Origin of the sequence: Mesopusillimonas faecipullorum (assembly GCF_020539505.1) — a bacterium.
In the GTDB taxonomy this organism is placed as follows: domain Bacteria; phylum Pseudomonadota; class Gammaproteobacteria; order Burkholderiales; family Burkholderiaceae_B; genus Mesopusillimonas; species Mesopusillimonas faecipullorum.
This window is the reverse complement of sequence record NZ_JACDXW010000008.1, coordinates 1-57,671: the sequence shown is the minus strand read 5'-3', so window position 1 is coordinate 57,671 and position 57,671 is coordinate 1. Positions and strand designations below refer to the sequence as shown.

Sequence of the window (57,671 nt, the reverse complement as noted above, 5' to 3'; positions counted from 1 at the left end):
TGTGCGGGTGCGTATCGAGAAGGGGGCGCAACAAACCCACGCCGATATCATTGAGCTGGACCGCCTGCGTGCGGACTGGATACGGCGGGTCGAGGCGCACTTGCTGCATGTCGATCTAATTGCTTGTCCGACAGTTCCCACTATCGCACCCACTCTGGCCGAACTGACGAATGACGAAGCCTATGGCCGCATCAACTTGGCTATGCTGCGCAATCCTACCTTCATCAACTTCTTGAATGGCTGCGCTATTTCCATGCCTTGCCATCAGCCGAACGAAGCCCCGGTGGGACTGATGTTTGCGGCGCAGGCAGGGCGTGACGCGTCATTGTTTGCGGCGGCACGCGCTGTCGAGGCCTTGTTGGCGACACGCTAGCGCATTTAGTTCGGTGCTTTGGCGGTCATGATTTCCATATCCGCCAGCATGGCATTACTAATGCGCATACAAAATGCGGATGAAAGCTTGCATCAAGACGATGCGATCACTGGTGATCGATGCTGGGCAGCCTTGCCTTGTCGCACGGTGGTTGGCATGACATGGCATGGTGGCGTTGGCAACGGCGGTCGCATTGGGTGCCTGGTGGCTGCGGCGCCGTTGATAGGAAGTCACAGGCCGGCCAGGCAGATGTACTTCAACTCCAGAAAGTCATCTAATCCATGGCGCGAGCCTTCACGGCCCAAGCCGGATTGCTTGATGCCGCCAAAGGGGGCGACCTCGGTGGAAATGATGCCGGTGTTGACGCCGACGATGCCCGACTCGATGTTTTCCGCCATGCGCATGGCGCGGCCCAGGTTCTGGGTGAAGACAAAGGCGCCCAGACCGTAGTCGGTATCGTTGGCCCATGCAGTGACTTCGGCTTCGTTTTCAAAAGGCTGTAGTGCGGCAACCGGACCAAAAGTTTCTTCGTGGGCGATGCGCATGCTGGGGTTCACATCGCGTAGCACGGTAGGTTCGAAGAAATGACCTTGTGTGCCGTGCCGCTTGCCGCCAGTGAGTGCTTTGGCGCCTTTGGCCAGGGCGTCTTCCACGTGCTCGATGACTTTTTGCAGCGCACCGGCATTGATCAGCGGGCCCTGCTGGGCGACAGGATCCATGCCGTTTGAAACCACCAGCTTGCCGGCGGCCTCTGCCAGAGCTTGCGCAAAGCGATCGTAGAGTGCGCTGTGCACATAGAGGCGATTGGCGCAGACGCAGTTCTGACCGGTATGGCGAAACTTGGCATTCAGCGCTGCTTCTACGGCTGCATCAAAGTCGGCGTCCTCAAAGACGATGAAGGGGGCGTTGCCGCCTAGCTCGAGGCCCAGTTTCTTGACGGTGTCGGCGCAGGCACGATAAAGCAGTTTGCCTACTTGTGTAGAACCTGTGAACGAAAGCTTGCGTACGATAGGGCTGCTGGTCAGCGTCTGCCCGATGACGACGGGATCACCGGTGATGATGTTCAGCACCCCGTCCGGCACGCCAGCGGCTTGTGCCAGACGTGCCAGCGCCAGTGCGGAGAAAGGCGTGTCTTCGGCGGGTTTGAGCACCATGGTGCAGCCGGCAGCCAAGGCCGGAGCGGCTTTGCGGGTAATCATGGCCGAGGGTAGGTTCCACGGCGTGATGGCCCCGACCACACCGATGGCTTGGCGCAAGACCAGAATCCGGCGGTCGGCTGAACCGGACGGCACGGTTTCGCCGTAGGCACGCTTGCCTTCTTCGGCAAACCACTCGACGAAACTGGCACCGTAGCCGACCTCACCGCGCGCCTCGAACAGGGGCTTGCCTTGTTCTGCAACCATGAGTTCGGCCAGGGCCTCCTGGTGCTCAAGAATCAGAGCATGCCATCGCATCAGGATGCGATGGCGCTCTTTCGCACTGAGCCCGCGCCAGGCCGGCAGGGCGGCATTTGCTGCGTCAATGGCGGCCTGGGTGTCGGCTTGGCCCATGCGAGGGACGCAGCCAATAACGCTGCCGGTAGCTGGGTTTTGTACGTTGAAGGTAGCGCCGTCGGTGGCGCCCACCCACTGTCCGCCGATCAGGGCGTGGCCGGAAAGGTGCTCGGGAGTCAGGGGAATCAAGCTCATGAAATACTCGTTGTCGTTCAATGGGTGACGGAACCGCCGTCCACGACCAGGGTCTGTCCGGTAATGAAGTCGCTTTGTGGGCCAGCCAGGAAGCCTACTGCACCGGTTACGTCGTCTGTTTGTTGAGCGCGGCTGAGTGCGCGGCTTTCCAGAGAGCCTTGCAACAAGCGGTTGACGATGTCGGGGTTGGCCATCACGTTGTCTGTCATGACCAGGCCCGCGGCTACCGCATTGACGCGTATGCCGTCTGCGCCCAGTTCTTTTGACAAGGCACGCGTCAGGGCAATGACGGCCCCCTTGGAGGCCACATAATGGGCAAAGAGAGGCGTGCCCTTGAAGGCGGTGCCGGAGGCAATATTGATGATCTTGCCGTAGCCTCGGATCGCCATGCGTTTGGCAGCCGCACGCGAACACAGGAAGACGCCGCGTACGTTGACGGCCATGACGGCATCCCATTCCTCCATGTCGATGTCATGGATGGATTGCGGTTTAAGGCTGGTGAAGATGCCGGCGTTGTTGACCAGGATATCCAGCCCGCCGACTTGCTTGTCGATGAAGTCAAAAGCCGCTTCGACGGAGGCGGCGTTGGCAACATCCAGCGCAACGGCCCAGGCTGTTATGCCTTCTTGCTGCAGCGCCTGGGCGACGTCATGCGGTGCTTGCAGGTCGGACAGCACGACGGTGGCGCCTTGGGTTGCCAAATCGCGTGCAAAGGCCAATCCCAGCCCGCGCGCTGAGCCGGTGACCAGCGCAGTTTTGCCTGATAAGGGTTTCATGCTTGGTTTTCCTCTGAATCGACGCCAAGAAACTTGGCGGAAAAATCGGGGTCGTCCAGAATGTCATGGGCGCTACCTTGCATGATGACATGGCCGTGCTCGATAACGTAACCACGTTCCGCGAACTCGAAGGCGCGGTGCACGTTCTGTTCGACCAGCAGCACGGTGACGCCGCCTTCGGCAATCTTGCGCAGGGCATCCATCACGAGATGGACGACAACAGGCGCAATGCCCAGGAAGGGTTCGTCCAGCAGCAACAGGTCGGGCTTGGACATCAAGGCCCGGCCGATGGCGACCATCTGTTGTTGGCCGCCACTGAGCTCCCCGGAGAGCTGATGGCGTTTTTCTTTCAGGATAGGGAACATGTCGAAGATGCCTTCCAACCTGTCCTGCACGCCTTTGCGCAGGCTGGGTGCATAAGCCCCAAGCTCCAGGTTTTCCTGCACCGTCATGCCAGTGAACAGGCGGCGGCCTTCCGGCACCATGGCAATGCCGCTGACGACATTGACGGCGGCAGGTTTGCCGGCGATCTCCGTACCCTTGAATCGTATGCTGCCGGAACGAGGTGGGTAGATACCGGCAATAGCGCCCAGCGTGGTGCTTTTGCCGGCGCCGTTGGCGCCTAGCAAGGCGACGCGTTCACCTTGCCTGACGTTCAGTGTCATGCCAAACAGTGCGCGCATATTGCCGTGCTCGACGACGAGATCCTTGATGTCCAGCATTATTTTCCTTCCTTTTCCGCGCCTTTGGCGCCGAAGTAGGCCTCGATGACCTTGGGGTCATGCACGATGTCGTTCACGCTGCCCTGAGCCAGCAGGGAACCCTGCTCCAGCACGACGACACGATCAACGATTTTGGCCAGTGCCCAGAAGATATGTTCGACCCAGATGATGGAAAGGCCGTAGGTGTCGCGTGCTGTTTTCAACAGTTCGACGAAGCTGGCGATCTCTGCCGGCGTCAGACCCGAGGCGACCTCATCCACCAGCAGCAGGCGAGGGCGACTGGCCAGTGCGCGTGCCAGTTCAAGCAATTTGCGGTCTTGCAGCGACAGGTCTTGCGCCAAGGTGGCCGTCTTGCCGCCCAGACCGACTTGTGCGGCATAGCTATGCGCAACACGCAAGGCTTGCGCGTGATGCAGTGGGTGATGAGCGCGGAACATCAAGGCAACGGCAATGTTTTCCAGTGTGCTCAGGTCTGAGAAGGGACGAGGAATCTGGTAGGTGCGACCTATGCCCAGATGGGCCACCTGATCACGGCGCTTGTCGGCAAGGTCGACGCCGGCAAAGCTGATGCGGCCACCGTCCAGTGTATAGACACGTGACACGCAGTTGAAGAAAGTCGTCTTGCCGGAACCGTTGGGGCCGACCAACCCGATGACGTCGCCGGGCTGAACTTCCAGCGTTACGCTGTTGACAGCGGTATTGCCGCCGAAACGTTTGATGGCGCCTTGCGAAGACAGCACGGCGGTGGCCGGCACTGTTTCTATGGGTGCGGGGTCCTGTGGCAATTGGCCTGCCACTTGGGGCTGTTCATGATGTTCGCGACTGTAATGGCTTAGCAACGGCAGTCGCGATACCCAGATGCTGCGCAGCATCCCGCCCGGCATGTAGCGGCCGATCAGCAGAATCAGCAAGCCATAGGCGGCGGTTTGCAAGACGGACAGGTTGGTGATCAGGTAGTTATGCAGCGTCCCCAGAATGATGACCCCCAGCAATGGCCCCCACAGCAGGCCCGAGCCGCCGAACAGCGCCATGGCGATGGGCCCCAATGCGACGTCCAGGCCGAATACCGTATGCGGATCGATGTAACCCAGGAACCAGGCTTGCAGTGCCCCGGCCAAGCCGGCGAACAAAGCGCCCAGAGCAAATACAGCCATTTTGGCTGGCAGGATACGGATGCCGCAGGTTTCGGCAGCCTGTTCGTCATTACGGATGGCTTTCAAGGCATAGCCGAAGCGTGAATGATCCAGCCAGACACTGACGCCGATGGAGATGCCGCCCAGCGCCAGGACCAGGCCGTACAACATTCCCATGTCACGAGGGATGGTCAGGGCAATACCGTTGGCGCCCTGCGTCAGCCCGACCAAGTTCAGGGCCAGCAGTTCGAACAGAGGGATCAGCGCCAGGGTGGCAAAGGCAAAGTAATTGCCGCGCAGGCGAAACAAGGGGAAGGCCAATACCAGCGCCAGCAACATCGGTACCAAGGCGGCCAGTGCCAGGGATGGAATCAACCCGAGGCCGGCCGAGGCCGAAATGGCAAAGCTATAGGCACCCGTGCCGAAGAACGCGAAGTGGCCCAGGTTGGTATAGCCGGTCTTTCCGCCCAGCCAGTCCCAGCTTTGCGCCAGCACAAGCGCGGACAGCAGCGTGAAGGTAAATGAAACGGCATAAGAAGAGCCGAGCACCGGTACGAACGCCGCTGCAGCCAGGATCAACCATGGCAGGTGATTGATGTAACGTCGAGAAGTTGCGCTCACGCTGCCTTACTCCCAAAAAGACCTTGTGGACGAACGATGAGCAGGAACAGCAACAACACGATGCTGATGGCAGGCGCCCATTCGGAACCCAGGATGAAAGCCCCCAGGCTCTCCGCGACACCCAGCAAGATGCCGGCGATGAGCGTGCCTGTCAGGTTGCCTATGCCGCCCAGCACAATGATGGTGAAAGCTTTCACCGTCAGCGCAAAACCCATATAGGGGTCGACCGGAAACATCATTGCGTAGAGCACGGAAGCCACGGCGACCAGTGCGCAGCCGAAGGCGAAGGTATTGCCGTGCAGTGCCTTGCCTGGCACAGCGCACAGGCTGGCGCTGAGCGGGTCTTGGGAAACCGCACGAATAGCGCGGCCGAACCAGCTTTTGCGCAGAAAGAGTTGCAGCAAGATCGTCAGCAGAATGATGCCGCCCAGCGCATACAGCTGGGTCGTGGACAGGATGACGTCTCCGATTTCCAGCGGCTCGAAGCGGATGGGAATGCTGCGTGGCGTGGGGCCCGCCAGGAAGGCGGCCAGATCGCTCATGATGAGCAAGGCCCCGACCGTGACCAGCACCATGCCGACTTCCATTTCGGTGTGCCGCCGCGATTGCAGCGGCTGCAGCAAAAATTGAAAGAAGGCCCGGCCCAACAGTCCCAATACGACTACCAGGATCACGGCGCTCACGACGGGCGAGAGGCCGAGTGAGGTAAAGCCGATGCTGGCTGCAATGCCGCCTACCGCCAGCAAGGTGCCATGCGCAAAATTCAAGATGCGCACGACCCCGTAGATGAGCGATAGTCCGAATGCCACGAGGGCGTAGATCCCGCCCAGCAACACGCCGCTGACGGCGAGCTGCAGGAAGATGGACATATCCATGTAAACGTCTCCTGTGCCGACGGCGTTTTACTTCCAGCTGACTGAAGGGTAGATGAAAGGCTTGTTGGCCACTGCCTTGGGGGCGACCAGTTCCAGTACGCCGGATTGCACTTGTGTGGTGAAAGCCGCTGTTTCGGAGATTCCGCCTTCCAGGAAGGTGATGTCGCCTACGGGGGACTTGAAGGTGCCGTGATCCAAGGCATCTCGGACTTTTTCGCGGTCCACCGCTCCGGCGCGTTCGATAGCCTGAACCATGACGAGGTATGAGGACAGGCGAGACATCGTCCACAGGTAGTCGCGCACATCGACGTCGGCATCTTTCAGCACTTCGGTGACCAGTTCGCTGTAGTCGCCTTGCATGCCGGGGAACCATGGGATTTCACCGCTCAGCCCTTCGGCATCGGCCCCCAGCGTCTTGAGCAAAGCGCCGGTAGTCATCGTCAGGTGCACGTCCAACGCCTTGACGCGCATTTGGCGCATTTGCTGAATCAGCGGCATGGCCGGGGCATCATAAGAAGCGATGTAGATGATGTCCGGATTGGCGCGGCGCAGCTTCAGCGTAATGGCGGTGAAGTCTTTCAGCTCGGGGGCAAAGATCTCGTTGCCCAGCACTTCCATACCTGCTGCCTTGGCTTGTTCGACGGCGTTGGCGGTAATGTCCTTGGTCAGCAGGTTGTCCTGTACGACAAAGAAAATGGATTTAGGGGCCGGCGATACCGTTTTGAGCAGGTCGAAGTAATTTACCGACCATTGCTTGGCTGTGGGCATGGGCACGCCAAATGCGTATTTCAGACCGCGAGTATAGATATTCTCGGCAGAGGCGTTGGACATCACGCTGGGCGTTTTGTGAGTTTCCATGACTTGCGACGCAGCAAAGCTCAGCGCAGACCAGTCGGGGCCGACGAAGAAGTCCACTTTGTCAGCAGTCGCCAGCCGCTCGTACAGCGTTACGGCCGTAGCGGGTACGCTTTGGTCGTCGTAGATGACGAACTTGATGGGCAGTTTCTTGTCGCACTCTTTGACGAATACGCCGCCGTCCTGATTGAAGCGAGCTTCGAAGACTTCGGTCATTCGTACCCAGCGATCGGCCAACGTGGCATTGCGACCTGTCGAGGAAATAGTCGTACCCAGTTTGATAGGGCCATCGCAGGAAGCGGCCTGGGCTTGAAACGGGATGGCAGCAGCCAGGCCGAGTGCGAGGGCGGCAACGCTGTGCAACAGGGATTTACGGCGTGTTTGCTTCATGGTTTTTCTGCTCCGGTAAAAACTACGAACAACCCGGTCGGCGGGGTCAAGCGCCAACCGGGAAACAGTGGGGGGCTGGAAGGCCGCTGAATTGGATTCAGGCCGTCAGTGAGGCGGCGCGTTCCAGGCTGTTGAACATGGCAATGCGACGCAGCAGTTCGCGGCCCTTGGCCGGATCCGCAGCAGCAGCACGGATCTCATCGCGGAAGCGCGCGCGGTCGACCTCTTCCTTGGCCTCCAGGTTGCGCTTGTTGCGGATGGTGTCGTTCTGGATGGCCTCCATCGTCACGGCACGACGTTGAAGCTCGTACAGGTCCAGCACGGCAGGCGAAGCGGCTCCGTTGATGACCGGACCCAGCTTGGCGGTGAGGTTCAAGGCATCATGGATACCGCCATTCATGCCCATGCCGCCGAGCGGATTATTGATGTGCGCGGCATCACCTACCAGGAAGCTGCGATCCTTGCGGAAATGCGAGGCGACGCGCTGATGAACACGATACAGCGTGGTGTGCTGGATGCAGGGGTCGATATCCGCAGGCACGACGCGGCGTATGGATTCTTCGACGTAGGCCGGGCTCAGTGCTTCTGCATCGCTCAGTTCGGGCGCCACGGGCATCATCACGCGCCATGCGCCGATGATGCGCAGCAGGAAATACCAACGGTCGGGGTCGGCGACATAGCTGACTGACGAGATGCCGGGACGCAAGGCGGTGAAATCCACAGGCGTCGTCATCACCAGAAAACGTTCGGGCCAGGTAAAACCTTCGAAGCCGATGCCCTGGTCGCGTCGCACGATACTGTTGGCGCCGTCTGCGCCGATCAGCCATTGACAGCGTAGCGTGCGCTCTTGCCCGCCTTGTGAAACGCGCAGTGTGACGCTTTCCTCGTCTTGAGAGACAGACAGCACTTCACTGTCGAACTCGATGCGGAACAGAGGGTTGTGCTGCACGACATCAAGGATGATGCGCGTCAGTTTGTATTGCTCGGCCTGCAGGCGGAAGGGGTGGCGCGTGATGTCGGCAATGGTGCTGAAATCAAACGTGCCCAGTTCGCCATCTGTGCTGGTTGAGTACTGCACCGTCGGTGCCTTCAGGCCTTGGGTGATCAGTGTTTGCGCAAAGCCCAAGTCGTCCAGCATGTCCAGGGTAGGCGGATGAAAAGTCGAAGCGCGCGATTCGGTGCTCAGGTCCGATAGCTTCTCCAGCACGAGGACGGGGATGCCCTGGCGGATCAGATCGGCAGCCGCTGTCATGCCAACGGGGCCAGCCCCAGCGATGACGACGGGAAGTACAGCTTGATTCATGAAAACTCCTGCTTGTGCAATAGGTTCTAGGCCGTCCGCGGCGACGAATCACAACAGCCGGAATGCCGGCTGACCGATGCCATCCTAATGTTGAGCAGAATGTAGGGTCAAACGATTTAAATTGCAAACATGTTGAGTTTTTTGAATCAAGTGTGGGTAAAAATGGGGGTGTTTACCCTAATTTCATCTTTGTTTTTTCTTAAAATGAAAGAAATGTAGGCGAGCCGCAGTAGTGCAGTGATGGGTCGAGCGTGTGTTTATGAGTGCGTGATCGAAGATGTTTGAGGCTGGGGTAGGGGAGATTGCCTGTGAAACGGCAGTGTGCCTCAGTAGCCCTCTACGCGAATTCGTTGCCACAAATGTTGGCGAACAAGGCGACGACGAGTTCATCACCTTCCAGTTTCACGTTGGCCGTACCTGTGTACGTTGCAACCAGGCCAGGTCTTTTTTCCATTGCTGGCGATCGGCAGTGTCGCGCTCGAACAGAGCAAGGGTCTTTTCCAGTACCAAGGTGTAGGGCCTGCCCGTGCGGCGGGTTTCATGCCGTATCGGCAGCTCATGATGGTCGATGAACTGATGGATCAATTGACGCCTGGCCTGGGCCAATGGCCATTCCAGCCGTTGCTGCTGTGGGGAGGCTAGAAAGGCCAGCAAGGGTGCCGCAAGATCGTCGAGTCCCCGTCCCCCATGTTCGGACGGCGGTGTGATCGACCAGTCGGTTGCGTTACGCCTTGGCTTTGCCAGGCAGGTTTCGAGCACGTGCGTGCAATGACTATGAAGAACGGAAAGATGGAGCCCTTCGAGGTTCTTTATTTTCTGGGCCTGATGTAAAACTTGCAGCGGAACTTCCAGTGGTATGTCGTTCGTGCGCAGCATGGCGATGATTTGCTCGGTGAGCGTAGAGCAACCCGTGACTTGGCTGGCCCGGAGCAGGCCCAGCCATGCAGCGCTTGTTTCAACCAGTGCCGAAACTCTTGTACTGCGCTGGTGATACTTCTGTACTTGCGCAATGTACTGGCGCAGCCAACCCCAGCGCTGTTGCACCAGGCGGGCAAGCAGGGCCACGGTATCGCTACTCGTGCAAGAAGATTGTGCCAGAGCAGGTAGTTCCTGCGCCATCCAGGCCAGTTGACGCGTGTCTGGCTGATGCGTTTCGGCCCACTGCTGGAAACGTTCGGCACACCATGCCTGACCGTGGCGTTCGAGCAATTGCCACAGCCAGGGAGCCTGTTGTGCAGTCAGTTGCGACAGTGCAAAGGGTGACAGCAGACCAGCAGCGATCCCTGCGTCGTCGAGTCTGGCCGCGACGGGCAGCGTTGCGGTGAATAGTACGTCGGAATCGGCGACGCTTCTTGCCTGCTCCCAGAATGACAGCAATGAATGTGCCCTTGTTTCGGCCTGAATCGTGTCACCAGCATTGAGCCATTCGGCAATCTGAGCAATAGCCCAGTCGGGAGCCTGTCGCGCCCGAATGACAAAGTTGCGCTCACGCGGCCATAGCACCACGGCGGCACGGTGGTACCAACGATCGACGGTGTTGCCGTAGTTGCCCATATAGCCTTCGTGTTCGGACTGGAACGGCGCGCAATCAACCGACAGGCGGTTCATGCATAGCTCTGTCTCACTGGCAAAACTGATTTCTTCACGTTTGCTGCCATCTGGAGCAAGCCAGTGGCGCAGTTCAACTTCGCTGTTGATCAGATCGCCCAGTGCGGGGTGATCCTCATTGTGGTCGAACCCGTTGTCTTCATCTTCCTGCTCATCGCTCCAGTAACCATGCTGCTGATAGTCGTCTTCGGCGGACCAGGTTTCGTGCACATCTGCCAATGTCAGGAATATTTCCGCATCCAGTTGTCTGGCGGCAGCCTGCAATGCCGCTGCGCGTTGAGCGTCCACGCCTTTGAGACGCTGCCATGACAAGCCACTGGGGGTGTATTGGTGGTCGAGCAGATACACCAATCTATCCGGTGGTTCTGTGTGGGTATCGCCATCCCATCGTGGTGGTGCGGGGGTTTGCCAGACACGGTGGAGTTCGCTTGCCAATGCAGTGACAGCCTGTTGTGGCAATTCGCTTGTGCGGGTGGCTCCCGGTGCGATCAGGTTATAAGTCAGCACGACCCGGTATCCTTGCTTGACTGGGCGTACCTCATGATGACAATCGGCATAGAAGGCCATCATGCCGAGCCGATTTTGCGAACCGCGTGCACACACCGTCTGACCCTGGTGCGACACCACGAACTCACCCCCAGTGAAGCTCGATGGCAGCGTGATCACCAGCGTGCCCAGCATGCCGTCGGTCTTCTCCGAGTCCTGATGTACCGCGAAGAATTGCCCAGGTGCATAGATCAACAAGTTGTGCAGGTCTACGCGCAGTGAATCGGGTGATGGCACCCCAAGCTCGTGGCCGATGCGCAGCAATGCGCGATTAAGCACGGCTGTCCATTCGGGCGAAGTGAAGCGCAGGCGCTCGGCTGGAATTTCCCAAGTGTCGCGTACCCGTGGATCCAAGCGGGTTTGGTCTTTATAGCCATGATGTGCGGGTTGCGCCGCAGCACACAGGCGATGGGCTGTTTGCAGTGTGATGGGCAACGGAATGTCCCCAACATTGTCCACATGCAGGTGCGGATCGGCAGCGATGGCGAAGCGCGTGGCAAAGGTGCTGGAAGTGCCCAGGGTGGCCAGCTGTTGAGCGATGGATTCGGTGGGGGTGGTCATGTACGGTAGCTTGGAGTAGCAGGTTTGGGCTTGACGCCGTTTTAGCCACATGGCCCCAGTTTAATCAATACGGGTTGGCGCGATACCGTATTGATTGCTGCGTACATGATGATGTCTCGGCATACTGGCCTTGCAATGACCTGCCGGTGGGTGTGAACACAGGAACCTTGGCGCGGTAGTTCTTTCCATCGCTGGCAGTTATTAAGTAATCCTTAATAACTGCCTCCGGCAGCAACTCACCATCATCGAACACGCGCTTCAGATGCTGATTGATGGCCGGTACAGTGACATCGTACAGCGCAGCCATCATCTTCTGCGTCAGCCAGATGTTTTCATCTTCATAGCGCATTTCCACGGACTGCGGTTGGCCGCCTGTGGCAGCGATGTAGGTCAGGTACTCCGCTGCCGAGGAACGACCGATGGGAACTGTCTGTTTCTTCTTCGTCATCAGGCGTCCCCCCATCGCCGAACATGTCCGTCGTCCGACTATCGCTGGACTTTCTGCCGGACTTGGGTTGTTTGTCATGGGTCAGGCGTAGCAGGCGACGGTTGTCGTCGGATACCGACAATGCAGCGCCTAATAGTCCTGGATCCAATGACTTAGCAGGTCACAATCATATCAGTGCCTGATAATCATTGGTAGTCAGAAACGCTGGCTGGAAATGGAGGTGCAAGAGAGTTGAAAGCAAGGGTCAATGGTCTTACTTTGAAAAATAAACGGCCATCCACCCCTCACTTCCCGATGCAGAAGGGGTGTTTCTGCCGCATGTCGTTGATTTTCAATGTAGTCATGGCGGTCTGGCAACGCGCTTGGACTTATTCTTGGACTCAAAACCAAGCGTGGCCCTTGGTAGCGGCGAATGGCCCATCTTGGACGCTGCCCGCTCTCCCGTTAACGATGCGATGTATCAGCGGACAACCTGATCATAGGCAGTGAACCCGGCCATCAACGTCCGCCAACATCCAATGCGCTGTAACAGGCTCATTTTCCCACCTCCTGATCCGGAACACCAAGGATGTTGCGCCCTGCTTCAGCTCGAAAAAACGGGAGGAGCGCAGTTCGGATTGATGGCTGCGGCAGCGGTGATGCCAGGGTGAGATGACGGCTCCTTTGGCCATACGGCCGATACCGACAGGAGCCTCGCCATGTCACACCCAACCTCAGACATCATCACCCCGAAAGCCCTGTTGCTCGATGACCGGCTTCTCGATGGCCAGCCGCTACGCGGTGCGGAATCAGCCCCTCGCGTTTGACGACGCGTGCCTGGAGGACGAAGACTACCTGCCCCTGCTGGAACGGGCGCTCGGCCATGCCAGCGCGACGATTCGCCAACTGGCGCAGTCCATTCTCGATGAGGCCATGCACCATCCGGACAGGTTGGAAAAGTTGCCTGCAACGATGCAAGAGCGGATCAGGCGCCTACAGCACCGTGGCGACGACCATGACTCGGGCAGTCCTGGTGGCTCAACTGCGCGCGATGCCCTCGCGCCCGAAGCCAGCAGCGGCATTCCGAAACCCGTTCCGGCATCTCCGACAGCAGTACGTACTGTAGAAAAAGAAGTATTAAAAGAAGTACGTACGTACCGCTCATCACCCGAAGTGCAGGTATCGGGGCCAGATGTGCCAGCCCGCTTCCGGCAACTGCCACAGGATCAGCAACGGATTCTCACCACACGTCTCAGGGGTTTGCCCCCGGAACAGCGCCTGGAGGTGTTGGCCGAGTGGGATGTGCGCTGCGAATCAGGTGGCGTGCACAACGTCATCGCCTACCTCTACGGGTTGATCAAGAGGGCCGTGGAAGGCGTGTTCAAGCTCTGGGCAGCGCGCAAATCCACTCTACAGCAGACACCCGTGCAGGCCGTCAGCAACAGCCCGCATGGCTCGCCGCCTGCCCCTTCTCCATCGTCCAGCAGCCAAGCTGCAAAACCTGCGTCGCGCGAGGTGGCGCAACGGCATCTGGATCAGATCAGGCGCATGTTGAAGACGCCATCGCTGCCCATCGGGCAGATCATCGGGGGCATGGCTGACAGCGGAATGCTGCCAACAGCCCCGGGAAACACGCCTGCTGCTGCACGGCTGGGGTCCCTGGGCTCGGCGTGAGACAGATGGGGCCGTCACTGCCCGCCGCAGTGACGGCCCGGCGAACTGCAGCAACAATGCGGGTTGGCGCGGCATCGCATTGATGGCGGCGCACATGACGATGCCCCGGCACACTGGCCCAGTAACGACCTGCCGGTGGGTATGAACACCGGAACCCTGGCGCAGGTTCCTGCAAGTGCTGACCGGCTCATTGCCGGACGGAATCATCCCTGGCACACCCAGGCTCGCTCGGTGTGCCGCCCTACCCATGGGCAGAGCCTTCCTCATCTTCGGCGTGGTTCGTCCCGCCATCGTCGCAGCACACATCCACTGTTCCAGGCGCTCGTCGCGGGTCGCCCGACCTCGCGCGGTCTGCCAACTCGTTTTCCACCACTCCACAGGAGGTACCTATCCCAGCACATCGCGTTGTCATCCCTTGCAATTCTTCCGCCCGGCCTTCCCACAGGAAGCAAGGCGGACGCCTCATTCGAGGCCACAGGTGAACTGAGCACCTGGCCCTTGCCCCTCGGGGATCTCGCCTTGGCGAGTTGGCAAAAACACTGACCGTTTGCTTCTCAGCCCCGACAACCGATGGAACAACACCGCGATGGACGACCTGACCTATACCCTGCGCCAGCTTTGCCAGCGCAACCGCGACGGCAGCCATGCCACTCAGGCCGACCGGCAACGCTCACTGAGCCTGGCGGCACGCCAACTGCGCGAAGCGGGTTTCCGCCAAATGCGGGCTCCCTCCCTCAAGGGCAAGCACGTCGAAGCCCTGTTGCAGCGCTGGCAAGCCGAAGGCCTGTCGGCAGGCACGCTGAAGAATCGCATGGCCCACCTGCGCTGGTGGGCCGAGAAGGTTGGCAAGGCAGGCATCTTGCCGGCAGACAACACCAAGCTGGGCATTCCCGAGCGGCGCTATGTGACCAATGAAAACAAGGCCAAGGAATTGGGCGATAGGTTGGACAGGATCACCGATCCCCATGTCCGCATGAGCCTGCGTTTGCAAGCGGCTTTCGGTTTGCGGCGGGAAGAGTCCATCAAGTTCCAACCCCGCTATGCCAACCGTGGCGACCATATCGCCATCAAGGGATCGTGGGCAAAAGGTGGTCGTGATCGGACGGTGCCAATCACGACGCCGGAACAGCGTGCGGTATTGGATGAGGTCCATCGCCTGGCAGGCCTGGGATCATTGATTCCGTCGCCCAAGACTTACATCCAGCAGCGGCATGTCTACGACGGGCAGTGCAAGGCGGCAGGGCTGAGCAACATGCACGGGCTGCGACATCAGTATGCGCAGATGCGGTATGAGGTATTGACGGGATGGCGAGCGCCGGCTGCTGGCGGGCCAAAGCAGGAAATGCTGTCCGCCAATCAGCAGTTGCAAGACCTGCAAGCACGGCAAAGGATCAGCCGGGAACTTGGGCACGAACGGACGTCGATCACCGCAATCTACCTGGGGCGATGACGTCCGACGCTTGAGTTCAGGCTGGGCTGCCTCCTTCCGCAGTGTCCTTGACCTCATACCGAAGATAGTCGGACAGGCGTTTGTCTTCAGTGACTTCATCATGGGGAACCACGAGGTAGCGCCAGGGCTTGCCGCCGACTTCAGCCGCATGTTCACCGGCGTGCCGACACCACCGAGAGGCGGCGGCGCTCTTGGCCTGGACTTCAGCGGAAGCCAGATCGACGCGCGCTTTGGTTTCGACCATCAGGATCATTCCATCCAGCTCGGCCACGAAGTCGGGGATGTATTCGGGCTGTTCGCTGCCCAGCTTGTAGTAGATCTGGAACTGGCCCTTGGCGGGCTTGAACCATTTGAGGGCGTCACGTTCCAGCAGCAAGGCAAAACGCCGTTCGGTGTCCGAGTCGAACTTCTGCAAGGGGTACAGGCAACGGGTGAACCCACCGAACAGCATCTGCTTGATGCGGCTGGTTTCCGTAACGGTCTCCCGCAGGTTATGGGCAGTCTGCCCCTCCGTAGCAGTGTAGTTGCATGACTTCAGCTCGGTGAAGCCTCTGCTGACCTGCACCTCATAGCCTGCGGCTTTTTCCCAGAAATGCTCCATCATCTGGGCGCGAATCAGGCGGGCGAGCTCCTTGCCGTAGGTATCGAAAATCTCGTGCAGTTCACTGTCCGAATAGTTCTGCTGCTGGTAATGCTCGACGGCTTGTCCGGCGAGGTCGTAGAGCAAGTCGGCCTGGGTGAAGTAGTCGATATCGTCGAAGTCGATCAGCTTCTTGACGATGTAATCTTCAAAGCGGTTTTCCCGCAGGCCACTTTCACGGTTTAGGGTGAATTGTTCGCTGGTACGCAATGTCTGACCGACGATCTCGCGCTGCCCTGGCTGGAAGTTGGGCAAGGCCCCCAGGCGGAACGGATGAAAGCCTGTGGTGACTTCGCCGGTAGGCACAACGGCGATACGCGGAATGTCGATGGTCTGCTGAACCAGAATTTCAGTGGTCTTGGCCACGACGGCGGACAGATCCAGGGCTGGCACCTGGTCGTCGGTGCCTTGCAGCAATTGTCCCTGCTGGGGTTTCAGACGTTTTTCCACTTCTGCCAGAATCTCTTGCTGGATTTCCGGCTTCAGCAAGGCTGCACTGGTCGGCGCCAAGTCACGCTTTACTTCGTAGGTGGCGAGAACTTCCCGCACGACATGGACCGCCTTGAATTCTGCTTCGGTCGTAAAGACCGGCTGAGTCTGTGCCTTGACTTGTTCGCCACCGACCTCAGTGCCGGCATCCACCGTTGCCAACGCCGGCGGGACATGTGGCGCATGCTCATCGTGCAGTCCCAGGCGGGTCAGCAGATTGGGCAGCACTTGAACGCTGACCTTTTTGTCCTCGCTGGTGGGGGCTTCCAGGATCACCTGCTTGAGACGGATTGGCGAATCGCCACGGTTGGCCTCGTCGATGATCTCCTGGAACTTGTCGTGCGCCACGATGTTAAGGCGATCCACCGCAGCCACGCCCGTACGCTTGCCATAAGGCAGGCGCAGGCCACGCCCGATGGATTGCTCGATCAGCGTGCGGGCATTGGCAGCACGCAGTGGCACGATAGTGTAGAGGTTGGTGACGTCCCAGCCTTCCTTGAGCATATTGACGTGAATGACGATCTCGGTGGGTTCCTCCGAGTTCTCCACATTCAGCAGCGCCTCGATCATCTTCTCTTCCTCGGCACCGGTGCGGCTGGAGTCCACCTGGATGACCTTGCCCTGGTAGCGTGCTTCAAAGAATGCCGAGGACTCGATCAATGCCTTCAACTGCCCGGCATGCGTCGTATCGCGCGCGATCACCAAAATGAAGGGTTTGACCATCTTGACGCCGTTCTCGCGGGCATAGGTCAATAGCTCGACCTTGGTGGCCTCGTGCAGGCGAACGCCATCCTCCAGCTTGATCTTCTCGATTTCTTCCGCAGCGTGGTTGCTGGACTTGAAGTTGCGCTGGGTGACGACGGCCGGTTCTTTGACGAAGCCATCTTCCATGGCGCGTGCCAGTGGGTAGTCCATCACCACATTCTTGAACGGTATGGGGGCCTTGGCGGACTCCACAAAGGGCGTGGCCGTCACCTCCAACCCGAACAGCGGATTCAGTTCGTTGATTGCCCGCATACCGGCCTGGGCACGATAGCGGTGTGATTCGTCCATCAACAACACCAGGTCCGGCAGATTGGCCAGGTGGTTGAAGTAGCTTTCACCCAGCACCTCGCGCATGCGCTTGATGCGTGGCTCCTTGCCGCCGCGCACCTCGGAATTGATCTTGGAGATATTGAAGATGTTGATCCGCACCTCGCCGAACAACTCGCCTCCCGCGACGTTTTGCTGGTCGTAGTTGTCGCCGGTGATGACCCTGGGCGCGTTGATGGCGAACTCCCCGATGCCCTTGAACACGTACTTGGGCGTATTCGGCGTGAAATCGGCAATCAACTTGTTGTAGATGGTGAGGTTCGGGGCCAGCACGAAGAAATTGTTGATGCCGTGTGCCAGATGCAAGTAGGCGACAAAAGCCCCCATCAAGCGCGTTTTTCCGACGCCGGTGGCCAATGCGAAGCACAGCGAAGGGAAGTCCCGCTCGAAGTCCTCCAGCGTCGGAAATTCGGCTTTCAGGGTCGCCAGGATCGAGGCAACGTTCCTATCCTTGCTCAGCATTTCAGGCGCGGCTTCCAGCGCGCGTACCAACCGTGCCAGGGATTCGGCTTGCGGCGGCCGCAGCGACAAGCGGCCAGTGATGTGATTCTGAACACGCGAACTCATGCTTTCCCCTCATTCTTGTTCTGGTTGCTGGCAGTTATTAAGTAATCCTTAATAACTGCCCCAACAAATTGCGCATTGCCGTCGCCCGCTCTTTTCAGGTGCTTCATGAGGCATCTCCCTTTTTCTTCTTCGGCAAGCGTTTGCGTTGCTGCTCCAATTGCTTGGCTGGCTGGGCAATCACCACTTCAAAATCTTTTTCCACCCGGGATGGCAGATTGCGCACACGTGCCTGATAGTCAATGTATGCCGCCTGTGCTTTTTCCAAAGCGGCCTTGGCAGGCACTTTTCCCGCATGGGTCAGGATGTCCTTGCGCGTCAGGCGCAGAAAATTGTCCAGTTCCGTGGCCCAATCCTGCATGGTCATCGGCTGGCGAGCTTGGGCTTGCAGCTCTGCCACTTCGATATAGGCGGTGACGATGCGGTTGAGCGTGTCTAGCTCTGCTTCATTGAGGTAGTTCTTGGCAACCCCTACGTCTGCCTTGCGCACCGGAACACCCTTGGATGCTCCCGGCCAGTTGGTCAAACCGACGTTTGGGGCCTGCGCATTCACCCGCTGCACGATCAACTCGGCAGCCGTATGACCATGTGCAGCCCAGTGCATCTTGTTCTGTACGGTGGCGAAGAATTGTTTCGAGGTTTCCGTGTGTGGGTCGTAGTCCAGACTGGTGGCGTAAATATCCAGCACCTTGCGCCAGAACACCTTTTCCGAGGAGCGGATGTCGCGGATTCGCGCCAGCAGCTCTTCGAAATACTCGGCATCGTCACCTCGCTTGAAGCGCTCATCATCCAGCAATACGCCCTTGGTCAGGTAAGTTGCCAGTTGCTCTGTGGCCCAACGACGGAATTGGGTACCTCGGTGCGACTTTGCACGGTAGCCAACCCCCAGCACCATTTCCAGGTTGTAGTGCTTCAGGCTGCGGCTGACTTGCCGCCCGCGCTCCAATCGAACTTGTAAGTACGGCTTACAAGTTGCCTCTTCTGTCAGCTCCCCAGACTCGTAGATGGCGCGGATATGCTGGGTGATGTTTTGCGGCGAACACTGATATAAATCAGCCAGTTGTGCCTGCGTCAGCCAGATACCGCCATCCTGAAAACGCACCTGGACACGGGTTTGCGCATCTTCGGTTTGGTAAAGCAGGAACTCGCCCTGCCCGCAAAATTGTCCAACAGCCTGTTGGACAATTTTGCCACCAGTATTGGTGTTTTCCTCGTTCATGCCCCTTCCTCACCGCCAAACAGGTCCGTCGTCCAACTATCGCCGGACTTTTTGCCTGATTTGGCAGCCTTCGCAGCGGGTGCTGGCGAGGACGGCTCGGCCAACGGCAAGTTCGCCACGTTCAGGCTGTAGTCGTCGTGGCCCCATTCGCAACGGGCCAGTACCATCTTCGGAATCTTCTTCAGTGTCAGGTTCGGCCAGCGCGCAGCGGCCGCTGCCGCGCTGATGCCGTGGAAGGCTGAGCAGCACACCAGCAGGCTTTGCTCTGCGCCCACCTCATCCGACAAGGCTTGCAACTGGGCGGCAGATAGGTTCTGAGTGGTGACGTAGATGAAATCCCGCTCGCTGGAATGCCCCTGCTGCCACCAGCGGGTTTCCGACGGCGCGTAGGTAAAGCCTTCCAGTTTGCACAGCGCTTCAGCCAATTGCGCGGCGTTGTACTCCGGGTTGATGACGGGGTTGCCCCAGCGGTCCTCCACAATCAGGCTAGGAGCCAGACGATAGTAACGGAAGCCGCCGCCACCTTGCCAATCCACTGCCTTGGTGATGCCGCCCGGGTCTTCGCCGTCGATGACCTTTTTCAGGCGCGGAATGATGTGGGTATGGCAGTGCTCGCCCAGTTCGACCATGATCCAGCGGCGGCCCATTTTGTGCGCGACAGCGCCGGTAGTGCCGGAACCGGCGAAGGAGTCTAGGATAAGGTCGCCGGGGGCAGTGGCCACCTCCAGCACTTTTTTAATAAGCTTTTCCGGTTTAGGTGTAGAAAACGGGTTGCCTGGAAATAGCTTCTCAACCTCAATCTTTGACTCTTGATTATGACCTGTGTCTTCGTAATTCCAAATTGCCCTAGGAACCACTGGCTTTGTTTCCGTCAAGAATTTTTTAATTCTCGGCATTGAGGACCTTCCCTCTTTTCCCCAGTAAAGCAACCCAGCCTCAATGTTCCTCTTGTGGGTTTCCTCTCCAAATGCCCAAACACGGGTTTTGCTTGGCCAGATATCCTCACCAGTATTCGGCTGCTTAATTGCGTAATACAAATTTGGACGCTCTACAGCAGTTTTCGCACAAGTGTAGGCAGAAGAGTTCCAGGGGCCGCGTGGATCATTATCTGGATTTTTATAGTTTGCTATCTGCGAGTCATTTTTCTCCAGTCTATTTGGACGCCATATATCTTTACTTTTTGCATAAACCAATATGTGATCAAAATCGCCACTAAAGTACTTAGCATCATTAGCAGGGGATACTCTTTTATGCCAGGCAAGATTAGCAACAAAATTCACCCGTCCAAATACCTCATCGCACAAAACTTTCAAGTAGTGCGCTTCGTTGTCATCAATCGTGATCCACAATGAACCATCATCCGACAATAGTCGCTTGATGATTTCCAGCCGATCCCGCATCAATCCCAACCAGATGGAATGCTCCAGCCCATCGTCATAGTGTGCGAACGCGCTGCCGGTGTTGTAAGGAGGATCAATAAACACGCACTTTACTTTGCCCGAAAACTCCTGCTCCAGCGCTTTCAACGCCAGCAGGTTGTCCCCGAAGATCAGCCGATTGTCGAAGATGTCGTTCTCCGAAACACGCCGCTTGGCGTGACAAGACTTCTCTGGGTCTTCAAGCAGAATGCGCGGTTCCAGCTTGGGACGTTTATCCTTTCCAATCCAGGTGAGTTCGAGTTTTTGCTTGCCCATAAAAAACCTATGCATTTGTCATTTCTGCGAATCTAACTTCGGGAAGAGCATCTTTCTTAGCCTCCTCCAAGATTCGAAGTAGTTCATCATTTTTATTTTCACCATTGCTAACGATATCCCTTGCTAACCTGACGCACGCGGCACGGACAAAGGAAACACTAACGGAATCTCGTCCAGACGGAGAAATATTTCTATAACCAGCGTTGTCAAAGATGACAGGTAGAATCTCCACCAACGACTCGGCGCTCTCATCGGACAGATATTTTTTGCAGTACATCTGATTGGCAGTCCAAAGCAGCGCCGACAAGCCTGTCATTCGACTTGATCCTATGAGATAAATTAGCCTCAATATCAATCTGTCAATGGCATGAGATTCTTGCTGATCTCTCCAAATCAATAGGGCATATGATGCATATGCCAACTTGTTTGGATCGTATGATTGAAGACCTTGTCTGATCAATCTTTCCACTTGATCGAGAAAAAACTCGTCTTTAATGGCAAAGTATGGGAAAGCGATCAGCGCCTCTGGTGCCTCGACTTCGGAATAAAAGGTACAAAGCTTTTGAAAATTTTCTTCAGTGAGATTTTCCGAAGACAATGCAGGAACAACAGAGCGAGCCAACACTTGGCCGACTAAATCAGCGAGTTGGCGTTCTTCGTTTTGCGTAAACCCGAACATGTCGTTGCTGTCTTTATTCGGCCTCCAAATAACCAGTTGCTCGAAGTATTCGGCAGCCTGATCTGCAGACGGAAACTCTTTGATATTTTCTGCTTGTGCGGCGTTGACTATGTCCGTCAACAGCTCCGAACTAAGCAGGCTGGACTTTGTGGCCTCAAATAAATATCGCCGAACAAGAGCCTTGACAGCGGCAGGATCTGGCGAGGGAATTTCAAGTAGCACATACTTGAGCAAACCCGTTTCAGGAACATGGTTTAGATCGGGTTCATTTCCCCATATTTTTTGTGCAATTTTCTTGAGTTCTTCGTTCGTCAAAAATTCTTTCTTGATCAACGGAAGAAGACGCAGGAGAGCAGAGGCACTTTGAGGTGAGCAGGGTACGATATGATCTATTATTTCATCTATACGACGATCAAGAGCTGAGTCTTGCTTTCTTTCCCCCGGGTGTTTTACGACTGGATTTCCCCACTCTTTGTGATCCTTAAAGCTTATTTCAGACTGGAGAGGGAAGGACAAGGCATCGAGCAACACATCATGCTGCTGCGAATCGGGAATGCTCTTGAGAGAGAATTTAGACAGGTGCTTGACTGCATCAAAAAGCCAGAGATGATGAAGTTCAGGTTTCTTACCAAGAGATACAGCCAAGCGAAATATTTGCTTTGCCTGTTCGGCCGAGGCTCTTACTGATGCACGGGCTAATACCTCGATAAAAACCCGCAAGCGATCAATAGCGACGTGGCTAGCGCAAGAGGACTTATCTTCCCGCTTTTTCAGCCAATAGTTGATTGCCAGCATGCACTGGTTTAGCAAGAAGGTCACATCACTTTCTTGAAGACATGCGATTTGAACTCTTGAGAATACTTTTTTCAAAACCTCCGATGTGTCGCTGTTCGCTGAACGGATTGCCAATGCAAAGCGATGAATATTATCAATACCTTCCAACTCTGCGCTCTTGGCTGCTTGTTCAACAAGGAAGCTAACACCGCTCCATCGAAGTGGCATACCAACGGTGCTCGAAACGCCTTCTAACAGAAGCAATGGATGTAGTTCGTTGCTAAATGTTAATGTATTGGCATTGTCTTTATAACGCCCGGGTTCGAATGATGGCTCGATTGCCAGTTGTTTTTGCTGCTTCTCCAGAGTTTTTGAAATTCGTTCCCTAATGTGCTCAATGTGATCCCATGGGTCACACTTGGAATCTCGATAGCTGGACGGGAATGCTTTGAAAGGTTTGTCAAAAGACGACAGATCGACGCCACGCATCAGCCAATGTGCCCAGGCTAATCGCGAGAGTATATGGATTGAGTTGCGATCATTTCGATGTTGGGTAAGAAGCTCCTTGTATGCCTCTGCTACCAGCACCTCACCCTTATCAAATTGCCCAAGTTCGGCAAGTAGAGAAGCTTTTCTTAGTTTCCAGACTGGATTGCTGCCGGTGATTTTTTCAACATGTTGTTCCAAGGCCGCATAGTCAAACTGGTCACGCGCCACGATTGCGCGATGGTAGGCAAGTTCGTCACTGCTTTCGGGCCAATATATTGCACCTTTCTCCAGTATCGAACTTGTCGCCTGAGAAATATTTTTGGATTCAGAGCTATCCATCCACCGTGTATTTTTCAGCAGCAAAACCGCAATTTCTAACTGCTGTCTTTTGGATAGTGTGCAGGGCTTGTCAGGATCGCATACAGTAAGCAACTCATTCGCCAGCCAAGATGGCATAGCTTCAAAAGTTACTTGGTGATGCCAAGTGATCTCGTACAATAGCTTGGCTTTAGATGTTTCTGTCATTGCAGACAGACTCTTAGGGTTGGGCCAGGGATCGGTTATTTGGCTTTGCAATTGAAACCGCTGGCCATAGGGACAAACTAACCAGTCAGGGTAAGACAACCGATCTTTCTCTAAAAACGGTAGTTTCTCCTCCAGCAACTTAGCCGCATAGCTGACATCTTGATGAGTCTTGGATCTTTCTGCACCAGTGGTTGTTGTACGATGCAGTTCCGTTGGATCCCACTCCCAAATCTGTTTAGGTTTAAGATCTTGTAAGGCTCGGACGAATATTTTTGTCGCTTCCAGATGCCGAACATCGCGCTCATCGTAATCTGTAACCAGGTCATCAAGGTCGATAGGCGCGACATTGATGGATTCCAGATATTTTCGTTTTGCGGAGTTCAGCCCTAGGGCCCCAACGAGGTAAATACGTCTTGAATGTGTGGCTAGATGATCTCGGACCCACCCAGCCCATTGAAGAAAGTTAGGATCATCACCGGAGAAGCCTAACAAACATAATTCGTTTTCGATGAAAACTTGACGCGAGAAATTGACAAACGCCGCGTACTGTTGTGGATATTTTCGGTAGTCCTCTTGGGTGAAAACCAGGTCTTTTGTTACGTCTATTGTCCCGTGTAACTTGACGATTCTTGGCGCTCTTGCACTGGAAAGATCCTCTTGCTTTGAAACCACACTGTAAATCGGTTGGTGCACCTCGGATGATGCACGCTCCAGCAACGTATCCCAGTTGGTGGTCAGAATTTCCGACCATGGCAATTCCAGTAAGGATTTGTGTAACTCGCCAGGTTCCCACGCTGCATCGTTGATTTCTTGCTTTATCAAATCATGCAGAGCTTGCTTGCCAAAATAAGCGCAATATTCTTCTGCCAAGCGTAGAGCGTCGGTGCTGCCTGAACCCAATTCATCGGCAAGTTTGCTGGAAAAATGATTCCAGATCGGCAGTTTCTTACTAGCATCGCCTGTCGAGGCAGCGCTTCTGCTAAAGCCTGCGCCTACCATGATGGCTGCGCCATGGTAAGAGTTGTCCTGCTGCCAAAGCGCAGATGCGAGTTTTTTTAATGCAGCGTAATCGGGAAGAGAAGAGATATCTTTCATCATTACAGCACCCACTCCACGGTGAACAGCACCTGTTCCTGAACCCGCTGTTCCAGTTGCTCTTCAAGCTGTTCGATCAGCGTATTGCGCTGCATCTCGATGTCATCCTGCCTAACAAACAGTTCCCTCCGCAGTTTGCTGCGCTTGGTTTCCAGTTCTCGCTGGCGTTTCTGATGTGCCAGCTTTTCTTCCAATGTGGGTGATGCGGCGGCGGTGCGGCGCACTTCCTTGATCTCGCCGTCGATAGCCTTGATTTCCTGCTCCAGCCCAAGCTTCAGGTCATCAGCCCAAGCATCGAGCTTCTGCACTTCTTGCTCGAAGTAACTCAAGTTGCGCTGATTGATCTCGTGCAGCAGCATGTTTTTGCGGCTTTCGACGTCGGCTACGAGTTCGACACATGCTTGCAGGTGCGCATCGCTTTCGACCTGCGCAGGCAGGCGTAGCAGTTTTTCTGGATCGTCCTCTGGCAGTGCTTCCCCTGCTTGGGTGCAGGCGGAAACAACCAGGTGCTGCTCCTGATCGTTCAGGGTTTCGACGGTCAGCAGGGTCACGCTCAGCCAGCCGCTCTGGCCGCGCCATTTTTCAAGGCTGACGAGCCGTTTGCCATAGGCGGCGTAGTCGAACGCCAATCGTGTGGGGGCTTGTAGGTCTCGTGCCTTGGCGCGCTCAATGGCCCATTCCGCCAAGGGATGGCCCATACGGTAAAGATGCGCATCGCCGCTGCGTCTGGGCAGTTCATAGCGCCCCGCCATCACTGCCTGTTCCCGGCTGCCAGTGGCGAGACCTAGCCCATCGGGCAGGCTGTGCAGAACAAAACCATTTACCTCTTCGGCAGTATCGAAGTGGGCATGATCCTGCAACTCCGTGCGGCTCAAATCCATCAGCAGGCGCTCGTATTTGTTCAGCACTGCCTGGCTGTCCTGGCTGCGGATGCGCAGTTTCTCCTGCACCTCCTCGTCGAAATTCTCTAGCAGAAGCTGCCTTGTTCTGAGCATCGCTTCGTCGATCTCGCTGGCAAGTTCGCGCTGGAGGTCTTCGAAGCGGCTGCGGATTTCTTCGGGTTCGCGGCAGTTTTGGTAGATGGCGGCGATCCGCCGCTCGAAATCCACACCGGAACCGATGGCGCCCAGCACTTCGTCACTGGCGCCGAACACGCCTTCGAACAGCTTGAACTTCTGCGACAGCAACTGATAGACACGCGCATCCGCCTCGTTGCTGCGATCCACAAAGTTGACCACCACCACATCGTGCTTTTGCCCGTAACGGTGGCAGCGACCGATGCGCTGCTCGATCCGTTGGGGATTCCACGGCAGGTCGTAGTTGATAACCAGAGAGCAGAACTGGAGGTTGATGCCTTCTGCGCCTGCCTCCGTCGCGATCATGATGGTGCCGCGCTCCTTGAAGTGCTCAACCAGCGCGGCGCGGGTGTCAGCGGTTTTGGAGCCAGTAATGCGATCGCTGCCTTCATGGCGTTGCAGCCAGTCTTTGTAAATGGCTTGCGCTCTGGCATCGCTGTTGGTGCCGTTGAACAGCACGATGCCGTCGCCGTAGGGTGTTTCAGCCAACAGGGAGAGCAGGTAATTCTGGGTGCGCTTGGACTCGGTGAAAATGATGGCTTTCTTGCCCGCACCTAAACGCTCCAGCTCAGCGAAAGCCTTGTCCAATGCAGTTAACAGCGCCTGCCCTTTGGCATTCTGTCGAATGCCTGTAGCCAATTCCTTGAAGCGTCGGAGTTCGGCCGCTTCGTCGGCAATGGCTGATCGTTCGCTGGCACTGGCATCGGCATCATTGGCGTCTGTGCCATTCCATTCGTCGGCGGTTTCATCTAGTCCTTCGTAGTCGTCATCCAGCGACTCTGTCAGGTCAGGGACATCAGGCAACTCATCCAGTTGTCCTTGAAGGCGGTTGGCCATGGTCTCCAGCGCCCCGGCAATGGCGTGGCTGGACGAGGCCAGTAGCTTCCATAGCACCAACGATATCAGTTGACGCTGGCCTTCAGGCAGTGCCTTGAGATTCGGGCGACGCAGGTAATCGGCGACCAATGCGGAAAGTTGCTGCTCTTCCTGGCTTGGGGTGAATTCTTCGACGATGGCGATACGCGCGGTATACGGCACGTATTGCTGAACTTGCCGACGCAGCGTGCGTTTGCAAAGTGGTGCCAAACGTTCTCGCAGTGCCCGGTTGGACTGTTCGGTTCTAACGCCAGAGAATTGGGTCCGAAAGCTGTCGATATCGCCAAAGACGCGCTCGTCGATCATGCTCACCAAGCCGTAAAGCTCCAGCAGGGTGTTTTGCAGCGGTGTTGCCGTCAGCAGGACTTTGGCATCGACGTGCTCCAGCGCGTCGCGGATCGTCCGGGCAATGACGTTGCCGTTCTTGTAGACATTGCGCAAACGGTGGGCTTCATCCATGACCACCAGATCCCAGTGAATGCGCTTGAGGTCATCGGCCTTGGCTTTGGCGAACTGGTAGGAACAGATAATCGGCCCGCCTGCATGCAGAAAGGGTTGTGTGACACCTTCCTTGCGCATGGCGTTGTAGTTCTTCGCTTCGAGGATCAGCCCCTGAAGATTGAACTTGTCCTGCAGTTCCTGGTGCCATTGCTTGCGCAGGTTGGCAGGCACGATGATCAACATCTTGCGACGCCGCTCTGCCCAGTGCTGGGAAATGACCAAACCGGCTTCGATGGTTTTGCCCAGCCCCACCTCGTCCGCCAGAATCACGCCCCGCGATAGCGGATTGCGGCAGGCAAAGAGTGCTGCTTCGACCTGGTGCGGATTCAAATCCACCTGGGAGTCCACCAGCGCGCTGGCTAGAGATTCCACACTGTCACTGGCTGCCTGTCGGGTCAGTTGCCAGGCGAAGTACTGACTTTGATGAGGGGTCAGGAAATGTTCCAAGTGAATGTCTCCCCAGGCATCAGGCAGGCCAGTACAGCCGCTTCAGCGGCACGATTCGTTTGGTTTCGGCGTCGGTGGCGTCGTAGTGCTCGATCAGGGCGCGCACCACATGGTCCAGCGTCCACATCGCTAGTGGAATGGATGCGCGATCAGCTTCGTACTGAGCATCCTTGCTGAAGCCGCCGGTGCTGACATACAACCCGCGATCATCCTTGTGACGGCCGCCGAGGAAGCTGCGGATTTCCTGACTATCCATTCGCTCTTTGCGGTGTTTGACCTCCACGACAATGCGTGGGTGTTCGAAGCCGAAGCCGTCGGGCGAAGCCACGATGTCTTTACCCCGATCCGAGCCGGGTGGCGAAACCTGGGTCTTGTAACCCATGGCGCGCAGGATGCCGGCGACCAGTTGCTGCATGTCGTCCCAGTCGAGTTCGTTGACCCGGTCCTTGATGCGTTCCAGCGCCTGGGACTCAATGTCGGCCAGTGGATCGGCGATGACTTCCTCGGCTTCATCTTCCTCGACAGGAGCAGGTTTACCCTTCAGCGCCGCCAGCACTTCGACTGCCGCGCTGGACGGCACCTCGAACAAGGTCAGGGTCGAACCCAGGCTGTTCTTTGTGCCGGTGCCTAAGCTGTCACGCGGCAACTCCTGCGTTTGCCATTGCACTTTGCGCGCCAGCGGCATGCCTTGTTCGGCCCACTCCGGGTGGTGTTCGGCTGGCCCTGTGACCTTGCCGATCGAGTACAGGCGATTGGCGGGTGAATAGGTGACGATCCAATCACCATCCTGTATGTCGTTGACGAAGCGCCAGACCTGGGATGCGCCCGATATCACTGTGCCTTGCTTTGCTTGGGGCTCGGCGGACTGGTACAGGGCGATTAGCTGCTTGCGTCCGACACCGGGTTTGGCATGGGCTGCCAATTGATTCCAGCCCACGGCAGCTACGCCGCGTTCTCGGAAGGAGTCATACAAGCTGCCACCTTCGCCGCGCACCATCCACATCCGTGCCATTGCATTCCCTCTCTTATTCGTAGCCATCAATCCAGCACCACCAGAAACTCAGTCGCCAGCGCAGTCGGCTGAACATCCCGAACATTGCGCTGCAGCGAAACCAGGCCGTAATCCGACATCATCCGCAGGGTACGCGACAGGTTCGGCACCTTGCGGCCACTGAGTTCGGCCAATTCGGTCAGGGACTTGGGTTGTTTGTCGTGGATCAGGCGCAGCAGGCGGCGGTTGTCGTCCGACAGCACCGCTGCCAGTGAGGCCAGGGACGGAAACCAAATGCTGGGCGTTTCGCTTCCCTTCGGTGGCGAACCGTCTGGCTGTCGGATACCCACAATGCAGCGCTTCATGATCGCAAATCCAATGACACGTTAATTTACAATTATATCAGTATCTGATAATCATCGTCGATCATGAATGGCTGCTACAAAGGAAAAGGCAGAGGCAAGGGAATGGCAACCAAGGGGCAACGGCCCTACCCAAAAAGGGAAAAGGCCACCAGCGCCCCGGCCGGACTCACACCACCAAATTGGCCGACGGTGCCAGCCCGTCGATGTAAGCCGACCAGGCTTGCAGCATTTCCCGCCGCTGTTCAGCGTACTCGGCGCGGTTGTAGACACCGCGCACACCGCCGATGGTGTGGTTCAGCGCCTTTTCCACCACATCCGAAGGCCAGCCCTGTTCGTGCAGCAACGTCGATGCGGTGCGCCGCAGGTCATGGATGGTGAAGGCGGGGATCTCCTGCCCCTGCAATGACACCTTCAGCGCTTGGTTCAACGCATTGTTGGCAAAGGGCTTGGCCAGGGTGCTACGGCCCGGCAACACCCAGAGGCTACTGCTGGCCAGCGGCTTGAGTTCCTTGAACAGGGTTTGCGCCTGGGTGGACAGGTAGACGATGTGCGGCTTGCCGGTCCTGGAATTCTCGATTGGGATGTGCCATTCGCCTTCGCCCAGATGCACGTCCTTCCACTGCGCCAACATCAGCTCGGACTTGCGCACCAGGGTCATCAGGATCAACTGGAAAGCGATCTTGAACTGGCGGCGGATGTTGGAGGTCTGCATCGCACGCAGGAACTGCCGGATCTCGTCCGGCGTCAGCGCCCGGTCGCGGGCGGCGGCGCGGTAGACGTGCCGCATCGGCAAGGCCATGACCGGGTTGGCCTGGATCAGGCCGCAGGTCAGTGCGTAGTCGAACATACGTTTGAGCAGGCCGCGCACCTGGCCGGCGGCGGCATCGAAGCCTTGTTCCTTCTTGCGCCAGATGACGCTGCGCACGTCCTCGGCGGTGATGTCCCGGATAGGCTTGCTGCCGATGTGCGGCAGGATGTCCTTTTCTAGGTAGCGCCGCCTCATCCCGTTTCAGGCGAGCATTCTTCAGCGTCAGCGCGGGGTATTTGCCCAGCGTCAGCTTCTCGTACTTGCCATTCAGTCGGTAGCGGTAACGCCAGACGATGCCCCCGGTCGGGAACACTTCCACATGAAGCTCTCGGTCGTCGGTGACCGTGTAGGTCTTGTCTCTGGGCTTGAGCGCCTTGAGTGCGTTGTCGGTCAATGCCGTCTCATCCTCCGTATGTCCAAGCAGAGGGATGAGAGACAAGAACCCAGCTACTTGGAACCAAACTTGGACATAAAAGTGAGTGGCTTTGACTGTATCACCGAATCACTCAGTAGACAAAAATCCCTGTATTTATGCGGCTTACAGGCACATCAGCAGACTTCAGTGGAGGCCCATGGATTCCACCTCACTTCCCAATACAAAAACTAGAAAAAATCTCCCCCAACAAATCATCGCTGGTAAATTGCCCCGTTATCCGGCACAGCTCTTCATGTGCCAGTCTGAGTTCTTCCGCGAACAAATCCAGCACGGAGTCGTCGTGGCTGGCGTGTTCGTCTGCCACGATCAGGTGCAACTGCGCTTCTTGCAGAGCGTGCAGGTGGCGTTCGCGGGCCAGCCAGGGGGATTCCGCACCGGGCTGCCAGCCGGCGATGTTCAGCAAGGTTTGGCGCAGAGTGCCTAAGCCGGCGCCGTTGCGGGCGGAAATATAAAGTGTGGTGGCGCCGCTATCGGCATCGGGAGTGGCGGGGCAGGGTAATTCCACCTCCAGCAGATCCACTTTGTTGTACACCTTCAGGACGGGCGTGCCTGGCGGCAGGCGCGAGGTAATTTCCTGATCCAGCGGGTCGTCGGGTTGGCGTGCATCTTGCAGGTGCAAAATGACGTTGGCTTTTTCGATCTCGGCCCAACTGCGCTGTATGCCTATGCGTTCCACGGTGTCTTCGGTTTCGCGCAGGCCGGCGGTGTCGACGATATGCAGGGGGACGCCGTCTATGTGTATTTGCTGCACCACGCGGTCGCGGGTGGTGCCAGCAATGGGAGTAACGATGGCGATGTCATCGCCGGCCAGGGCATTCAGCAAACTGGATTTGCCCACATTGGGCTGGCCGGCCAGCACCACGTGCAGGCCTTCACGCAATATCAGGCCCTGGCGGGCCTGGGCTATCAAGGCTTCCAGCTTTTCGCGAATGGCATCCAGCTTGTCGCGTGCCTGGTATTTTTCGAGGAAGTCGATTTCTTCTTCGGGGAAATCCAGGGTGGCCTCGACCAACATGCGTAGACGCACAATGTCGTGATCGAGGGCGGTGACCTGCTGCGAAAAAGCACCGCTTAGCGATGCCATGGCACTACGCGCAGCAGCTTCCGAGGATGCGTCGATGAGGTCGGCGACGGCTTCGGCTTGGGCCAGATCCAGTCTACCGTTTAAAAAGGCGCGTTGGGTGAATTCGCCGGGCAAGGCCAGGCGCAGGCCAAACGCTTGCCCCACTTGCAGGCATCGTGCCATGACGCGCTTGAGTACGGCGGGGCCGCCATGGCCTTGCAGTTCCAGCACGTCTTCGCCGGTGTAGGAATGAGGGCCGGCAAAGTACAAAGCGATGCCCTCATCCAGCATTTGGCCGTCTTGATCTAGAAACGGTCGGAAATAGGCATGGCGTGGCGTGAGTTCCTGCCCGAATAGGCCTTGCACCAAGGGAGCCAGGGTTTTGCCCGAGAGACGAATGACACCTATGCCACCCCGCCCAGGGGCGGTGGCAATGGCAATAATGGGTTGCTGATCAGGTAGCGCGTTCATGAGGTGGATTATCGCTTATCCCGGTAATGCCGGCCTACGTGCAAGCCTTGGCGTGGGGGCGTTAAGATTATTGTTTGGGCAGCTTTCAAAACCGGAAAGGTATGCACCTGGCTGCCTGCGCCATATAAGGAGTTCGTTTTGCGCATTTGTGTGTTTTCAGGTTCGAATCCGGGCCGTAAGCCCGAGTATGTAGAAGCCGCCCGCGAATTGGGTACCGCTCTGGCCAAGGCCGGCATCGGGGTGGTGTACGGCGGGGCGTCCGTCGGTTTGATGGGGGCGGTGGCCGATGCGGCCATGTCTCATGGCGGCGAAGTCATAGGCATTATTCCCCAGGCGCTGGTCGACAAAGAAATTGCGCATCCCGCGCTGACCGAACTGCGGGTAGTGGGCTCTATGCACGAGCGTAAAGCGCTGATGGCCGAATTGTCTGATGGTTTTGTCGCCCTGCCGGGCGGCCTGGGTACGCTGGAAGAGCTGTTCGAAGTCTGGACATGGGCGCAATTGGGCTATCACGCCAAGCCTTGCGCGGTGTATAACCTGGATGGCTTTTACGACGGCCTGACCCAGTGGCTGGATCACGTGGTGCAAGAACAATTCATCAAACCCCAGCATCGCGGCATGTTGATTGTGGAATCTCAGCCGCAGGCTTTGCTGAAGGCCATGTGCGAGTACGAGGTTCCCACTGGCGTAGTGAAATGGGTGGAGCGCGAGAACCTGTAATGACAAAAGCCGCCGAACCCATAATTTGGATTCGACGGCCTTTGAATGAACCGCTTACGTATTGCCGGCGGCTAAAGCCTAACCGGCAACAAACTTAGGCCAGCTTCTTGATGGCAGCAGCCACACCAGCGCCGTAGGCGGGGTCGCACTGTGAACAGTGGTCGATGTGCTTTTGCACGACGTCAGCCGACACACCGTTGATGGCGCGAGCAGTATTGTCGAACAGTGCCTGCTTTTGCGTGTCGTTCATCAGCCTGAACAGATTCCCGGCTTGGGTGAAGTAATCCGAATCGACGCGGTGGTCCCAGCGATCGGCGTTACCGTCGATCTTCAGCGGCGGTTCGCGGTAATCGGGTTGCTCTTGCCATTCGCCTTGCGTGTTGGGCTCGTTGGCAGTGATACCGCCATGGTTGCCGTCTACGCGCATGGCACCATCGCGGTGATAGCTGTGGAAGGGGCACTTGGGTGCATTCACCGGAATCTGGTGGTGGTTAACACCCAGGCGGTAGCGTTGAGCATCGCCATACGAGAACAGGCGAGCTTGCAACATGCGGTCGGGCGAAAAGCTGATGCCGGGGACGACGTTGGCGGGCGTGAACGCAGCCTGTTCGATTTCGGCAAAGAAGTTCTCGGGGTTGCGGTTCAGTTCCAGAACACCGTATTCGATCAGCGGGTAGTCGCCATGCGGCCATACCTTGGTCAGGTCGAAGGGGTTCAGGTGGTAGGTTTCCGCATCCTTCTCGGGCATGATCTGGACGTAGGCCGTCCACTTGGGGAAGTCGCCAGCCTCGATAGCGTTGTACAGGTCGCGATGCGAGCTTTCGCGATCTTTGCCGACAACGGCTTCGGCTTCGGCGTCAGTCAGGTTCTTGATGCCTTGCTGAGTCTTGAACGTGAATTTCACCCAGAAACGCTCGTTCTCGGCGTTGATGAAGCTGAACGTGTGGCTGCCGAACAAGTGCATATTGCGGAAACCGACGGGAATACCGCGGTCGCTCATCACGATGGTGACTTGGTGAATGGCTTCGGGCAGGCCTGTCCAGAATTCCCAGTTGTTCTGCGCGCTGCGCATGCCGGTGCGCGGGTCGCGCTTGACGGCGTGGTTCAGGTCGGGGAATTTAAGCGGGTCGCGGAAGAAGAACACGGGGGTGTTGTTACCCACCAGATCCCAGTTGCCTTCTTCAGTGTAGAACTTCATGGCAACGCCACGGATATCGCGTTCGGCGTCAGCCGCGCCGCGCTCGCCGGCCACGGTCGAGAAGCGCATCAGCACGGGAGTTTGTTTGCCAACCTCGGAGAAAATTTTGGCTTTGGTGTAGCGAGTGATGTCGTGCGTAACGGTAAAGGTACCGAAGGCGCCGGCGCCCTTGGCGTGCATACGGCGCTCGGGGATAACTTCGCGGTTAAAGTGGGCCTGCTTTTCAAGTAACCACACGTCTTGCAGCAAGACGGGGCCGCGTACGCCGGCTGTCAGTGAGTTCTGATTGTCGGGTACCGGTGCGCCGGCTGCTGTTGTCAGTTTCTTCATGAGAGTCCCCTGTAGATAAAATGGGCCCGACTATGCGGGTTTAAAAAGAAGCTTCCAGTGTTGTGGGTGCATGAAAGGAAGTCATTTGCCTGCCTTCCAAACTAGGCCATGAATACCAAGTATGAACGGGGCATGTGTCTTAGTGTAGACAAGCAAAACAAAAAAAGAAAATTGATTGATACTAGCAGTTCGATAGTTGTTAGCTATAGAAAAAATTATTTCCATAGCTAAGCGTTTTCTGCGGGCTGTGAGGTTATTCGCATTTTCAGGGCGGAATGTTGCAGGACGTCGTTTCCCTGGATACCTAAGTGGATTTAAGAACGGGACACAGCCCGAGCATGAAAAAGGCCTACGTAAAAACGTAGGCCTTAAACGGAAAGCAGCGTGAACTGCCGAGATTGCTTTAACGCTTGGCAGCAGCCGTTTGCTTTTCGAGTTTCTTCATGATGTAGCGTTGCTGGGCGATAGAGATGGCGTTGTTGACGCACCAGTACAGCACCAGACCTGCCGGGAAGAAGAACATCATGCCGCCGAATACCAAGGGCATCACCATCATGACGCGTGCCTGCATGGGGTCGGGCGGCGTGGGGTTCAGCTTGATTTGCAGGAACATGGTCGCCATCATGATGGCCGGCAGAATGAACCACGGGTCGGTGGCGGCCAGATCCTTGATCCAGAGTATCCAAGGAGCCCCGCGCATTTCTACGCTACCCAGCAGTACCCAGTACAACGAGATGAACACTGGAATCTGCACCAGCATGGGCAAACATCCGCCCAGTGGGTTGATCTTTTCGGTGCGATACATCTCCATCATGGCTTGATTCAGCTTGGCGCGGTCGTCGCCGTATTTCTCACGCATGGCCTTCATGCGCGGGCCTACGTGCTTCATCTTGGCCATAGACCGATAGCTGGCAGCCGACAAGGGGTAGAAAACCAACTTGATCAGCACCGTCAGAATGACGATGGTCCAACCCCAGTTGCCCACCCAGCTGTGAATCCAGGTCATGAGCTGGAATAGCGGCTTGGCGATAACGGTGAGGAAACCATAGTCGACCACGACATCAAGGCCGGGCGCGACCTGTTGCATGGCTTGCTGGTCTTGCGGGCCAACCCACAGGTGGGCCTGGTGAACCTGGCTTTGGCCAGGCTCGACATTGCCCAGAGCCTGAATGGCGCGAATGGCGTACAGGTTATCGGCAACGCGCAGCACTTCGTTGTGGCGCATTTGATCCTGCACGGGAACCCAGGCAGAAGCAAAGTAATGCTGCACCATAGCTATCCAGCCATTATTGGCCTCGTGGATATAGTTTGCCTTGTTCTTATTGATGTCCGAGAAGCTGATCTTCTGGTATTTGTCTTCGCTGGAGTAAACCGCTGGGCCAGTGAAGGTGTTGTAGAAGAACGAGGTATCGGGTGGGTCGTTGCCGTCACGCGTCAGTTGCAAATACACCGAGGGTTGCAACGGGGCATCGGAGAGGTTCTGCACTTCGTGCTTCACCAGGATGTCGTAGCTGCCTTTTTGCAAGGTGTAGGTTTTGATGACGCGGGCACCACCGGATTCGGCTTCGAACACTACATCCAAGCTGTCGCCGGTAAAGGCGGTGTCGGTGGTAACGAGACGGAAAGGCGTCAGGTGGGTGGGCAGCGTTTGACCCTGAGCGCCGATAATACCGGTCTGGGCCACGTAGATGGAACCAGGGGCGTTATTCAGCAGCATGATGGGCTGGCTGTCGTCTACGCTGTCGGCAAATTTAAGCAAGCTGGCGCGTACCAACTGGGCGCCTTGCGTGTCGAAGGTCAGGTCGTAGACATCGGTCTTGATGTTCACGGCTTGGCTGGGCGACAGGGCCGGTGCTTGTTGGCCAGGAACTGTTTCGCTTGCGCCTGCCACCGCTGAGGGGGGCTGCGCCGAAGGCACACCCGCCGCTGAAGCAGCCTGGCTGGCGTTGTCGGTAGGTGCAGGCGCCGTCTCGGACGCGGCTTGTTGAGTGCCGGGCGAGAACAAGGAAGGCTGGCCGTTGTGGGTCTGCCAGTTGTTCCACAGCAGCAGCAGCGAGAAAGCAAAAATCATCCAGAGGATGGTACGTCGGATGTCCATAACGCTCGTCAACTTTGGTCAGTGGGGGCCGGAAAGCCCGCTAGTTTAACGTAGGGGCCGGTCGGATTCGGGAACCGGGTCATAACCGCCAGGCCCCCAGGGATGGCAACGCCCAATGCGTCGGACGGCCAACCATAGCCCTTTTCCCGAGCCGTGAAGCTGTATGGCTTCTATGGCGTAGGCCGAGCAAGTAGGAGTGAAGCGGCATTGGCGCCCTATCCAAGGGCTTAGAAAAAACCGGTAAAAGCGGATAGGGGCGATGAGCAAGGCCTTCAGCATTTGAGAGCCCGAGTCAGCAAAACATCGGCTTCGGCACGCACCAGCTTTTTAAGCTGGGTAAGAGACGAAGCGGGGATGGGAGCAACCAGTCGGAACACGAAATCGTGTTGAGGCAGGGCATGGCGCTGAGCCCGAAAGGCCTCGCGCAGTACGCGTTTGATCGTATTACGCGTGACGGCCCTGCGGGCCAACCGCTTGGCGACGATCATACCCAGTCGTGCTGAGGACTCAGGCACGTTGGTGCGTGGCACGTTCAGCACGAACAAAGCCCCTCTGGCGACACGGCGGCCCTTGAGAGCAGCAGCGTATTCAGAGGGGCGGTGCAAGCGCGCCGCACTGGGCAGCGTGGCATGCGTCGTCATTGGCCGTGCCGGCATGGAAATGCCGGACACCGAGGCTTATACAGCCAGGCGCTTGCGGCCTTTGGCGCGGCGAGCTTTGATGACGGCGCGGCCAGCGCGGGTCTTCATGCGAACGAGAAAACCGTGGGTACGCTTGCGACGGGTAACGGAAGGCTGGAATGTGCGTTTCATGGGAAATATCCGGTAAACAAAGCTTGGTTAGCTGAGTCGACTAACAGTGGGTATCGTGGCGTCGCGCATTGGCGTTAGCGCTGCGACACTCAGGCTGGGGGCGCCAGCATGTGGCCAAATGGCTGTCAGCTATTTTTAGCCAGAGCTATGGAACTAGTGCTCAGCCACTTGGTTTAGTCGTATCTTTTGACTGCTATCTTGACTTGCTAAGCCCTATGCCCCGCGTCTTTGTAAAGAAATCTTTTAAAGAACCGCAGTAAGCAAAACTCAGCAAAAGCCCATTATTTCATCAAATTTTAACGGGAAAGTCAATGCGGATGGCTGCTTTCCATCGTAAGCCCAGGTGGGTACCAAGCAAAGATCACCGATTATAGGTATGTTCAAAGCCGTCTTTTCTATGCCACACTGAAGAAGATTCCTTTCTGCTGGAAAAGGCTTAGCGCGTCTGCCACAACATGACTTCCACCGCATCCGACATTCTTCCCGGTCCGGTCCTGATTATTGAGGACGATCTGCCGATGCAAACCCGGCTGCGGCATATTTTGCTGTCTTTGGGCTATCCGGACGAAGCCTTGATCAGCGCTCATTCCGTAGCACAGGCGCTAAGCTGTATCAACGAGCACCCGGCGGCAATGGCGTTGGTGGATATCGGCCTGCCCGACGGCAGCGGCCTGGCCTTGATTGACACCTTGCGTGCCAATGACCCCACCCTTATCATCCTTGTGATTTCTGCCTGGAGCACGGAAGACATCATATTGGCTGCTTTGCGTGCAGGTGCTACCGGCTATGTCCTGAAAGAGCGAGACGACATGGAGATTTCCCTGTCCATCCGCAGTGTGCTGCGTGGAGGGGCCCCCATTGATCCTTTCATCGCACGCCGCATTCTCGAGCTTCTTCCCGCGCAGCAACCCGCTGCGCAAGCGCCTCCGGCTCTGGGCGATCCGGGTGCTGAAGCGCTCAGTCCGCGCGAAACCCAGATTCTGACCTTGGTGGCCGATGGTCTGACCAATCGCGAAATCGCCGAATCGCTGCATATCTCGCAGTACACCGCAGCCAGTCACATTAAAAACATATACCGCAAGTTGTCGGTATCGTCGCGTACCAAAGCTATTCATGAAGCACGTGCGCGCGGCTTGCTGTATTAACAGCGGCGCAATGCAAGTCACCGGCCTCATTAAACATACGCCCATCAATCAAGCTCGAAAGAGCGGCTCCTTAACGTGGGCGTGGCGGTTTGTGCTGCGTTTTGTTGGGCTGTGGATACTGTTTCTGCTTGGGGGCGTGGTGGCTTGGGGAAGCGAAAATGCGACCCACTTGCCTGCCGGGGCATCGCCGTTAAGCGCTTCACAGGCAACATGCCGCCCCCATGTCATAAGTGTGCGTACCGCTGCGCAGCGTGTCGTCCCCGGCGTTGATTCGGCCAAGCCGCCTGATGAGGCTTGGCTACCGGTTTCTTTCCCCGACACTTGGCACAGCCGTGGTGCACCACAAGAGAGTGCCGTTTGGTATCGCCTGGATTGGGAGCTTCCTTGCCAACCTTCCGAGGTGTCGGTAGCGCTGGCAACGCAAGGCTTTAGCCTGGCGGGAGAAGTCTTTAGCAACCACGAATTGCTGTGGCGCGATATGCAGGTGCAGGAACCCCTGAGCCGAAGCTGGAACGTCCCGCGCTATTGGTTGCTGCCGACCTCTTCTTTGAAAGCCGGAGAAAACACGATTTGGTTGCGTGTTTACAGTGTGCCGCATCTTGCGCCTGGCTTGTGGGAAACCCGTGTGGGCCCACCGAGCGAGATCTATGCTTGGTATGAAGCACGCCGAGCGCTGCAGCGCAGCCTACCCATGTTGAACATTGCCGTGACCGGCGTGCTGGGCCTGATCTTCCTGTTTTTCTGGTTGCTTCGCCCAAGTGAAGCCACGGCAGGGTGGTTTGCCGCCATGGCTTTGGCGTGGAACGTGTTCATGGGCAGTTTTCTGATCTCGTCTCCCTGGCCGTGGCAGGACAGCTATGCCGTTGTTCGTTGGGTAACGGTCGCTTTTATTCTGTACGCCTGCACGTTCTGCTTGTTCACCTGGCGTTTTGCCAACGTGCGTTACCGCCGCAGCGAACGCGTGTTGTGGGGGCTCACCGCTGCCGCTATTGTCATTCTGGCGCTGGTGCCGCCTGCGGTGCTGGTACCCGCTGCGGTCTGGGGCGCGGGGCTGTATGGTAGCTTGTTCATCTTTAATTGCCTGTTTTTTCAGCGCATCGCTTGGCGAGGTGAAGGCACGGGCAAAGGCATGCGCTTGATGGCGCTTTGCCTGCTGACATTTATTCCCATCGCGCTGCTGGATTTCCTAAGTCTGTTGCGGGTGATCCATCTCCCGTTTTCTCTGACGCCCTGGTCAGCCCCGATAACCGCCACCATGATGGCGCTTATTCTGGCCTGGCGATTTTCAAGTCACCAGAAGCAAATCGAACGCTTCAATCAAGACCTTTCCGTCACGGTCGAGCGCACCCGCGAAGAGCTGACAGCGTCTCTGCATAGTCGCCATACTCTGGCCCTGCGTAATGCCAGGCTGGAAGAGCGTTTGCAGATTGCCCACGATTTGCACGATGGCATGGGCAGTACCTTGATCCGTACCATCGCACAGATCGAGCACACGAAAGCCAACCCTGATGCCAGGCACATGCTGGCAGCGCTAAAAAGCATGCGTGACGACTTGCGTCAGATCATAGACAGCGGTACGGGGGAGTCCGCCGTTGCCCTGGAGACACCCACCTTGTGGCTGGCCCCTTTGCGTCACCGTTTCGTGCGCCTGCTGGAAACGCTTGATGTGGCGTCCGAATGGCATGTGCCCAAGAGCTGGCCTGTGCAACCCAGCGCGGCGCAGTGCCTGGCTTTGACGCGTTTTGTTGAAGAGGCGATGACCAATGTGGTCAAGCATGCAGCCGCACGCCGCGTTGTTCTACGCCTGGAGCCCGAGCCTGACAACACCGGCATGCGTTTGTGCATAGAAGACGATGGCGTGGGCTTTGACCTGGATGCGGTGTTGAACGCCGGTCTGAGTGTGGGCATACATAGCATGAGCCGGCGCATCGCCCGCATAGGCGGCACGCTGCACATTACCTCTGAACCGGGCAAGACCTTGCTTTGTGTGTATTTGGGGGCCGGGGCGGCGCCTATTGCCGGCCCGGCTACCGCCTGACAACGCAAGGGCATCGTCAGGCGGCTGGGCTTAGTTCCAGCCCTTGTCGGCAATTACCTCGTTCACGGCTTGCGCCATCAATTCATGCACATAAGGCGTGGGGTGGAAACCGTCAGAAAAAGCGTAGCTTTTCCACCAACCGGCTGCGGGTGCCGTGCCAGCGGGAGGATGAGCATCCAGATATGTCACGGTACATGCGGTGATGTCGTAATCGGGCATAAGGTCGGCAGGGTCTGTCGGCGGGCACACGGCTGCCGTGGTGTTGGTCAGGCCGAACGCTTCGCCCTGTGTCGCCCACTGCGAGAGTTGCGAGTAGAAGTCCACAATCGCGACCTGCGGTGTGTCTTCAAACGCCTCTGCCAGTGTTTGATTGAATGTGCTTGCCCAGCCTTGGAACAGCGCTTGGAAGACATCTGCAGCATTTTGGCCGTCAGCATCCAGGTTGTCTCCTGCAACCTCGGTACCGATTTGCTCAAGAATATTCAGAATGGTCAGTAAACGCGGGGTGCGCGTGACGTCGGGCATATTCAGGATCACGACGCGCTGCGCATCATGCGCGAGCAGCTTGTCTTGCACCGATTGCACCAGTTGTTGGCTAAGTGCCGCCATATAAGCATGCCCCGCTGCTTCCCAGCCCCCGGTTTGCCACAAGAGCTCCCGGGTTTTCTCTTCACCTAGCACGGCAGCAAGAAAATTCGCGTAGCCGGAGACGTCCATCTCGGTTACCAGCGTAAGGTAGGCTTGAAAGTAAGCAGTGATTAAGTCGGCCGCATCGTTACCGCCGCCGTCTATCAGCAGGATTTCATGCTCGCCGAAGCCCGCTGCACCGACCCGATCTGCGGCGTCTTGCATCTGTACGTGGAGGGCAAACGGTAGCGTTTGCTGCGTATGCTGAATGCGTCCGCCAGCCACTGCAAAGCCGCGGCAGGCGGCTTGTGGGACGAAATCCGTTTCATTGCTAGATAGGTAAGCGGGGCAGGGTCGCTCTGTCTTGAGTGCGTCGGCTACTAATTCAGGCCAAAGCGGAAAAGGATCTTGCGCTTCATTGTCGGACTGCACTGTATAGCGCACACCGAATACACCGACATCAGCCAAGCTGTCGCCAATGGTGGTAACGGAGACTTTAGGGAGGTTGTCGGGCTCTTTTGAGGAGTCTTCATCCGATCCCGACCCGCCGCATGCGGCGAGCAAAGTCAGCAATGCCAAAGCAGCTGGTTTCCAGCCTCGTATTCCTTTGATGTTCATGTCGAATGTTTCCTGATCAACGGTGTGCGGTGGGCAGGGCACGCGCTATAGAAGGCAAGCCAGACTGGTACCGCCACATTAAAACGCCTCGCACGCGTGCAAGGTCGGTGCTTCAGCACTGTAGGCGGCAGTCCGCAAGGGATGAATCCCTCGTTTTAAGTATATTCATTACAAAATGTAAGTTATGCGCCTTGTTTGTTCTTCAAGTGCGCAACTTCCGCGCTGGGGTTACACCGGGTTTATGGGATGACGTGGCTTAAGGCAGAATGTTAGGCTTACCCGCACCCTGGCGTTCTCGGGGGTTTGCCAGAACAGCAATTACGGAAATACCGATGCAAGCAGCCCAATATGGCGAGTTTCTGAGCTTTAACCACGTCAAGAAAACGTTCGACCAGAAAAGTCTGGTGGTCAGAGATTTCAACCTTGAGGTGGGCCGTGGAGAATTCGTGACGCTGTTGGGGCCGTCGGGGTCGGGCAAAACCACGGTACTGATGATGCTGGCGGGCTTCGAGAACGTCACCAGCGGAAGCATCACCTTGCAAGGCAAGCCCATAACCGGCATTGCGCCGTATAAACGCAATATCGGCATGGTGTTCCAAAACTATGCGCTTTTCCCCCACATGACAGTGGCCCAGAATCTGGCGTATCCCCTTACGGTACGCAAGCTTCCCAAGTCGGAAATCGCTCAGCGCGTCGAGCACTACCTGAAGCTTATTGAACTGCAAGGGTTTGGTGATCGGCATCCTGCGCAACTGTCGGGTGGCCAGCGGCAACGTGTGGCGCTGGCCAGAGCCCTGATCTTCGAGCCCGAACTGGTGCTGATGGACGAACCTTTGGGGGCGCTGGATAAAAAGCTGCGCGAGCAAATGCAGTTCGAGATTACGCGCTTGCATAAGCAACTGGGGTTTACCGTGGTGTATGTCACGCATGACCAAGCCGAAGCCCTGACCATGTCCAGCCGCATCGCCGTCTTCAATCAAGGCATGGTGCAACAGTACGACACCCCCGACCAGTTATACGAACAGCCGGCCAATGCTTTCGTCGCCAGCTTCATAGGCGAAAACAACCTTATCCCGGCGCAGCGCTGCACACCAGGCTCGGGCGGCTATGTTCGCGCCCAATTAGCTGGGGGAGAAACGGTGTTGGCCGCTCATGGCGATCATCCCGCCCAAGGCGAGGCCTGCGTGCTCTCGGTGCGCCCCGAAAAGCTGTCCATCGCTCTGGATGGCCAAGCCTACGACAATCTTGTCAGTGCCCGTTTCATCGCCCGCCATTATGTGGGCGACTTCATACGCTATCACTTTGAATTGCCCAAGGCCGGAAAGATCTGCGTCAAGATGATCAACGATGCCAGGGCGCCCGAATTCACCGAAGGTCAGCCGGCTCGCTTGGGCTGGTTGTCTACCGACTGTTTTGCGTTCAAGACCGATACTTATCCGTCCCAAGGAGGACAACCATGAAGTGGACTGCAACGCTGCTGGGCCTGACGCTGGCTTTCGCCCTGGGAGGCCCCGCTCGGGCTCAAGAAACGCTGACGGTGGTGTCTTTCGGAGGCGCCTACGGTGCGGCTCAAAAGAAACATCAGATTGACCCGTACATGGCCAAAACCGGGGTGAAGGTCTTGTTCGAAAACTACACCGGCGGCATAGCCGAAATGAAAGCGCAGGTGCAGTCGGGGCGTGTGCAATGGGATGTCGTAGACGTGGAAACCATAGACCTTGAGCGCGCTTGCGCCGAAGGCTTGCTAGAGATCATTCCCCGCGACATTGTGCTGCCGGGAGACGATGGCACCCCCGCCGCCGAAGACTTTCTGCCCGCTACTCTGGCCAGTGAGTGCGCCATCGGCGAAATGGTCTACAGCACCATTTTTGCCTACAACCAAAACACGGTGGGCCCTAATAAACCCACCACCCTGGAAGATTTCTTCGACCTGCAGAGTTTCCCCGGTAAGCGAGGCCTGCGCAAGCGTCCACAGGTCAGCATGGAATGGGCCTTGCTGGCAGACGGGGTGCCAAGTGAAGATGTCTACAAGCTGTTGGCCACCCCCGAAGGCCAGGCGCGGGCCTTTGCCAAACTGGACACCATCAAGAAGGATGTCGTGTGGTACGACAGTTGGTCGCAGGCCCCGCAAATGCTTAACGATGGCGGTGTGGTCATGGTGCAATCGGCCAATGGCCGTGTGTTCGACGCCATGAAAAACGAGAACAAGCCCTTCACCATCGTATGGGACGGCAACCTGTTCGACTTCGGCGCGTGGACCATCGTACAGGGCACCCCTAAGCTCGAGCTGGCAAAGGATTTCGTCGCTTTCGCCACAACCACCAAGGCACTGGCGGGCTTTCAAGATGTCGCTTACGGCCCGCCGCGCAAGTCTTCTATGGCCTTGGTAGACAAGGCCGTGATCGAGCATCTGCCCAGTTCGCATGTAGACGAAGGCATGCAGGTCGATAGTGTGTTCTGGGCCGATTACGGTGAAAGCCTGGCCGAGAAGTTCAACGAGTGGCTGTTGAAGAAATAGGCTAAGCATGCTGGGTCTACCCACCAGGGCCAACGATCTTTCTGCCGATGAAGCCCGTATTGAAAGACGCGAGCTTCGTCGGCGGCAGGGCGTCAGTCTGTTGCTGACAGCGCCATTACTGATTTTCGTGCTTCTGGCCTTTGCCGCGCCTATTGCCGCCATGCTCTACCAAAGCGTGTACAACCCAACGCTGGTACAGCTGATCCCTCAGACGCTGGGCCGTTTGCAAAGCTGGGAAGAGACGCCTTTACCGCCATCGGAAACTTACGATGCCATGGCGCAAGAGCTTAAACAGCTGGCCCAGGATCGCAAGGCCGGCACTTTGGGGGCGGCCATCAATCCGGTGTACCCCGGGGCCTCCAGCCTTATCAATGCTTCGGCACGCAAGATGCGCACGCTGGACGATGCCGAGCTGGCTGATCAGGGCGGGCGTTTACTACGCGAGGCGGATGCGCGTTGGTCTGAACCCGAGCTCTGGCGTGCCATACAGAAGTCGGGTCGTGTTTACACCGATACGCATTACCTCAGCGCTTTTGATCTTGAACGCGGCGCCGACGGTCAGATTCAGCAACGCGAATCCGCCCGCATCTACCTGCAGCTGTATGCCCGGTCGGTGAGCATGGCTTTGGCCATTACCTTGCTATGCCTGGTCTTGGGTTACCCCTTGGCCTATTACCTGGCCCATGCACCCCGGCATGTGGCGGGCGTACTGATGGTACTGGTGTTGCTGCCGTTCTGGACCTCAGTGCTGGTACGCACCACAGCCTGGATTGCGCTGTTGCAAACCAATGGGGCGGTGAATGTCTTGCTGCAGACGGTGGGCCTGACACAGCAGCCGCTGGAGCTGCTTTACACCCGCTTTGCCACCATTACCGCCATGACGCATATGCTGTTGCCTTTCATGGTGTTGCCTTTGTATAGCGTCATGCGCGGGATAGACCCCAGTTATGTCAGGGCGGCCTTGTCGCTGGGAGGGCGCCCCGCTTCTGCCTTCTTTCGCATCTATTTGCCGCTGACCATGCCGGGGCTTAGCGCCGGCGCACTGCTGGTCTTCATCATCTCGGTGGGTTACTACATTACGCCAGCCTTGGTAGGCGGGGCGGATGACCAAATGATTTCCAACATCATCGCCTTTCACATGCAGCGCTCCAATAACTGGGGCCTGGCTGCGGCCTTGGGCGCCCTGTTGCTGGCTCTGGTGCTGTTGCTCTATGCGCTCTACGATCGCCTGGTGGGCGCGCGCAATATCAAGTTAGGCTGAAGACCCATGCAGACGTCTCCCGACTATTACAACTGGCGTCAGAAACTGGCCGCGCTTGTGCTGAAGTGCTGGGCCTGGGCAGTGTTGTTCTTCCTGATTTTGCCCATCCTCATCGTCATCCCGCTGTCCTTCAATGCCGAACCGTTTTTCAGCTTTACCCCCGGCATGCTGCGTCTGGATGCCCAAGCCTATTCTCTGAAGTGGTACGAGGCGGTGTTTCAAAGCTCAAGCTGGCTGGCCGCCATACGCAATAGCTTGTTTATCGGCGCTTGCGCCACGCTGATCGCTACAGTGCTGGGCACCTTGGCTGCCATGGGTTTGGCCTCGGAGCACATGCCGTATCGCAGGCTCATCACGGCCTTGCTGCTATCGCCCATGATCGTGCCTTTGGTGATCGTGGCGGTGGGCATGTTCTTCTTTTACGCGCGCTTCAACCTGGTGGGCACCTTCACCGGCCTCATCATCGCCCACGCGGCGCTGGGCGTGCCTTTCGTCATCATCACCGTCACCGCCACGCTAACGGGCTTCGACCGCTCGCTTTACCAGGCGGGGCTGAGCATGGGCGCGTCGCCGCTAAGGGTGTTCCGCGACGTGGTCATGCCCTTGATTCGCCCCGGCGTCATCAGCGGCGCGCTGTTCGCCTTCGCGGCTTCCTTCGACGAAATCGTGCTGGTGCTGTTTCTGGCGGGGCCCGAGCAGGGCACGATTCCACGCCGCATGTTCGCCGGCCTGCGCGAGCAGATCAACCCCAGCATCCTGGCCGTGGCGACGCTATTGATTTTGATGTCCGTCCTGTTGCTGGCCACCCTGGAACTGCTGCGCCGGCGCTCCGAGAAAATGCGCCACGGGCGGCTGGAAGGTTGAGGCGCTCTAGAGCTTAAGGAGGCTATGCGCCTGTGATGGAAAAGCCGGCGCGCACCGGGCCTGGATGTGCTCCCGGTGCAAGCGCTCGCCTCCCGCTGCGCCGCTAGGGTTGGCCGAACACGCCCATTGGGCCGGGTTCTAGATTGATGATCACACTTTTGGTCAAGGTGTAGTGATCCAGCACTTCATGCGCGAACTCCCGGCCAAAGCCGCTTTGCTTATACCCGCCGATCGGCATGCCTCCCAGAAAGTTGTAAAAGCGGTTGATCCAGATCGTGCCGGTTTCGAGTGCGCAAGCCATGCGGTGGGCGCGGCTTACATTCGACGTCCAGATGCCTCCGCCCAGACCGTAGATGGAGTCGTTGGCCAGACGGATGACCTCGTCGTCGTTCTTCCAGGAAATGACGCTGACCACAGGGCCAAAGATTTCCTCCTGGGCGATACGCATCGAATTGTCTACCTGGTCGAAGATGGTCGGCTGGATGAACAAGCCTTTTTCCAGCCCTGGCACTTGAGCTCGTTGGCCGCCCAGTACGACCTTGGCACCTTCTTGAGGGCCGAGCTCAAGATAACCGGTGATTTTGTCCATTTGCATTTGCGACGCCTGCGCGCCCAGCTGCGTGTCGGTAGAGGTTGGGTCGCCGATGCGGATGTTGCTCAGCAAGCGCTGCAGCTTTTCCATGAAGACGTCCTTCACTTTTTCGTGAACGAATAGGCGTGAGCCGGCCAGGCAGACTTCGCCTTTGTTCAGGACGGTAGACATGGCTGCGCCTTCTGCGGCAGCATCCAGATCGGCGTCTTCGCAGACGATGTTGGCCGACTTACCGCCCAGCTCCATGGTCTGCGGGATGATGTTGACCGAGGCGTACTGCATGAGCCGCCGAGCGGTGGGGCGCGAACCGGTAAAGCCGACTTTGCGTACCCGCGGGTCGGTGACCAGCGTTTCTCCCAGGTCGGGGCCATAACCCGTCACGATGTTCAATACTCCGGGAGGCAGCAGGTCTGCCATCTCGCGCATGAACTCCATGACGGACAGGCAAACGATCTCGGATGGCTTGAGCACGATGGTATTGCCGGCGGCCAGTGCGGGGGCGATTTTCGTGGCCAGCATGATCATCGGGACGTTCCATGGAATGATCTGGACCACGACGCCCAGGGGCTCCCGGTGCACGATGCCCACCGTGTTGGCCGCCTGGATGGATTCGCCGTGCAATTGCCAGGGCGTGCCGGAGAAAATCGCAAATTGCTCAATTGCCATCGGCATGTCGAAATGAGTCGCCTCGTTGATGGGCTTGCCGTTGTTCAGCGTATCCATCATGGCGAAATGGGGTAGACGTGCCTTCAGGCGCCGGACGATTTCGTAAAGTATTTCCTGGCGCTTGGCGGGAGGAGTTTTGGACCAGGTGGGAAAGGCGCGTGCGGCGGCGTCAACGGCCCGCCTGGCGTCGGCGGCGTTACCGGCTGCGATACGGCTTAGAACGGCACCGGTGGCAGGGTTTCTTAAATCTATGGTGGTGCCGCTGGCGCCTTCGCACCAATCGCCATCGATGTAATGGCCATACTCTTGCAGAAAGTCCGAGGAGGTGACGTGTGGCGGGCGAGGATCGTTCATGATTTGCTCCAGTTCGTTGGGGAGGGTAGCGATGTGTCAGGCCTGGCCCAGCAGCATGTCGGCCAGGCGTTGTCCGATCATCATGGAAGGCGCCATGGTCGGCCCAGTCGTGATGCGCGGCATGATGGAGGCATCCGCGATGCGCAAGCCTTCCACGCCGCGCACCCTGAGCTGCGCATCGACTACCGCATCGGCGCCGGTGCCCATGCGGCAGGTGCCGCTGGCATGGAAGAACGTTGTTGATGCATTGCGTACGAAGTTTTCGAGATCCTTGCCTTTCAGGTGGCCGGGGGCGGCCTCCCGCTTGGCGAATTCCCGCATAGCGGCGGAATTGCCCAGTTCGCGGCTGATTTCAACGCCGCGAATCAAGGCCCGAACGTCGTCGGGATCTTGCAGGTAGTTGGGGCGCAGTACGGGACGCGCATCCGGGTCCAGCGACCGCAATGCGAGGGTACCTTGGCTACGCGGACGCAGTAGTCCAGGGGCAATCGCCCAGCCTGCCTGCGGCAGATCGTATTGGGCGGCGACGACCGGGCTGGCGTAGGGAAGCTGGATGTGTACGAGGTACAAATCGGGCGTTTGTAGTTCCGGGCGGCTTTTGAGAAGAACCATGGAGTCAGCGCCGCTGTTGGTCATGGGCAGAGGCGTGTCGTATTCCCAAATGCAGCCGCCCAGCAGGATATGGTCCTGCAGGTGTTTGCCTACGCCGGGCAGGTGGCAAAGGGTGCTTGCGCCTAGCGCGTTGAGCTCGGCTTCGTCGCCGATGCCCGACAACATCAGCAGCTTGGGTGTGTTGATGGCGCCCAGGGAAAGGACGATCTCGCGCGAAGCGGCGATGCGCAACGATTGGCCTTGCCAACGCATCACGACGGTTGTTGCGTGGCCGCGTTCAAGTTCGAGCTTGTCAACGTAAGCGCCAGTCAGCACCGTCAGGTTGGGTTGGCCCATCATTGGGTAAAGAAAGGCCGTCGGCATGTTCAGGCGATGGCCGTTTTCGATATTGTGGTTCAACAGGGCGGCGCCCGACCCCCCTTCCATCAAGACGCCATTGGCATCGGCCTGCCGGGGAATCCCGGCTTTCTCGGCGGCGTCCAGGAGCGCGGCGGCGCAGGCGTTGGGACGGTGGGCAGGCTGCACCCAGAGCGGGCCGCCGCTGCCACGGCGGACGGGGTCCGCCGGGCCCTGCCAGTTCTCGAGGCGTTTATAGACTTGCAGGACGCCGTCATAGCCCCAGCCCGGATCGCCGGACTCGGCTTGCCAGAGCGCGAAGTCGTTGCGATGCCCGCGGGCATAGTTGCAGGCGTTGATGCTGGTGCCGCCGCCCAGTACCTTGCCGGTGCCCATGGCCATTTTCCGGCCCAGCAGCCCATCTTGGGGCTCGGAAACATCCTGCCAGTCGCGCTCCGTGCCTAGGTTCGTGAACCAGGCCGAAGGCTGGATAACGCTGGGCGCCTGATCGGTATCGCCCGCTTCTAGCAGCAGAACCTGAGTGTTGCTATCTTGAGCCAGCCTGGCGGCTATCACGCTTCCCGCCGCCCCCGAGCCGCATACGATGTAGTCGTAGCGCTTGCGCAGGGCGCTGCGCAATTTGCGTTGGTTATCCTGAACTTGTTGCGCGTAGTCGGCCAAGGGGGCGGCTTGCGCGGCGCTTAGGCCCAATCCCGCGGCCAGCGCCAGGAAAGTCCGTCTGCTCAAGCGCCCCCTGGCCAGTGCTTGCTCCCAGAAGTCCAGCTGCTGTGCGGCATGGCCAGCGAGGGCTGGCCGGTCATCGTGATTATTGTGCATAGTCCCCCCGATTCGGCAGTTGACTGCCAACGTCAGGGCGCCGTGGATGGCGCCGGTTGCCATGGGTTCATGGTGCAACTGGAAAGGGGCGGCCGCCTATCGGTATTCGGCCAGGTATGACGGTTTCTTGCCAGAAAATGACGGCGTCAGCCGTCAGCTCAAGCTGCGGGTCTTGTTTTTATTCATTTACCGGAGCGTGTCTGGGAGGGCGATTCGCCGAAACGCCGCCTGTACTGCTGATGAAACTCGCCCAAGTGACTGAAACCGCAGTGCATCGCGGCCTGAGCGATGGTCATGTTCCACTGGTGGTCATGAGTTTGCAGCAGAGCCCGCACGCGTTGCAGGCGCAATTCCGTCAAGTGGCGCATAGGCGTGGTGTCGTGCGCGTGTTGAAAAGCCCTGGATAGCGAGCGGGCGCTGCATCCGGCAGCCTTGGCGATGTCCAGCAAAGTCAAGGGTTCGTGCAGGTTTTCTTCCATGTAGGCGCATGCACGGTGATATTCGCGCGGGGCCAAGGTAGGGGAGCTGCGGAAAATTGTTTCCAAGTGGTTGTGGGGCGTCGTACTCAATAGATGCAGTACGAGCATCTCTTCCAGCCCGTGTGCCAGCCTGCCTGTACCGCTAATGGCCGGAGACGATACCGAGGCGGCGAGGTAGGTGACGAGCTCCAACCATCGTTGGGCGGACGCGCCGTTCAGGGCGGCGGCCTCGAATCGAACCGGTTGACGTTCGCGGCGGCCCAGCAACTCCCAGCATAGCGTGTTGATACGGTGCTGCGGGAAGACGAGTTTCAAAACCTCGGTTTGGCGGCCATAGCGGAAAGTGGGGCAGTCGTCTTCCGTGGCAAGCAGCACGGTGCCCGGGCCGCCTCCGAACGAATCGCTTTTATTGCTTTGCAGCAAACGGCCTTGCAGCACAGTGGTGACGAGCAGGGCGCCTCCCAGGCCGCGGGGCTGGATGTCGATGTCCCGGCCATAGCCGATCATGGACGGTTGGAGTGGCCCCCAACTGGTCGAGTGGATGCGTACACTTTCGTGGGGGCCGGGCCGGGATACTGGCAGCCGCCAGGAAAATGGAGCATAAAGGCGCTCGATGGAGGCGCTGGCGAGCGCCATATCTTCAGTTTGTAACAGAAGACAGGCCTCGGGGAGTCGTTGTGACAGCATGGCGGCGTCACCTGATTTGTCTCGGAGGAAATGGCGCTTGGGGAGCGCTTCTTTGTTTGACTATTATGTTTATTAATAGTCAATTATGTCAATAAAGACCTACCCGGGGGCATATGGGAGCGTGTGCGCGCATCTGTCATATGGTGTACCAGTTTTGTCCATAGGAGAGACGTTCCTTGTGGATAACTTTGCCCCCGACAGGGTAGAATCGAGGTTTAGCGAAGACAGTAAGCCATGAACGAATTTTGGCAGTCTTGCGTCCAGAAACTGGAGCAAGACCTCCCTCCCCAGCAGATTAGCGCTTGGATACGCCCTCTGGTGCCTGTGGCATACGATGAGGACCGCGCCGTGCTGCGCGTCGCCGCGCCCAACCGTTTCAAGCTGGATTGGGTGCGCAAGAATTTCGTCCAGCAGATAGAAACCTTGGCCAGCGAGTGGTACGACAAACCTGTTCAGGTGTCGTTCGAGTTGGCCAGTTCCCAGCACGCGGGTGCCGGCCGTGCAGGCGGCGTTGCCATGCCGCGCCCGCCGGTGGCCAGTGCTACGCAAGAAGCCCCAGCGGCCTCGGCTCCCGCACCGGCCCCCCAGCCTACCCCGGTGGCTGCGGCGGTGACCGACGGCGTACACGACCGCTCTCGCCTGAATCCAGAACTGCGTTTCGATAATTTTGTTACCGGTAAAGCCAACCAGTTGGCCCGTGCGGCCGCCTTGCAGGTGGCCGAGAACCCCGGCGTTTCGTACAACCCGCTGTTCTTATATGGCGGCGTGGGCCTGGGCAAGACTCACCTTATCCATGCCGTAGGCAATGCGCTGCTGGCCAATGGCACGGGGGTGCGCGTGCGCTATGTGCATGCCGACCAATACGTTTCCGACGTGGTGAAGGCCTACCAGCGCAAAGCTTTCGACGAGTTCAAGCGGTATTACCACTCGCTGGACCTGCTGCTCATAGACGATATTCAGTTTTTTGCCGGCAAGAACCGCACGCAAGAAGAGTTTTTCTACGCCTTCGAGGCAATGGTGGCGCAGCGCAAGCAAATCATCATTACCTCCGATACCTACCCCAAGGAACTGGCCAATATCGATAGCCGTCTGATCTCCCGTTTTGACTCGGGGCTCACCGTTGCCATCGAACCGCCAGAGCTTGAAATGCGCGTCGCCATTTTGCTGCGCAAGGCCGAAACCGAGGGCATTACCATGCCCGAAGAGGTCGCCTTCTTTATCGCCAAGCATTTGCGTAGCAACGTGCGCGAACTTGAAGGCGCGCTGCGCAGGGTGTCTGCTTACGCCCGATTCCACGGGCGTGAAGTCTTGTCCGTCGAAGTCTGTAAAGACGCCTTGAAAGATCTGCTGTCCGTCTCTAATGGTCAGATCACCGTCGAGAACATACAGAAGACGGTAGCGGATTTCTACAAAATCAAAGTGGCCGACATGTATTCGAAACGTCGGCCCGCCAATATAGCCATGCCTAGACAGGTGGCTATGTATTTGGCCAAAGAGCTCACCCAAAAGAGCTTGCCCGAAATTGGCGATCTGTTTGGCGGGCGGGATCACACCACGGTATTGCATGCCGTGCGTAAGATTTCCGATGCCCGTACCAAACAGACAGAACTCAACCATGCCTTACACGTACTAGAACAAACCCTGAAAGGATGACCATGCAACTCGTCAAAACATCCCGTGATGCATTGCTCAAACCGTTGTCGACGGTGGCTGGAATCGTCGAGAGAAGAAATACTCTGCCCATCTTGGCCAATATTTTGTTGCGCAAGCAGGGTGACGAGGTGTCGTTCATCGCTACAGATCTTGAAGTGCAGATCTCGACCCATGGGCAGTTTGGCGTTGGCGAGGGCAGCGAAGCCACCACGGTGGCCGCTCGCAAACTGCTCGATATTCTGCGCGCCTTGCCCGATGTGGGCGAAGTCAGCCTCAGCCTGGCGGGGGGCAAACTGACGCTGCAGTCGGGCAAGAGCCGCTTTGCCTTGCAAACCCTGAACGCAGCCGAGTTCCCCATCGTGTCGCAGCCGCCCAAATGGGATGTCTCTTTTACCCTGCCGCAAAAGACGCTCAAGCATCTGTTCAACATGGTGCATTTCGCCATGGCCCAACAAGATATCCGCTATTACCTGAATGGCCTGTTGCTGGTCTTGGACGCCTCCGGTGTGCGCGCTGTGGCAACCGACGGTCATAGGTTGGCCCATATCGGTGCGCAAGTGGAAGGCATAGAAGGCCATCAAGAAGTCATTGTTCCGCGCAAAACCGTGCTGGAAATACAGCGTCTGCTGGCAGACTCAGACGAGCCCGTTACCGTAGACGTGGCGCCTGGCCAGATCCGCTTTTCTTTTGGTGAAGTCGAACTGGTTTCCAAGTTGGTCGAGGGCAAGTTCCCCGACTATAACCGCGTCATTCCCACCAACTATACGCGTCACTTCCTGATCAATCGCGAAGTGCTGCAAGGCAGCCTGCAACGTGCCGCCATTCTTACGTCTGACAAGCTCAAAGGCGTGCGTCTGCAATTGACCGAACACCTGCTGAAGGTGTCGTCGACCAACGCCGAACAGGAAGAAGCTACGGAAGAACTCGACATCGATTACAGCCACGAGCCCTTGGATGTCGGTTTCAATGTCAGCTACCTGCTGGACGTCTTGGGCAACGTCAAGACCGAGCAGCTGTGCTGGTCGGTGCAGCCCGATGTGAATGCTTCGGCCCTTATCACGATACCTGACGACGAATCGTTCAAGTACGTGGTTATGCCCATGCGGATTTAATACAGGCCTTACACCTTATGTCAGATCAAACTACCCAAACCGGCGCTACGCCCGGCGCAGAATACGGCGCAGAATCCATCCGCATGCTCAAGGGCCTGGAGGCCGTGCGCAAGCGGCCCGGCATGTATATCGGCGACACCTCCGACGGCACCGGCCTGCATCACATGGTTTTCGAGGTGGTGGACAACGCCATCGACGAAGCGCTGGCGGGCCATTGCGACGAAATCGTTGTCACGATACACGCCGACAACAGTGTTTCCGTTACCGATAACGGTCGCGGTATTCCTACCGATATCCATAAAGACGATGAGTTCGGCCGTAGTGCGGCAGAAATCGTCATGACCGAGTTGCACGCGGGCGGCAAGTTCGACCATAACTCGTACAAGGTCTCGGGTGGCTTGCACGGCGTGGGCGTCTCTTGCGTGAACGCACTGTCGCAGTGGCTGCGCCTGACGATCTGGCGTAATGGCGAAAAGCACGAAATGGAATTCCGCCAAGGCGAGCGCGTGGCGCCCTTGGCCGTTACCGGCACGGCAGACCGCAAGGGCACCAGCGTGCGCTTTTTGGCCGACAACACCATCTTCGATAACGTAGAGTACCAATACGATGTGCTGGCCAAACGGCTGCGTGAGCTCTCGTTCCTGAATAACGGCGTCAAGGTCAAGCTGATAGACGAACGCCAGGGCAAAGAAGAAGACTTTGCCTTCCTGGGCGGCGTCAAAGGCTTTGTGGAATACATCAACCGCAGCAAGACAGTACTGCACCCGAATGTTTTCTCCGTCAGTACAGACTCTACGGCGGGTGGTGAAACGGTGGGCGTCGATGTGGCCATGCAATGGAACGACACCTATTCGGAAACCGTGCTGTGCTTCACCAACAATATTCCACAGCGTGACGGCGGTACTCACCTGACCGGTTTGCGCGCCGCCATGACGCGGGTCATCAACAAGTACATAGCCGACAACGAACTGGCCAAAAAGGCCAAGGTCGACACTGCCGGCGATGACATGCGTGAAGGCCTGGCCTGCGTATTGTCCGTAAAGGTGCCCGAGCCCAAGTTCAGCAGCCAGACCAAAGACAAGCTGGTCTCCAGTGAAGTGCGCCCTGCCGTTGAAGAAGCCGTAGCGCGTACCCTGGAAACCTGGCTGCTCGAAAACCCTGTCGACGCCAAGGCCGTCTGCAACAAAATTATCGAAGCTGCCCGCGCCCGCGACGCTGCGCGCAAAGCACGCGAGATGACGCGGCGCAAGAGCGTGCTGGAAGGTGCAGGCCTGCCAGGCAAGCTGGCTGACTGCCAAGAAAAAGACCCCGCGCTTAGCGAAATTTATATCGTCGAGGGTGACTCCGCCGGCGGTTCGGCCAAGCAAGGCCGTGATCGTAAGTTTCAGGCCATTTTGCCCTTGCGCGGCAAAGTGCTTAACGTTGAAAAAGCGCGCTTCGACCGCCTGGTTTCCAGCGAGCAGATCACCACGCTGATCACCGCGCTGGGCACCAGCATCGGGCCCGACTTCAACATCGAGAAGCTGCGCTACCACCGCATCATCATCATGACCGATGCTGACGTTGACGGTGCGCACATTCGTACCTTGCTGCTGACGCTGTTCTACCGTCAAATGCCCGAACTCATCGAGCGCGGTTACGTTTACATTGCCCAGCCACCTTTATACAAGGTCAAGGTCGGTCGCGAAGAGCGTTACCTTAAAGACGCCCAGGAAGAAGCCCAGTTCATGATGCAGCTGGCGCTCAAGGATGCCGAGCTGATCACGTCGGCGGGTGCTACACCCATACGCGGTGACGCGCTGGAAGAACTGGCTCGCCAATACATTCTGGCCGACGCGGTCATCGACCGTCTGTCCCGCTACATGGATACCGGGGCCTTATCAGCGATGGCCGAAGGCGTGGTGCTTGAGCTTGACGACGCCGAGCAGGCCCAGGCCTCGGCAGCGCGTTTGCAAGAAGCCTTGGCCGACCCGGCAGACCCCAAGGTAGTGACGGTTGAAGCCGAGGAAACCGAAGACGGCGCATGGCGCTTGGTGCTCAAGCGCCTGCATCATGGCAATACCCGCGTCAGCGTATTCGACCGCGTTTTCGCGCGCGGCGCCGACTACAGCGTGCTGGCACGTGCGGGCGCCACGTTCACCGGCCTGATCGGCAAGGGTGGCGAAGTGGCCCGTGGTGAAGGCGACCGCCGCAAGAGCAAACCTGTCTCCGACTTCCGCGAAGTCATGCAATTCTTGCGCGCAGAAGCCGAACGCAGCGTCACCAAACAGCGCTACAAAGGCCTGGGTGAAATGAACCCCGACCAGCTCTGGGAAACCACCATGGATCCAAACGTACGCCGCCTGCTGCGCGTTGAAATCAAGGACGCGATTGCAGCGGACGAGATGTTCACCACCCTGATGGGCGACCACGTCGAACCACGTCGCGCGTTTATTGAGCAGCATGCGCTGCAGGCCAGCAATATTGATACTTGATGTTTGTTGGTGTTGGGAATAGTTGGCCAGGTGTTGTGAGATAAGTTGGCCACTGCTCTGGGTGTGAAGAAGCGGTTTACTTTCTAGTGGCCGCTTTTTTATGTGGCGAGAGCGTCGACCCATGCTTTACCAGTTTGGGCCTGTTGACGACTTTGGTGCTGCCGAGCCGCTACGCTCACGAAGCACTAATTCCACACCTAAGATACTGAGAAGCGCCAGCAGGCGGTGAGCGCTGACTTTCTCTGTGTTGCGTTCTAGGGCAGAGAGCGACTGTTGCGTGATACCCAGGCGTACCCGGCCCCCTAAATCAGGCATCTACCTGTATAGGTTTCTCCGTTTTCTATATATATGTACTCCGACATGTATAGAAAATCGCGATTTCTATACATGTCACTGCTAATATGTATAGAAATTCGTGATTTCTATACATATGGGGCTTGTCGTGTCGCACCTTCTGTCACTCGAGCAGCTTGATTTCGAGCGTTTTGATACGCCCCTAATCCTCAAAAAGCTCGCTAGCAGCAGTCGTAGGCTGGCAGAGCTTAAGGGTGTCGCGGCCTCCATCCCCAACCAGGGCATCCTAATCAATACGCTTGGGCTGCAAGAGGCTAAAGACAGCTCCGAAATCGAGAATATCGTTACGACACACGATGAGCTGTTCCGCGACGATGCCGACTCCAGTGTGTCGACTAATCCTGCAACGAAGGAAGTGCAGCAATACCGTCAGGCCCTACACGCAGGGTTTAAGTGTGTCCAGGAAACAGGTCTGCTTACAGTTAATCATATCGTGGCAATACAGGGCGAGCTAGAGCGCAATAATGCGGGCTTTCGCAAGTTGCCGGGGACATCGTTAAAGGATGGGGGTGGTCATGTTGTTTACACCCCGCCACAGAGTCCTGATGACATTGTGCGGTTGATGAGTGGCCTTGAGCAGTTCATCAATAATTCCGATCAGGTAGCGGTTGACCCCCTGATAAAAATGGCTCTCATTCACCACCAGTTTGAAAGTATCCACCCGTTTTACGACGGAAATGGGCGCACAGGGCGAATTATCAATGTCCTCTACCTGGTCAAAGAAGGGTTGCTTGACATACCGGTGCTATATCTAAGTCAGCACATTGTTCGCACAAAATCCGAATACTATCGCCTGCTACAGGCAGTGCGCGATGACGATGCTTGGGAAGAATGGGTGTTGTACATGCTGGAGGCGGTCGAGCAAACCGCTAGACGAACCCTACACACCATACAAGCTATCAAGACAGTATTGGCTGATTACAAACATCGTATCAGGCAGGATCATAAATTCTATAGTCAGGATCTGATCAACCATCTGTTCATGCATCCCTATACAAAGATTGATTTTATGCAGAAGGCGCTCAATATTTCACGCATAACTGCTGCTCGGTATCTAGATGCTTTAGCCGCTGGGGGTTTTGTGGCTAAGCATAAAGTCGGGCGCAGCAACTACTATGTCAATCACGCCTTGAGCCAGATTCTGATGGATCAACACTGAGTGAGACGTTGGCTGTGGCTGTTAGCCTTCGATATATCAAGCCCCTGGAAACCCTTAATTCACGCGCAGCCTTTGATATGTTGCCGTTATGCTTCTCGAGCGTGCGTTGTACTATTTCTAAGCTACAGTCACGTAATGAAGCTGATGCTTCATGGGGCGTTTTAGGAGAGGTGGCCTCGTTTGCTTGAAGGGGGGAGGGGTACTTAGCTTCAAGCTCTGTGAAATCAATACAAGTGTCAGCTGGAGTCGAAGGGCTACTTAACGACAATGGCGAGGTAATACTTGTTGCAACTCGCCTCGAGTCATAAGCCGTCACCCATACGGTAAGCCCGTTGACTAAACTCACCATTCTGGGCTCCTCGGTGAGGAGATCCAGCAATGAGCCCAAGTCGACTTCAAAGATCCCTGAATCGCCCCGGGGAATGAACTGACCCCCAAGAGTTGGACACAACCTTGGAGGGCATATGAGGAAATTCGACCTCAGGTTCAAACTGAAAGTGGTTCGTGACTACCTCGCGGGCAAAGGGGGATACAAAATCCTCGCAGCCAAATACGGCATCGCTAACAGCCTCGTCAGAAGTTGGGTGGCGGCATACCAACACCATGGCAGTGCCGGTCTCGTGCGTCAGCGCGGCCGATACACACAAGAGTTCAAACTGGAAGTGCTGCACCGTAGGGCAGCTGAAAATCTGTCTTACCGTGAGCGGTGTTTGTCAACAATGATGTCCGTTTTCTTCACGCCGCGTGCTCTAAATTCTGGATCTCACCGAGCGACGATTTCTCCGGGTTGAGCCAGACTTCCGCGACAGGCTGCCAGTCTCGCGTGGCACG

The 57,671-nt window shown here is 57.3% G+C and carries 43 protein-coding genes and 2 pseudogenes (1 of these 45 running past the window's edge); 15 read left to right on the top strand and 30 right to left on the bottom strand.

The window, feature by feature from the left end:
* On the top strand, window positions 1-373 hold the 3' end of the coding sequence (locus H0484_RS13665) for an amidase (RefSeq protein ID WP_255645301.1). The gene continues 974 nt to the left of window position 1, outside the view; the window shows 373 of its 1,347 coding nt (coding positions 975-1,347); its start codon lies beyond the left edge, outside the window; its stop codon occupies window positions 371-373.
* A 230-nt stretch (window positions 374-603) separates the two neighbouring features.
* Here the strand turns inward: H0484_RS13665 and H0484_RS13660 are convergent, their stop codons facing one another.
* The 9 genes from H0484_RS13660 to H0484_RS13620 all read right to left on the bottom strand — a co-directional run bounded on the left by H0484_RS13660 (window position 604) and on the right by H0484_RS13620 (window position 11,899).
* Entirely contained in the window at window positions 604-2,061 is a 1,458-nt protein-coding gene (locus H0484_RS13660) for an NAD-dependent succinate-semialdehyde dehydrogenase (RefSeq protein WP_226955201.1), read from the bottom strand.
* Window positions 2,062-2,078: 17 nt separating this feature from the next.
* Window positions 2,079-2,837: an SDR family NAD(P)-dependent oxidoreductase gene (locus tag H0484_RS13655; protein WP_226955200.1), complete on the bottom strand. Its 759-nt coding sequence runs from the start codon at window positions 2,835-2,837 to the stop codon at window positions 2,079-2,081.
* Entirely contained in the window at window positions 2,834-3,559 is a 726-nt protein-coding gene (locus H0484_RS13650; RefSeq protein WP_226955199.1) for an ABC transporter ATP-binding protein, read from the bottom strand. Before H0484_RS13650 ends, H0484_RS13655 begins: the two co-directional genes overlap by 4 nt.
* On the bottom strand, window positions 3,559-5,313 hold the full coding sequence (locus H0484_RS13645) for a branched-chain amino acid ABC transporter ATP-binding protein/permease (RefSeq protein ID WP_226955198.1): 1,755 nt from the start codon (window positions 5,311-5,313) through the stop codon (window positions 3,559-3,561). The genes H0484_RS13650 and H0484_RS13645 overlap by 1 nt, the downstream gene beginning before the upstream one ends.
* Window positions 5,310-6,188, bottom strand: a complete 879-nt coding sequence (locus tag H0484_RS13640) for a branched-chain amino acid ABC transporter permease (RefSeq protein ID WP_226955197.1) — start codon at window positions 6,186-6,188, stop codon at window positions 5,310-5,312. Before H0484_RS13640 ends, H0484_RS13645 begins: the two co-directional genes overlap by 4 nt.
* Window positions 6,189-6,215: 27 nt before the next feature.
* Entirely contained in the window at window positions 6,216-7,433 is a 1,218-nt protein-coding gene (locus H0484_RS13635; RefSeq protein WP_226955196.1) for an amino acid ABC transporter substrate-binding protein, read from the bottom strand.
* Between the two features lie 97 nt (window positions 7,434-7,530).
* Complete coding sequence (locus H0484_RS13630) at window positions 7,531-8,736, bottom strand: FAD-dependent oxidoreductase (protein ID WP_226955195.1); 1,206 nt, start codon at window positions 8,734-8,736, stop codon at window positions 7,531-7,533.
* A gap of 402 nt (window positions 8,737-9,138) precedes the next feature.
* Window positions 9,139-11,451 carry a 2OG-Fe(II) oxygenase gene (locus tag H0484_RS13625; RefSeq protein WP_226955194.1) on the bottom strand — a complete coding sequence of 771 codons (2,313 nt, stop codon included), beginning with the start codon at window positions 11,449-11,451 and terminating at the stop codon, window positions 9,139-9,141.
* Between the two features lie 64 nt (window positions 11,452-11,515).
* On the bottom strand, window positions 11,516-11,899 hold the full coding sequence (locus tag H0484_RS13620; protein ID WP_226955193.1) for a hypothetical protein: 384 nt from the start codon (window positions 11,897-11,899) through the stop codon (window positions 11,516-11,518).
* A gap of 747 nt (window positions 11,900-12,646) precedes the next feature.
* Here H0484_RS13620 and H0484_RS13615 point away from each other — a divergent pair.
* Window positions 12,647-13,552, top strand: coding sequence for a hypothetical protein (locus H0484_RS13615; protein WP_226955192.1), 906 nt, complete (start codon window positions 12,647-12,649; stop codon window positions 13,550-13,552).
* 586 nt (window positions 13,553-14,138) lie between these two features.
* Window positions 14,139-15,002, top strand: a complete 864-nt coding sequence (locus H0484_RS13610; RefSeq protein WP_226955191.1) for a phage integrase N-terminal domain-containing protein — start codon at window positions 14,139-14,141, stop codon at window positions 15,000-15,002.
* Between the two features lie 16 nt (window positions 15,003-15,018).
* Here the strand turns inward: H0484_RS13610 and H0484_RS13605 are convergent, their stop codons facing one another.
* The 10 genes and pseudogenes from H0484_RS13605 to mnmE form a co-directional block, all read right to left on the bottom strand.
* Window positions 15,019-17,790: a DEAD/DEAH box helicase gene (locus H0484_RS13605; RefSeq protein WP_226955190.1), complete on the bottom strand. Its 2,772-nt coding sequence runs from the start codon at window positions 17,788-17,790 to the stop codon at window positions 15,019-15,021.
* Window positions 17,791-17,893: 103 nt separating this feature from the next.
* Window positions 17,894-19,006 (bottom strand): virulence RhuM family protein, encoded by a 1,113-nt coding sequence (locus H0484_RS13600; RefSeq protein ID WP_226955189.1) that lies wholly within the window; start codon window positions 19,004-19,006, stop codon window positions 17,894-17,896.
* Window positions 19,003-20,700 (bottom strand): site-specific DNA-methyltransferase, encoded by a 1,698-nt coding sequence (locus H0484_RS13595; protein WP_226955188.1) that lies wholly within the window; start codon window positions 20,698-20,700, stop codon window positions 19,003-19,005. Before H0484_RS13595 ends, H0484_RS13600 begins: the two co-directional genes overlap by 4 nt.
* 7 nt (window positions 20,701-20,707) lie before the next feature.
* Entirely contained in the window at window positions 20,708-24,265 is a 3,558-nt protein-coding gene (locus H0484_RS13590; RefSeq protein ID WP_226955187.1) for an SIR2 family NAD-dependent protein deacylase, read from the bottom strand.
* A complete protein-coding gene (locus H0484_RS13585; protein ID WP_226955186.1) occupies window positions 24,265-27,162 on the bottom strand; it encodes an SNF2-related protein in 2,898 nt (965 codons plus the stop codon). Before H0484_RS13585 ends, H0484_RS13590 begins: the two co-directional genes overlap by 1 nt.
* 19 nt (window positions 27,163-27,181) lie before the next feature.
* The gene (locus H0484_RS13580; protein ID WP_226955185.1) at window positions 27,182-28,174 is read right to left on the bottom strand and encodes a restriction endonuclease; all 993 of its coding nucleotides are present in this window, start codon (window positions 28,172-28,174) and stop codon (window positions 27,182-27,184) included.
* Window positions 28,175-28,200: 26 nt separating this feature from the next.
* Window positions 28,201-28,518: an HVO_A0114 family putative DNA-binding protein gene (locus H0484_RS13575; protein WP_226955184.1), complete on the bottom strand. Its 318-nt coding sequence runs from the start codon at window positions 28,516-28,518 to the stop codon at window positions 28,201-28,203.
* A gap of 166 nt (window positions 28,519-28,684) precedes the next feature.
* On the bottom strand, window positions 28,685-29,521 hold the full coding sequence (locus tag H0484_RS13570; protein ID WP_226955183.1) for a tyrosine-type recombinase/integrase: 837 nt from the start codon (window positions 29,519-29,521) through the stop codon (window positions 28,685-28,687).
* 10 nt (window positions 29,522-29,531) lie between these two features.
* Window positions 29,532-29,720: pseudogene (locus tag H0484_RS13565) on the bottom strand (Arm DNA-binding domain-containing protein); the annotation flags it as partial.
* Between the two features lie 190 nt (window positions 29,721-29,910).
* Entirely contained in the window at window positions 29,911-31,296 is a 1,386-nt protein-coding gene (mnmE, locus tag H0484_RS13560; RefSeq protein WP_226955182.1) for a tRNA uridine-5-carboxymethylaminomethyl(34) synthesis GTPase MnmE, read from the bottom strand.
* Between the two features lie 138 nt (window positions 31,297-31,434).
* Here mnmE and H0484_RS13555 point away from each other — a divergent pair, with 138 nt between their 5' ends.
* Window positions 31,435-32,016: an LOG family protein gene (locus H0484_RS13555; protein ID WP_226955181.1), complete on the top strand. Its 582-nt coding sequence runs from the start codon at window positions 31,435-31,437 to the stop codon at window positions 32,014-32,016.
* Window positions 32,017-32,110: 94 nt separating this feature from the next.
* Here H0484_RS13555 and H0484_RS13550 read toward each other — a convergent pair whose 3' ends face one another.
* The 5 genes from H0484_RS13550 to rpmH all read right to left on the bottom strand — a co-directional run bounded on the left by H0484_RS13550 (window position 32,111) and on the right by rpmH (window position 36,454).
* Window positions 32,111-33,544: a catalase gene (locus H0484_RS13550; protein ID WP_226955180.1), complete on the bottom strand. Its 1,434-nt coding sequence runs from the start codon at window positions 33,542-33,544 to the stop codon at window positions 32,111-32,113.
* A 403-nt stretch (window positions 33,545-33,947) separates the two neighbouring features.
* On the bottom strand, window positions 33,948-35,642 hold the full coding sequence (gene yidC / locus H0484_RS13545) for a membrane protein insertase YidC (protein WP_226955179.1): 1,695 nt from the start codon (window positions 35,640-35,642) through the stop codon (window positions 33,948-33,950).
* Between the two features lie 45 nt (window positions 35,643-35,687).
* Entirely contained in the window at window positions 35,688-35,921 is a 234-nt protein-coding gene (gene yidD / locus H0484_RS13540) for a membrane protein insertion efficiency factor YidD (RefSeq protein WP_226955178.1), read from the bottom strand.
* Window positions 35,915-36,298, bottom strand: a complete 384-nt coding sequence (rnpA, locus tag H0484_RS13535; RefSeq protein ID WP_226955177.1) for a ribonuclease P protein component — start codon at window positions 36,296-36,298, stop codon at window positions 35,915-35,917. The genes yidD and rnpA overlap by 7 nt, the downstream gene beginning before the upstream one ends.
* A 21-nt stretch (window positions 36,299-36,319) precedes the next feature.
* Window positions 36,320-36,454, bottom strand: a complete 135-nt coding sequence (gene rpmH, locus H0484_RS13530; RefSeq protein WP_226955176.1) for a 50S ribosomal protein L34 — start codon at window positions 36,452-36,454, stop codon at window positions 36,320-36,322.
* 455 nt (window positions 36,455-36,909) lie between these two features.
* Here rpmH and H0484_RS13525 point away from each other — a divergent pair, with 455 nt between their 5' ends.
* Together H0484_RS13525 and H0484_RS13520 are read left to right on the top strand one after the other, a co-directional pair.
* A complete protein-coding gene (locus H0484_RS13525) occupies window positions 36,910-37,599 on the top strand; it encodes a response regulator transcription factor (protein ID WP_226955175.1) in 690 nt (229 codons plus the stop codon).
* Window positions 37,568-39,637: a sensor histidine kinase gene (locus H0484_RS13520; protein WP_226955174.1), complete on the top strand. Its 2,070-nt coding sequence runs from the start codon at window positions 37,568-37,570 to the stop codon at window positions 39,635-39,637. The genes H0484_RS13525 and H0484_RS13520 overlap by 32 nt, the downstream gene beginning before the upstream one ends.
* A gap of 30 nt (window positions 39,638-39,667) precedes the next feature.
* Here H0484_RS13520 and H0484_RS13515 read toward each other — a convergent pair whose 3' ends face one another.
* A complete protein-coding gene (locus tag H0484_RS13515) occupies window positions 39,668-40,882 on the bottom strand; it encodes an SGNH/GDSL hydrolase family protein (RefSeq protein ID WP_226955173.1) in 1,215 nt (404 codons plus the stop codon).
* A 332-nt stretch (window positions 40,883-41,214) separates the two neighbouring features.
* Between H0484_RS13515 and H0484_RS13510 the strand changes: the two genes are divergently transcribed.
* Genes H0484_RS13510 through H0484_RS13495 form a run of 4 tightly spaced genes read left to right on the top strand, consistent with a single transcriptional unit; the run spans window position 41,215 to window position 45,525 of the window.
* Window positions 41,215-42,342, top strand: a complete 1,128-nt coding sequence (locus H0484_RS13510) for an ABC transporter ATP-binding protein (RefSeq protein WP_226955172.1) — start codon at window positions 41,215-41,217, stop codon at window positions 42,340-42,342.
* Window positions 42,339-43,400, top strand: coding sequence for an ABC transporter substrate-binding protein (locus tag H0484_RS13505; RefSeq protein ID WP_226955171.1), 1,062 nt, complete (start codon window positions 42,339-42,341; stop codon window positions 43,398-43,400). Before H0484_RS13510 ends, H0484_RS13505 begins: the two co-directional genes overlap by 4 nt.
* A 7-nt stretch (window positions 43,401-43,407) precedes the next feature.
* Entirely contained in the window at window positions 43,408-44,661 is a 1,254-nt protein-coding gene (locus H0484_RS13500) for an ABC transporter permease (RefSeq protein WP_226955170.1), read from the top strand.
* 6 nt (window positions 44,662-44,667) lie between these two features.
* Window positions 44,668-45,525: an ABC transporter permease gene (locus H0484_RS13495; RefSeq protein WP_226955169.1), complete on the top strand. Its 858-nt coding sequence runs from the start codon at window positions 44,668-44,670 to the stop codon at window positions 45,523-45,525.
* A gap of 103 nt (window positions 45,526-45,628) precedes the next feature.
* Here the strand turns inward: H0484_RS13495 and H0484_RS13490 are convergent, their stop codons facing one another.
* From H0484_RS13490 to H0484_RS13480, 3 genes are all read right to left on the bottom strand, one after another.
* On the bottom strand, window positions 45,629-47,137 hold the full coding sequence (locus H0484_RS13490; RefSeq protein WP_226955168.1) for an aldehyde dehydrogenase family protein: 1,509 nt from the start codon (window positions 47,135-47,137) through the stop codon (window positions 45,629-45,631).
* Between the two features lie 36 nt (window positions 47,138-47,173).
* A complete protein-coding gene (locus tag H0484_RS13485) occupies window positions 47,174-48,985 on the bottom strand; it encodes a GMC family oxidoreductase (RefSeq protein ID WP_226955167.1) in 1,812 nt (603 codons plus the stop codon).
* Between the two features lie 119 nt (window positions 48,986-49,104).
* Window positions 49,105-50,088: a helix-turn-helix domain-containing protein gene (locus H0484_RS13480; protein WP_226955166.1), complete on the bottom strand. Its 984-nt coding sequence runs from the start codon at window positions 50,086-50,088 to the stop codon at window positions 49,105-49,107.
* A gap of 234 nt (window positions 50,089-50,322) precedes the next feature.
* Between H0484_RS13480 and dnaA the strand changes: the two genes are divergently transcribed.
* Genes dnaA through gyrB form a run of 3 tightly spaced genes read left to right on the top strand, consistent with a single transcriptional unit; the run spans window position 50,323 to window position 55,327 of the window.
* Window positions 50,323-51,741 (top strand): chromosomal replication initiator protein DnaA, encoded by a 1,419-nt coding sequence (dnaA, locus tag H0484_RS13475; RefSeq protein WP_226955165.1) that lies wholly within the window; start codon window positions 50,323-50,325, stop codon window positions 51,739-51,741.
* Between the two features lie 2 nt (window positions 51,742-51,743).
* The gene (dnaN, locus tag H0484_RS13470) at window positions 51,744-52,853 is read left to right on the top strand and encodes a DNA polymerase III subunit beta (RefSeq protein ID WP_226955164.1); all 1,110 of its coding nucleotides are present in this window, start codon (window positions 51,744-51,746) and stop codon (window positions 52,851-52,853) included.
* Window positions 52,854-52,870: 17 nt separating this feature from the next.
* Window positions 52,871-55,327, top strand: coding sequence for a DNA topoisomerase (ATP-hydrolyzing) subunit B (gyrB, locus tag H0484_RS13465; RefSeq protein WP_226955163.1), 2,457 nt, complete (start codon window positions 52,871-52,873; stop codon window positions 55,325-55,327).
* 126 nt (window positions 55,328-55,453) lie between these two features.
* Here gyrB and H0484_RS13460 read toward each other — a convergent pair.
* A pseudogene (locus H0484_RS13460) lies at window positions 55,454-55,618 on the bottom strand (helix-turn-helix domain-containing protein); the annotation flags it as partial.
* Between the two features lie 151 nt (window positions 55,619-55,769).
* On the opposite strand from H0484_RS13460, the gene H0484_RS13455 reads away from it, so the two are divergent.
* On the top strand, window positions 55,770-56,840 hold the full coding sequence (locus tag H0484_RS13455) for a Fic family protein (RefSeq protein WP_226955162.1): 1,071 nt from the start codon (window positions 55,770-55,772) through the stop codon (window positions 56,838-56,840).
* Here the strand turns inward: H0484_RS13455 and H0484_RS15260 are convergent.
* Window positions 56,800-57,189: a helix-turn-helix domain-containing protein gene (locus tag H0484_RS15260; RefSeq protein ID WP_226955161.1), complete on the bottom strand. Its 390-nt coding sequence runs from the start codon at window positions 57,187-57,189 to the stop codon at window positions 56,800-56,802. The genes H0484_RS13455 and H0484_RS15260 overlap by 41 nt on opposite strands.
* Window positions 57,190-57,304: 115 nt before the next feature.
* Here H0484_RS15260 and H0484_RS15255 point away from each other — a divergent pair, with 115 nt between their 5' ends.
* On the top strand, window positions 57,305-57,631 hold the full coding sequence (locus H0484_RS15255) for a transposase (protein ID WP_226955160.1): 327 nt from the start codon (window positions 57,305-57,307) through the stop codon (window positions 57,629-57,631).
* Window positions 57,632-57,671: the final 40 nt, after the last annotated feature.

Excerpts from the sequence above, each read along its gene's own strand:
- H0484_RS13660 (WP_226955201.1), bottom strand. The coding sequence starts at position 2,061 with ATGAGCTTGATTCCCCTGACTCCCGAGCACCTTTCCGGCCACGCCCTG.
- H0484_RS13655 (WP_226955200.1), bottom strand. The coding sequence starts at position 2,837 with ATGAAACCCTTATCAGGCAAAACTGCGCTGGTCACCGGCTCAGCGCGC.
- H0484_RS13650 (WP_226955199.1), bottom strand. The coding sequence starts at position 3,559 with ATGCTGGACATCAAGGATCTCGTCGTCGAGCACGGCAATATGCGCGCA.
- H0484_RS13640 (WP_226955197.1), bottom strand. The coding sequence starts at position 6,188 with ATGGATATGTCCATCTTCCTGCAGCTCGCCGTCAGCGGCGTGTTGCTG.
- H0484_RS13635 (WP_226955196.1), bottom strand. The coding sequence starts at position 7,433 with ATGAAGCAAACACGCCGTAAATCCCTGTTGCACAGCGTTGCCGCCCTC.
- H0484_RS13630 (WP_226955195.1), bottom strand. The coding sequence starts at position 8,736 with ATGAATCAAGCTGTACTTCCCGTCGTCATCGCTGGGGCTGGCCCCGTT.
- H0484_RS13625 (WP_226955194.1), bottom strand. The coding sequence starts at position 11,451 with ATGACCACCCCCACCGAATCCATCGCTCAACAGCTGGCCACCCTGGGC.
- H0484_RS13620 (WP_226955193.1), bottom strand. The coding sequence starts at position 11,899 with ATGACGAAGAAGAAACAGACAGTTCCCATCGGTCGTTCCTCGGCAGCG.
- H0484_RS13615 (WP_226955192.1), top strand. The coding sequence starts at position 12,647 with ATGACCGGCTTCTCGATGGCCAGCCGCTACGCGGTGCGGAATCAGCCC.
- H0484_RS13610 (WP_226955191.1), top strand. The coding sequence starts at position 14,139 with ATGGACGACCTGACCTATACCCTGCGCCAGCTTTGCCAGCGCAACCGC.
- H0484_RS13605 (WP_226955190.1), bottom strand. The coding sequence starts at position 17,790 with ATGAGTTCGCGTGTTCAGAATCACATCACTGGCCGCTTGTCGCTGCGG.
- H0484_RS13600 (WP_226955189.1), bottom strand. The coding sequence starts at position 19,006 with ATGAACGAGGAAAACACCAATACTGGTGGCAAAATTGTCCAACAGGCT.
- H0484_RS13595 (WP_226955188.1), bottom strand. The coding sequence starts at position 20,700 with ATGGGCAAGCAAAAACTCGAACTCACCTGGATTGGAAAGGATAAACGT.
- H0484_RS13590 (WP_226955187.1), bottom strand. The coding sequence starts at position 24,265 with ATGATGAAAGATATCTCTTCTCTTCCCGATTACGCTGCATTAAAAAAA.
- H0484_RS13580 (WP_226955185.1), bottom strand. The coding sequence starts at position 28,174 with ATGGCACGGATGTGGATGGTGCGCGGCGAAGGTGGCAGCTTGTATGAC.
- H0484_RS13575 (WP_226955184.1), bottom strand. The coding sequence starts at position 28,518 with ATGAAGCGCTGCATTGTGGGTATCCGACAGCCAGACGGTTCGCCACCG.
- H0484_RS13570 (WP_226955183.1), bottom strand. The coding sequence starts at position 29,521 with ATGAGGCGGCGCTACCTAGAAAAGGACATCCTGCCGCACATCGGCAGC.
- mnmE (WP_226955182.1), bottom strand. The coding sequence starts at position 31,296 with ATGAACGCGCTACCTGATCAGCAACCCATTATTGCCATTGCCACCGCC.
- H0484_RS13550 (WP_226955180.1), bottom strand. The coding sequence starts at position 33,544 with ATGAAGAAACTGACAACAGCAGCCGGCGCACCGGTACCCGACAATCAG.
- yidC (WP_226955179.1), bottom strand. The coding sequence starts at position 35,642 with ATGGACATCCGACGTACCATCCTCTGGATGATTTTTGCTTTCTCGCTG.
- yidD (WP_226955178.1), bottom strand. The coding sequence starts at position 35,921 with ATGCTGAAGGCCTTGCTCATCGCCCCTATCCGCTTTTACCGGTTTTTT.
- rnpA (WP_226955177.1), bottom strand. The coding sequence starts at position 36,298 with ATGCCGGCACGGCCAATGACGACGCATGCCACGCTGCCCAGTGCGGCG.
- rpmH (WP_226955176.1), bottom strand. The coding sequence starts at position 36,454 with ATGAAACGCACATTCCAGCCTTCCGTTACCCGTCGCAAGCGTACCCAC.
- H0484_RS13525 (WP_226955175.1), top strand. The coding sequence starts at position 36,910 with ATGACTTCCACCGCATCCGACATTCTTCCCGGTCCGGTCCTGATTATT.
- H0484_RS13520 (WP_226955174.1), top strand. The coding sequence starts at position 37,568 with ATGAAGCACGTGCGCGCGGCTTGCTGTATTAACAGCGGCGCAATGCAA.
- H0484_RS13515 (WP_226955173.1), bottom strand. The coding sequence starts at position 40,882 with ATGAACATCAAAGGAATACGAGGCTGGAAACCAGCTGCTTTGGCATTG.
- H0484_RS13510 (WP_226955172.1), top strand. The coding sequence starts at position 41,215 with ATGCAAGCAGCCCAATATGGCGAGTTTCTGAGCTTTAACCACGTCAAG.
- H0484_RS13505 (WP_226955171.1), top strand. The coding sequence starts at position 42,339 with ATGAAGTGGACTGCAACGCTGCTGGGCCTGACGCTGGCTTTCGCCCTG.
- H0484_RS13500 (WP_226955170.1), top strand. The coding sequence starts at position 43,408 with ATGCTGGGTCTACCCACCAGGGCCAACGATCTTTCTGCCGATGAAGCC.
- H0484_RS13495 (WP_226955169.1), top strand. The coding sequence starts at position 44,668 with ATGCAGACGTCTCCCGACTATTACAACTGGCGTCAGAAACTGGCCGCG.
- H0484_RS13490 (WP_226955168.1), bottom strand. The coding sequence starts at position 47,137 with ATGAACGATCCTCGCCCGCCACACGTCACCTCCTCGGACTTTCTGCAA.
- H0484_RS13485 (WP_226955167.1), bottom strand. The coding sequence starts at position 48,985 with ATGGCAACCGGCGCCATCCACGGCGCCCTGACGTTGGCAGTCAACTGC.
- H0484_RS13480 (WP_226955166.1), bottom strand. The coding sequence starts at position 50,088 with ATGCTGTCACAACGACTCCCCGAGGCCTGTCTTCTGTTACAAACTGAA.
- dnaA (WP_226955165.1), top strand. The coding sequence starts at position 50,323 with ATGAACGAATTTTGGCAGTCTTGCGTCCAGAAACTGGAGCAAGACCTC.
- dnaN (WP_226955164.1), top strand. The coding sequence starts at position 51,744 with ATGCAACTCGTCAAAACATCCCGTGATGCATTGCTCAAACCGTTGTCG.
- gyrB (WP_226955163.1), top strand. The coding sequence starts at position 52,871 with ATGTCAGATCAAACTACCCAAACCGGCGCTACGCCCGGCGCAGAATAC.
- H0484_RS15260 (WP_226955161.1), bottom strand. The coding sequence starts at position 57,189 with ATGGTGAGTTTAGTCAACGGGCTTACCGTATGGGTGACGGCTTATGAC.
- H0484_RS15255 (WP_226955160.1), top strand. The coding sequence starts at position 57,305 with ATGAGGAAATTCGACCTCAGGTTCAAACTGAAAGTGGTTCGTGACTAC.